The 55,255-nt window shown below is 69.5% G+C and carries 59 protein-coding genes (1 of these 59 only partly in view); 30 read left to right on the forward strand and 29 right to left on the reverse strand.

Features of this window, described 5'->3' with window-relative positions:
- Window positions 1-203 precede the first annotated feature (203 nt).
- Window positions 204-1,175 carry a CHAD domain-containing protein gene (locus ACZ5IK_RS20825; protein WP_465489143.1) on the forward strand — a complete coding sequence of 324 codons (972 nt, stop codon included), beginning with the start codon at window positions 204-206 and terminating at the stop codon, window positions 1,173-1,175.
- On the opposite strand, the gene ACZ5IK_RS20830 is transcribed toward ACZ5IK_RS20825, so the two are convergent.
- Window positions 1,151-2,554 (reverse strand): FAD-dependent monooxygenase, encoded by a 1,404-nt coding sequence (locus tag ACZ5IK_RS20830; RefSeq protein ID WP_465489144.1) that lies wholly within the window; start codon window positions 2,552-2,554, stop codon window positions 1,151-1,153. The two genes, ACZ5IK_RS20825 and ACZ5IK_RS20830, sit on opposite strands and share 25 nt — an antisense overlap.
- A gap of 80 nt (window positions 2,555-2,634) precedes the next feature.
- Here ACZ5IK_RS20830 and ACZ5IK_RS20835 point away from each other — a divergent pair, with 80 nt between their 5' ends.
- Entirely contained in the window at window positions 2,635-3,243 is a 609-nt protein-coding gene (locus tag ACZ5IK_RS20835; protein WP_465489145.1) for a TetR/AcrR family transcriptional regulator, read from the forward strand.
- A 78-nt stretch (window positions 3,244-3,321) separates the two neighbouring features.
- Here the strand turns inward: ACZ5IK_RS20835 and dapC are convergent, their stop codons facing one another.
- The 3 genes from dapC to ACZ5IK_RS20850 form a co-directional block, all read right to left on the reverse strand.
- Entirely contained in the window at window positions 3,322-4,416 is a 1,095-nt protein-coding gene (dapC, locus tag ACZ5IK_RS20840) for a succinyldiaminopimelate transaminase (RefSeq protein WP_465489146.1), read from the reverse strand.
- Complete coding sequence (gene fdxA / locus ACZ5IK_RS20845) at window positions 4,413-4,733, reverse strand: ferredoxin (protein ID WP_016331413.1); 321 nt, start codon at window positions 4,731-4,733, stop codon at window positions 4,413-4,415. The genes dapC and fdxA overlap by 4 nt, the downstream gene beginning before the upstream one ends.
- A gap of 110 nt (window positions 4,734-4,843) precedes the next feature.
- Entirely contained in the window at window positions 4,844-5,038 is a 195-nt protein-coding gene (locus tag ACZ5IK_RS20850) for a hypothetical protein (RefSeq protein WP_465489147.1), read from the reverse strand.
- Window positions 5,039-5,091: 53 nt separating this feature from the next.
- Between ACZ5IK_RS20850 and ACZ5IK_RS20855 the strand changes: the two genes are divergently transcribed.
- The 7 genes from ACZ5IK_RS20855 to ACZ5IK_RS20885 are packed head-to-tail and all read left to right on the forward strand — an operon-like array spanning window position 5,092 to window position 10,025.
- Window positions 5,092-5,826, forward strand: coding sequence for a GNAT family N-acetyltransferase (locus ACZ5IK_RS20855; protein WP_465489194.1), 735 nt, complete (start codon window positions 5,092-5,094; stop codon window positions 5,824-5,826).
- Window positions 5,823-6,821 carry a 2-phospho-L-lactate transferase gene (cofD, locus tag ACZ5IK_RS20860; protein ID WP_465489148.1) on the forward strand — a complete coding sequence of 333 codons (999 nt, stop codon included), beginning with the start codon at window positions 5,823-5,825 and terminating at the stop codon, window positions 6,819-6,821. Before ACZ5IK_RS20855 ends, cofD begins: the two co-directional genes overlap by 4 nt.
- Complete coding sequence (locus tag ACZ5IK_RS20865; RefSeq protein WP_465489149.1) at window positions 6,814-8,151, forward strand: coenzyme F420-0:L-glutamate ligase; 1,338 nt, start codon at window positions 6,814-6,816, stop codon at window positions 8,149-8,151. The genes cofD and ACZ5IK_RS20865 overlap by 8 nt, the downstream gene beginning before the upstream one ends.
- Window positions 8,148-8,693: an NUDIX hydrolase gene (locus ACZ5IK_RS20870; protein WP_465489150.1), complete on the forward strand. Its 546-nt coding sequence runs from the start codon at window positions 8,148-8,150 to the stop codon at window positions 8,691-8,693. The genes ACZ5IK_RS20865 and ACZ5IK_RS20870 overlap by 4 nt, the downstream gene beginning before the upstream one ends.
- Before the next feature lie 30 nt (window positions 8,694-8,723).
- Window positions 8,724-9,413 (forward strand): hypothetical protein, encoded by a 690-nt coding sequence (locus tag ACZ5IK_RS20875; protein ID WP_465489151.1) that lies wholly within the window; start codon window positions 8,724-8,726, stop codon window positions 9,411-9,413.
- 22 nt (window positions 9,414-9,435) lie between these two features.
- Window positions 9,436-9,786 carry a GntR family transcriptional regulator gene (locus ACZ5IK_RS20880; protein WP_101612436.1) on the forward strand — a complete coding sequence of 117 codons (351 nt, stop codon included), beginning with the start codon at window positions 9,436-9,438 and terminating at the stop codon, window positions 9,784-9,786.
- A 53-nt stretch (window positions 9,787-9,839) separates the two neighbouring features.
- Window positions 9,840-10,025, forward strand: coding sequence for a hypothetical protein (locus ACZ5IK_RS20885; RefSeq protein WP_465489152.1), 186 nt, complete (start codon window positions 9,840-9,842; stop codon window positions 10,023-10,025).
- 1 nt (window position 10,026) lies between these two features.
- Here the strand turns inward: ACZ5IK_RS20885 and ACZ5IK_RS20890 are convergent, their stop codons facing one another.
- The gene (locus ACZ5IK_RS20890; RefSeq protein ID WP_465489153.1) at window positions 10,027-10,923 is read right to left on the reverse strand and encodes a DNA-3-methyladenine glycosylase family protein; all 897 of its coding nucleotides are present in this window, start codon (window positions 10,921-10,923) and stop codon (window positions 10,027-10,029) included.
- Between the two features lie 74 nt (window positions 10,924-10,997).
- Between ACZ5IK_RS20890 and ACZ5IK_RS20895 the strand changes: the two genes are divergently transcribed.
- Together ACZ5IK_RS20895 and ACZ5IK_RS20900 are read left to right on the forward strand one after the other, a co-directional pair.
- Window positions 10,998-11,450 carry an adenylyltransferase/cytidyltransferase family protein gene (locus tag ACZ5IK_RS20895; protein WP_020633630.1) on the forward strand — a complete coding sequence of 151 codons (453 nt, stop codon included), beginning with the start codon at window positions 10,998-11,000 and terminating at the stop codon, window positions 11,448-11,450.
- Window positions 11,451-11,599: 149 nt separating this feature from the next.
- Window positions 11,600-12,097 (forward strand): hypothetical protein, encoded by a 498-nt coding sequence (locus ACZ5IK_RS20900; protein ID WP_168214497.1) that lies wholly within the window; start codon window positions 11,600-11,602, stop codon window positions 12,095-12,097.
- A gap of 83 nt (window positions 12,098-12,180) precedes the next feature.
- On the opposite strand, the gene ACZ5IK_RS20905 is transcribed toward ACZ5IK_RS20900, so the two are convergent.
- The 4 genes from ACZ5IK_RS20905 to ACZ5IK_RS20920 form a co-directional block, all read right to left on the reverse strand.
- Window positions 12,181-13,221 carry a serine hydrolase domain-containing protein gene (locus ACZ5IK_RS20905; RefSeq protein ID WP_465489154.1) on the reverse strand — a complete coding sequence of 347 codons (1,041 nt, stop codon included), beginning with the start codon at window positions 13,219-13,221 and terminating at the stop codon, window positions 12,181-12,183.
- Between the two features lie 58 nt (window positions 13,222-13,279).
- On the reverse strand, window positions 13,280-14,143 hold the full coding sequence (locus ACZ5IK_RS20910) for a glycosyltransferase family 2 protein (RefSeq protein ID WP_174720511.1): 864 nt from the start codon (window positions 14,141-14,143) through the stop codon (window positions 13,280-13,282).
- Window positions 14,144-14,390: 247 nt separating this feature from the next.
- Window positions 14,391-15,527, reverse strand: coding sequence for a glycosyltransferase family 4 protein (locus tag ACZ5IK_RS20915; RefSeq protein ID WP_101612432.1), 1,137 nt, complete (start codon window positions 15,525-15,527; stop codon window positions 14,391-14,393).
- Window positions 15,528-15,594: 67 nt separating this feature from the next.
- Complete coding sequence (locus ACZ5IK_RS20920; protein ID WP_465489195.1) at window positions 15,595-16,662, reverse strand: glycosyltransferase family 4 protein; 1,068 nt, start codon at window positions 16,660-16,662, stop codon at window positions 15,595-15,597.
- Window positions 16,663-16,681: 19 nt separating this feature from the next.
- Between ACZ5IK_RS20920 and ACZ5IK_RS20925 the strand changes: the two genes are divergently transcribed.
- The 3 genes from ACZ5IK_RS20925 to ACZ5IK_RS20935 are packed head-to-tail and all read left to right on the forward strand — an operon-like array spanning window position 16,682 to window position 21,221.
- Window positions 16,682-17,593: a glycosyltransferase family 2 protein gene (locus ACZ5IK_RS20925; protein ID WP_465489155.1), complete on the forward strand. Its 912-nt coding sequence runs from the start codon at window positions 16,682-16,684 to the stop codon at window positions 17,591-17,593.
- Window positions 17,594-17,626: 33 nt separating this feature from the next.
- The gene (locus ACZ5IK_RS20930) at window positions 17,627-20,140 is read left to right on the forward strand and encodes a glycosyltransferase (RefSeq protein WP_465489156.1); all 2,514 of its coding nucleotides are present in this window, start codon (window positions 17,627-17,629) and stop codon (window positions 20,138-20,140) included.
- Entirely contained in the window at window positions 20,133-21,221 is a 1,089-nt protein-coding gene (locus ACZ5IK_RS20935) for a glycosyltransferase family 4 protein (RefSeq protein WP_465489157.1), read from the forward strand. Before ACZ5IK_RS20930 ends, ACZ5IK_RS20935 begins: the two co-directional genes overlap by 8 nt.
- A gap of 78 nt (window positions 21,222-21,299) precedes the next feature.
- Here ACZ5IK_RS20935 and rfbD read toward each other — a convergent pair whose 3' ends face one another.
- Window positions 21,300-22,172 (reverse strand): dTDP-4-dehydrorhamnose reductase, encoded by an 873-nt coding sequence (rfbD, locus tag ACZ5IK_RS20940; protein WP_465489158.1) that lies wholly within the window; start codon window positions 22,170-22,172, stop codon window positions 21,300-21,302.
- A gap of 3 nt (window positions 22,173-22,175) precedes the next feature.
- Window positions 22,176-23,159 (reverse strand): dTDP-glucose 4,6-dehydratase, encoded by a 984-nt coding sequence (gene rfbB / locus ACZ5IK_RS20945; protein WP_465489159.1) that lies wholly within the window; start codon window positions 23,157-23,159, stop codon window positions 22,176-22,178.
- A gap of 150 nt (window positions 23,160-23,309) precedes the next feature.
- Between rfbB and ACZ5IK_RS20950 the strand changes: the two genes are divergently transcribed.
- The 3 genes from ACZ5IK_RS20950 to ACZ5IK_RS20960 all read left to right on the forward strand — a co-directional run bounded on the left by ACZ5IK_RS20950 (window position 23,310) and on the right by ACZ5IK_RS20960 (window position 26,974).
- A complete protein-coding gene (locus ACZ5IK_RS20950) occupies window positions 23,310-24,857 on the forward strand; it encodes an LCP family protein (RefSeq protein ID WP_465489160.1) in 1,548 nt (515 codons plus the stop codon).
- An 89-nt stretch (window positions 24,858-24,946) separates the two neighbouring features.
- A complete protein-coding gene (locus ACZ5IK_RS20955) occupies window positions 24,947-26,257 on the forward strand; it encodes an LCP family protein (RefSeq protein WP_465489161.1) in 1,311 nt (436 codons plus the stop codon).
- A 9-nt stretch (window positions 26,258-26,266) separates the two neighbouring features.
- Window positions 26,267-26,974: a TIGR03089 family protein gene (locus ACZ5IK_RS20960; RefSeq protein ID WP_465489162.1), complete on the forward strand. Its 708-nt coding sequence runs from the start codon at window positions 26,267-26,269 to the stop codon at window positions 26,972-26,974.
- Window positions 26,975-27,042: 68 nt separating this feature from the next.
- Here ACZ5IK_RS20960 and ACZ5IK_RS20965 read toward each other — a convergent pair whose 3' ends face one another.
- Window positions 27,043-27,468 carry a DoxX family protein gene (locus ACZ5IK_RS20965; protein WP_101612423.1) on the reverse strand — a complete coding sequence of 142 codons (426 nt, stop codon included), beginning with the start codon at window positions 27,466-27,468 and terminating at the stop codon, window positions 27,043-27,045.
- 223 nt (window positions 27,469-27,691) lie between these two features.
- On the opposite strand from ACZ5IK_RS20965, the gene ACZ5IK_RS20970 reads away from it, so the two are divergent.
- Window positions 27,692-28,147, forward strand: a complete 456-nt coding sequence (locus ACZ5IK_RS20970; RefSeq protein WP_465489196.1) for a hypothetical protein — start codon at window positions 27,692-27,694, stop codon at window positions 28,145-28,147.
- On the opposite strand, the gene ACZ5IK_RS20975 is transcribed toward ACZ5IK_RS20970, so the two are convergent.
- Window positions 28,095-28,523: a hypothetical protein gene (locus tag ACZ5IK_RS20975; RefSeq protein ID WP_465489163.1), complete on the reverse strand. Its 429-nt coding sequence runs from the start codon at window positions 28,521-28,523 to the stop codon at window positions 28,095-28,097. The genes ACZ5IK_RS20970 and ACZ5IK_RS20975 overlap by 53 nt on opposite strands.
- Before the next feature lie 210 nt (window positions 28,524-28,733).
- Window positions 28,734-29,906 (reverse strand): acyl-CoA dehydrogenase family protein, encoded by a 1,173-nt coding sequence (locus ACZ5IK_RS20980; RefSeq protein ID WP_020633598.1) that lies wholly within the window; start codon window positions 29,904-29,906, stop codon window positions 28,734-28,736.
- A 104-nt stretch (window positions 29,907-30,010) separates the two neighbouring features.
- Here ACZ5IK_RS20980 and ACZ5IK_RS20985 point away from each other — a divergent pair, with 104 nt between their 5' ends.
- Window positions 30,011-31,660 (forward strand): class I adenylate-forming enzyme family protein, encoded by a 1,650-nt coding sequence (locus ACZ5IK_RS20985; RefSeq protein ID WP_465489164.1) that lies wholly within the window; start codon window positions 30,011-30,013, stop codon window positions 31,658-31,660.
- Between the two features lie 70 nt (window positions 31,661-31,730).
- Here ACZ5IK_RS20985 and purE read toward each other — a convergent pair whose 3' ends face one another.
- The 5 genes from purE to ACZ5IK_RS21010 form a co-directional block, all read right to left on the reverse strand.
- Entirely contained in the window at window positions 31,731-32,228 is a 498-nt protein-coding gene (purE, locus tag ACZ5IK_RS20990; RefSeq protein ID WP_465489165.1) for a 5-(carboxyamino)imidazole ribonucleotide mutase, read from the reverse strand.
- A gap of 11 nt (window positions 32,229-32,239) precedes the next feature.
- Window positions 32,240-33,424: a 5-(carboxyamino)imidazole ribonucleotide synthase gene (locus ACZ5IK_RS20995; protein WP_101612419.1), complete on the reverse strand. Its 1,185-nt coding sequence runs from the start codon at window positions 33,422-33,424 to the stop codon at window positions 32,240-32,242.
- Window positions 33,425-33,437: 13 nt separating this feature from the next.
- Window positions 33,438-34,643, reverse strand: a complete 1,206-nt coding sequence (locus ACZ5IK_RS21000; RefSeq protein WP_465489197.1) for a glycosyltransferase 87 family protein — start codon at window positions 34,641-34,643, stop codon at window positions 33,438-33,440.
- On the reverse strand, window positions 34,618-36,015 hold the full coding sequence (locus tag ACZ5IK_RS21005) for a glycosyltransferase 87 family protein (RefSeq protein WP_465489166.1): 1,398 nt from the start codon (window positions 36,013-36,015) through the stop codon (window positions 34,618-34,620). Before ACZ5IK_RS21005 ends, ACZ5IK_RS21000 begins: the two co-directional genes overlap by 26 nt.
- Before the next feature lie 81 nt (window positions 36,016-36,096).
- The gene (locus tag ACZ5IK_RS21010; RefSeq protein WP_465489167.1) at window positions 36,097-36,969 is read right to left on the reverse strand and encodes a nucleotidyl cyclase domain-containing protein; all 873 of its coding nucleotides are present in this window, start codon (window positions 36,967-36,969) and stop codon (window positions 36,097-36,099) included.
- 256 nt (window positions 36,970-37,225) lie between these two features.
- Between ACZ5IK_RS21010 and ACZ5IK_RS21015 the strand changes: the two genes are divergently transcribed.
- The 8 genes from ACZ5IK_RS21015 (at window position 37,226) to ACZ5IK_RS21050 (ending at window position 45,317) form a co-directional block, all read left to right on the forward strand.
- Window positions 37,226-39,547, forward strand: coding sequence for a sigma-70 family RNA polymerase sigma factor (locus tag ACZ5IK_RS21015; RefSeq protein WP_465489168.1), 2,322 nt, complete (start codon window positions 37,226-37,228; stop codon window positions 39,545-39,547).
- Window positions 39,548-39,557: 10 nt separating this feature from the next.
- Window positions 39,558-40,058 (forward strand): GtrA family protein, encoded by a 501-nt coding sequence (locus ACZ5IK_RS21020; protein ID WP_465489169.1) that lies wholly within the window; start codon window positions 39,558-39,560, stop codon window positions 40,056-40,058.
- Between the two features lie 85 nt (window positions 40,059-40,143).
- Window positions 40,144-40,683, forward strand: coding sequence for a GtrA family protein (locus ACZ5IK_RS21025; RefSeq protein ID WP_101612414.1), 540 nt, complete (start codon window positions 40,144-40,146; stop codon window positions 40,681-40,683).
- Window positions 40,684-40,918: 235 nt separating this feature from the next.
- A complete protein-coding gene (locus ACZ5IK_RS21030; RefSeq protein WP_465489170.1) occupies window positions 40,919-42,277 on the forward strand; it encodes an MDR family MFS transporter in 1,359 nt (452 codons plus the stop codon).
- A gap of 11 nt (window positions 42,278-42,288) precedes the next feature.
- Window positions 42,289-43,125, forward strand: a complete 837-nt coding sequence (locus ACZ5IK_RS21035) for an NAD(P)H-binding protein (RefSeq protein ID WP_465489171.1) — start codon at window positions 42,289-42,291, stop codon at window positions 43,123-43,125.
- A gap of 363 nt (window positions 43,126-43,488) precedes the next feature.
- Window positions 43,489-44,136, forward strand: coding sequence for a response regulator (locus tag ACZ5IK_RS21040; protein WP_465489172.1), 648 nt, complete (start codon window positions 43,489-43,491; stop codon window positions 44,134-44,136).
- 130 nt (window positions 44,137-44,266) lie between these two features.
- Complete coding sequence (locus ACZ5IK_RS21045; protein WP_465489173.1) at window positions 44,267-44,899, forward strand: helix-turn-helix transcriptional regulator; 633 nt, start codon at window positions 44,267-44,269, stop codon at window positions 44,897-44,899.
- A gap of 4 nt (window positions 44,900-44,903) precedes the next feature.
- Window positions 44,904-45,317 (forward strand): Pvc16 family protein, encoded by a 414-nt coding sequence (locus ACZ5IK_RS21050; protein ID WP_465489174.1) that lies wholly within the window; start codon window positions 44,904-44,906, stop codon window positions 45,315-45,317.
- Here ACZ5IK_RS21050 and ACZ5IK_RS21055 read toward each other — a convergent pair.
- The 3 genes from ACZ5IK_RS21055 to ACZ5IK_RS21065 all read right to left on the reverse strand — a co-directional run bounded on the left by ACZ5IK_RS21055 (window position 45,295) and on the right by ACZ5IK_RS21065 (window position 47,860).
- Window positions 45,295-45,807, reverse strand: coding sequence for a hypothetical protein (locus ACZ5IK_RS21055; RefSeq protein ID WP_465489175.1), 513 nt, complete (start codon window positions 45,805-45,807; stop codon window positions 45,295-45,297). The two genes, ACZ5IK_RS21050 and ACZ5IK_RS21055, sit on opposite strands and share 23 nt — an antisense overlap.
- Before the next feature lie 63 nt (window positions 45,808-45,870).
- Window positions 45,871-47,154, reverse strand: a complete 1,284-nt coding sequence (locus ACZ5IK_RS21060; protein WP_101612407.1) for an ATP-binding protein — start codon at window positions 47,152-47,154, stop codon at window positions 45,871-45,873.
- A 1-nt stretch (window position 47,155) separates the two neighbouring features.
- On the reverse strand, window positions 47,156-47,860 hold the full coding sequence (locus ACZ5IK_RS21065) for a response regulator transcription factor (RefSeq protein WP_101612406.1): 705 nt from the start codon (window positions 47,858-47,860) through the stop codon (window positions 47,156-47,158).
- Window positions 47,861-47,902: 42 nt separating this feature from the next.
- Between ACZ5IK_RS21065 and hisN the strand changes: the two genes are divergently transcribed.
- Window positions 47,903-48,688 (forward strand): histidinol-phosphatase, encoded by a 786-nt coding sequence (gene hisN / locus ACZ5IK_RS21070; protein ID WP_465489176.1) that lies wholly within the window; start codon window positions 47,903-47,905, stop codon window positions 48,686-48,688.
- Window positions 48,689-48,751: 63 nt separating this feature from the next.
- On the opposite strand, the gene ACZ5IK_RS21075 is transcribed toward hisN, so the two are convergent.
- The 5 genes from ACZ5IK_RS21075 to ACZ5IK_RS21095 all read right to left on the reverse strand — a co-directional run bounded on the left by ACZ5IK_RS21075 (window position 48,752) and on the right by ACZ5IK_RS21095 (window position 52,370).
- The gene (locus tag ACZ5IK_RS21075; RefSeq protein WP_101612404.1) at window positions 48,752-49,027 is read right to left on the reverse strand and encodes a hypothetical protein; all 276 of its coding nucleotides are present in this window, start codon (window positions 49,025-49,027) and stop codon (window positions 48,752-48,754) included.
- Complete coding sequence (locus ACZ5IK_RS21080) at window positions 49,024-49,833, reverse strand: TNT domain-containing protein (protein WP_465489177.1); 810 nt, start codon at window positions 49,831-49,833, stop codon at window positions 49,024-49,026. Before ACZ5IK_RS21080 ends, ACZ5IK_RS21075 begins: the two co-directional genes overlap by 4 nt.
- Window positions 49,834-49,929: 96 nt before the next feature.
- Window positions 49,930-50,862: a hydroxymethylglutaryl-CoA lyase gene (locus ACZ5IK_RS21085; RefSeq protein WP_465489178.1), complete on the reverse strand. Its 933-nt coding sequence runs from the start codon at window positions 50,860-50,862 to the stop codon at window positions 49,930-49,932.
- Window positions 50,862-51,446 carry a PH domain-containing protein gene (locus ACZ5IK_RS21090; protein WP_101612401.1) on the reverse strand — a complete coding sequence of 195 codons (585 nt, stop codon included), beginning with the start codon at window positions 51,444-51,446 and terminating at the stop codon, window positions 50,862-50,864. The genes ACZ5IK_RS21085 and ACZ5IK_RS21090 overlap by 1 nt, the downstream gene beginning before the upstream one ends.
- Window positions 51,447-51,545: 99 nt before the next feature.
- Window positions 51,546-52,370, reverse strand: coding sequence for a biotin--[acetyl-CoA-carboxylase] ligase (locus ACZ5IK_RS21095; RefSeq protein ID WP_465489179.1), 825 nt, complete (start codon window positions 52,368-52,370; stop codon window positions 51,546-51,548).
- Window positions 52,371-52,450: 80 nt separating this feature from the next.
- Between ACZ5IK_RS21095 and ACZ5IK_RS21100 the strand changes: the two genes are divergently transcribed.
- Window positions 52,451-53,572 (forward strand): C40 family peptidase, encoded by a 1,122-nt coding sequence (locus ACZ5IK_RS21100; RefSeq protein WP_465489180.1) that lies wholly within the window; start codon window positions 52,451-52,453, stop codon window positions 53,570-53,572.
- Here ACZ5IK_RS21100 and ACZ5IK_RS21105 read toward each other — a convergent pair.
- A complete protein-coding gene (locus tag ACZ5IK_RS21105; protein ID WP_465489181.1) occupies window positions 53,569-54,126 on the reverse strand; it encodes a histidine phosphatase family protein in 558 nt (185 codons plus the stop codon). The two genes, ACZ5IK_RS21100 and ACZ5IK_RS21105, sit on opposite strands and share 4 nt — an antisense overlap.
- Window positions 54,105-54,935, reverse strand: a complete 831-nt coding sequence (locus tag ACZ5IK_RS21110; protein WP_465489182.1) for an alpha/beta fold hydrolase — start codon at window positions 54,933-54,935, stop codon at window positions 54,105-54,107. Before ACZ5IK_RS21110 ends, ACZ5IK_RS21105 begins: the two co-directional genes overlap by 22 nt.
- A gap of 51 nt (window positions 54,936-54,986) precedes the next feature.
- Here ACZ5IK_RS21110 and ACZ5IK_RS21115 point away from each other — a divergent pair, with 51 nt between their 5' ends.
- Window positions 54,987-55,255 carry the 5' portion of a class I SAM-dependent methyltransferase gene (locus ACZ5IK_RS21115; RefSeq protein WP_465489183.1) on the forward strand. Its footprint extends 382 nt past the window's final position, so 269 of the gene's 651 nt are visible here — the first part of the coding sequence; its start codon is at window positions 54,987-54,989; its stop codon lies beyond the right edge, outside the window.

Raw genomic sequence — 55,255 nt, forward strand, 5'->3', positions numbered from 1 at the left:
CTCCCCCCTTCTCCCCCCCCCCCCCCCCCAACCCCCCCCCCCCCCCCCTCCCCCCCCCCCCCCCCCCCCCCCCCCCCCACCCCCGGCAGCACGAAAGAGAGCAAGGGACCTTTGCTGTCACTCTCCCCCGGAGAGTGAAAGCAAAGGTCCCTTGCTTCTCTCACGGCCTGGACCACCTTGCCGGTTCACCTAGAATTCATCTTGTGACAGCCGAGACCCTGCCGCGCAAGAACGTCCCTTCGACCACTCCGGCCGCGCTCGGGCTCGGCGACCGTCCCGCGAAAGCCGGGCCGGACGATCCGGCGGCCACTCACGTCCGGGTCAAACTCGATGTCGAGATCCGCGCGCTCCTCGCGCACGAGCCCGGCACCAAATCCGGCGCCGACCCCGAAGACCTGCATCAGATGCGGGTCGCGCTGCGCCGGATGCGGAGCGTCCTCAAGCTCTCCGGCCGCCTCGTCGGCCCGGACGCCGAGCCCGTCCGCGCCGAACTCGGCTGGCTCGGCCAGTCGCTCGGCGACGTCCGCGACTTCGACGTCCTGATCGGGCACCTCCGCGAGGTCGTCGCCGAGTTCGAGGTGCGCGACCAGCCCGCCGCCCGCCGCCTGGTTTCGAAATTCGTCACTGACCGCGGTGTCGCGAAACGGCGGCTCACCCGCGCGCTCGCCAGCCCCCGGTACGCGTCGATGCTGCAGGACATCGGCCGTCTCGCCCGGCAACCCGCCGCCGAAGAACCCACGTCCGAAGCCGCTCCCACGTCGGCCGACCTGGTCGCCGGTCTCGCGAAGCCGCATCGAAAGCTCGCGAAGGCCGTGAAGGCGCTTCCCTCCGATCCCCCGGACGACGACCTTCACGCGCTTCGCATCTATGGCAAGAAGCTGCGCTACGCAGCCGAGATGGCCAAGCCCGCCGCGAAGAAGAAGCAGGCGGCGAGGATCCAGCAGCTGATCAAAGCGACGAAGGACCTTCAGACCGTTCTCGGAGACCACCAGGACGCCTGTATCGCGGCCGATCGCATGCGCGACGTGGTGAGCTCCGTCGATTCCGAGGTCGCCTTCATCGCGGGCCGGGTCGCGGAGAAGGAGTTGCTGCGCCGAGCCGAGGTCCGTGCCGTGTGGCGCGACGTCTGGGCGGAGGTCGACGCCGCCGCTCAGGCGGTGAGCCCGCGAACGTAACCGTCCGGGCGGATCAGTACCTGCCGCCCGTTCCCGGCTTCATACGCGGCGAAGGCGTGCCCACCGACGTCCTCGAAGTCCTCGTCGGACAGCGTGCTGCCCGCGGGAAGGATCCGGCGCGCGCCCTCGGGAGCGGGACCGTCGCCGAACACCAGCACCGTCGCCCGCGGACCGCGCAGCAGCTCGAACAGCCGGACGGGCTTGCCGTTCGCGTCCTTCAGCGGCGCGTCCGGCGCGCGGTCACCGGGACGGATCCGGCCGGACGCCTCGGGCGCGAGCGGTCCACCGCGGTACCCGATGTCGAGCTGGCGGGTGTTCTCGCCACGCTCGTGAGCGTCGTCCGCTCCTGCTTGGTACTTCTCGAGGATCTCCGTACTGATCTTCAACACCCGCGCGGCGACCCCTCGCCGCTCCGGCTCGTAGCTGTCGAGCAGCTCGCGTGACCCGTCGGCGAGCTTCCAGCCCAGGTTGTACGCGTCCTGCACGCCGGTGTTGAGCCCCTGCCCGCCGGTGGGCGGGTGGGCGTGCGCGGCGTCGCCGGCGAGGAACACGCGGCCGTCCCGGAACCGCTCGGCCAGCCGGATGTTCGGCCGCCACACCGTCGACCACGTCAGATCGTGCAGGCGGACCCCGCCGCCGGACAGCTCGTCGAGCCGGGCCTGCAGCGTGTCCAACGACGCCTCGATCTCCTCCTCGCCGAGCGGCGCGCCGAACTGGAAGTGCGGAACGCCGGGCAGCGGCGTGAGCACGATCCCCGACATCGGGTCCTCGGGCTTCGCGAACCAGTGCCCGTACGCGCGATCGAGGCCCTCGGCCTGGACATCGCCCAGCAGCATGCGGATCGACTCGTCGGTAGTGCCCTCGAACGCGATGCCGAGCGCCTTGCGCACGAAGCTCTTCCCGCCGTCCGCGCCGACGAGGTAGTCGACCCGGATCCGCTCGCCGGGCAGTTCCGCGGTCACGCCGTCGGCGTCCTGCTCGAAGCCGATCAGCGGGGTGCCGAGTTCGACCCGGACCCCGAACTCGGCGAGCCGGTCCCGCAGGATCCCCTCGGTCCGCGACTGGCCGAGGAAGTAGCTGTTCGGATAAGGCACGGCCGGGGTCGGCTCGGTGAGCTCGGCCATCATCCGCTCGCCGACGACTTCGCCGCCCAGGTGGATCTTCAGGGGCACCGGCGCCTGCCCGGCGGCCAGCACCGCGTCCAGGACGCCGAGGTCTTCGAAGACCTCCAGCGTGCGCGGCTGCAGACCGTCGCCGCGTGAACCCTCGAAAAAGGTCTCGGCCTTCTCCACTATCCGCACGTCGACACCGCGACGTGCGAGGTCGATGGCCAGCGTGAGCCCGGTCGGCCCCGCCCCCGCGATCAGCACCTTGGTCATCTCACCCTCCAGTGAATTATGATTCAGTGAATCTCTATTCACTATGGTCGTTGCTAGCCTTCCTCGTCAAGGAGGTGCCGATGACGGCGACGAGCCGCAAGGAGAAGGCGGCGGAGACCGAGGCCGCGCTCAAGGACGCGGCGAAGCGCGTTTTCGCGGCGAAGGGGTACCTGAACACCAAGATCACCGACATCACGGCGGAAGCCGGACGCGCGGCGGGGTCGTTCTACAACCACTTCGCGGGCAAGGAGGAGCTGCTCGAAGCGCTCCTCGCGGACCTCGCGGCGGCGAGCGACGTCAACGCGTCCCTGCCGGAGCACAAAGCCGACTTCACCGACCCGGACGCGGTGCGCTGGCACGTCCGCGAGTACTGGAACTTCCATCGGGACAACGCCGCGACGATGCTCGCGCTGCGCCAGGCCGCGATGGTCAGCGACGACTTCGCGCGCACCTTCGCGCGGTTCGGCGCCGAGCAGGCGGCCGACATCCTCGACCACCTCGAGTACATCACCGCGGCGGGGATGGAACTCCCGGCGTCGGAACGGCTTTCGCTCGCGATGATGGCCGAACTGGTCAATGGCTTCGCGCACACGTGGCTGCTCGACCCGTCATCGGCCTCCGAAGAGGAAGCCATCGAAGCGCTCACGCGGTTCATCTACCGGGGGTTCACGGGCCGCGACGCGGTCTGACCTCCGCCGCCTCCCCAATGTCATGAAAGGGGCTTTCAGGACATATTTCGTCCTGAAAGCCCCTTTCATGACATCCGGTCAAGAGGAGGTGAGCCGCTCCGCGGCAGCGTCGATCCGCTCGTCCGTCGCCGTCAAGGCGATCCGGACGTGCCGGCCGCCCGTCGGCCCGTAGAACGTGCCCGGCGCGGCGAGGATGCCGCGATCGGCGAGCCAGTCGACCGTGTCGAGCGCGGATTCCCCGCGCGTCGACCAGAGATAGAGCCCCGCCTCCGAGTGCGAGATCTCGAAACCGCTGTCCAGCAACGCCTTCCGCAGCACCAGCCGACGGCGCGCATAACGTTCCCGTTGGACGGCAAGGGCTTCGTCGTCCTTCAGCGCGGCGACCATGGCCTCCTGCACCGGACGCGGCACGATCAGCCCGGAGTGCTTGCGGATCTCCAGCAGGCCGGCGACGAGTTTCGGGTCGCCGGTGACGAATCCGGCGCGGTAGCTGGCGAGGTTCGCCGACTTCGACAGCGAGTGGACGGCCAGCAGGCCGTCGAGGGAGCCGCCGTGCACGGACGGGTGCAGGATCGACACGGGCTCGTTTTCCCAGCCCAGCGCCAGATAGCACTCGTCGGAGACCACGACGACGTCGCGTTCCCGCGCCCATTCGACCACTTTGCGCAGATGGTCGACGCCGAGCACGCGCCCGGTCGGGTTCGACGGCGAGTTCAGCCACAGCATCGACGGCCGCTGCGGGCCGAGCGCGAAGGTGCTGTCCGCGCGAAGCAGGGAAGCACCCGCCATCAGCACGCCGACCTCGTACGTCGGGTACGCCACCTCGGGGATGACAACGAGGTCACCCGGGCCGAAGCCCAGTTGCCGAGGCAGCGAAGCGACCAGTTCCTTCGAACCGATCGTCGGCAGCACGGCCGCTTCGGGAACGCCCTCGACGCCGTGTCGCCGCGAAAGCGCTTCGATCGCGGCGGCCCTCAGCTCGGGGATGCCGTGCGTGGTCGGGTACCCCGGGATCTCCGAAACGGACGCGAGCGCCGCGCGGATGCTCTCGGGGACCGGGTCCACCGGCGTGCCGATCGACAGGTCGACGATGCCGCCGGGATGCGCCTGGGCCTTCGTCTTGGCTTCGGCGAGGGAGTCCCAGGGAAAATCAGGAAGTGCGACCCGGCTCATTCGCCCTGCGGGGGAAGAGCCTTGATGAAGGCGGGATCGTGGCTGGTCTTGCCGACCTTCGAAGCACCACCGGGCGAGCCGAGTTCATCGAAGAAGTCGACGTTGGCCTTGGTGTAGTCGTTCCACTCGTCGGGGACGTCGTCCTCGTAGTAGATCGCCTCGACGGGGCAGACCGGCTCGCAGGCACCACAGTCGACGCATTCGTCCGGGTGGATGTACAGCATGCGGTCACCCTCGTAGATGCAGTCCACGGGGCACTCGTCGATACACGCCTTGTCGAGCACGTCGACGCAGGGCTCGGCGATCACGTAGGTCACTGCGCACTCCTGCTTTATCTCTGCTTCACCAGTCTGCAACGGACATTACGCGCCCACGGGCGCGACCGGCCCGCTTAGGCCACCCTTATCCGTACCCCGGGTATGGGCTTTCAGCGGTCTTTCCGGCGAGGCGGCGGAGTGGCCCTGCTGTCCCCGGTGATGACGAACTTCGGCGCGGCGGGTTTCGCCTTTTCGGCCTCCGCCTCCTCGACGGCCTTCTCCGAGCCCAAAGCCCGGTTGAAGCCGTCGGAGATCTCGCGGACCAGGTCTTCGTTGTGCCGGTCGTCCTTGCGCGCGATGCTCATCGGGTTCCTCCCACTGCCTTCCTTGGCACAATCTAACCGTGAACACTGCGGAAATGCTCGAGCTCGCCTGCAGCCAGGCCTGGACGCCCCTGCTGGAGAGCCGGATAGGCGACTGGAGACTGCGCTGGGCGGACGGGTTCACCGCCCGGGCGAACAGTGCCCTGGCGATCGGTGACCCGGGAAAACCGCTGCCAGAGGCCCTGCGGGCGGTCTGTGACTTCGCACACGATCATGCCATCCCGCCCGTCGTTCAGGTGATCCAGAACACGTCCGTCGAAGACGAAATCGCCGCGAACGGCTGGGTCCAGTATGTGGAACACCGCCCCGCGCACGAGGTTCGCCTGATGACGGGCCCGCTCCCACACGGGACCTCGGCGGGAGCGGTGATTTTGGACGAGCCGACGCCCGGATGGTGGGAACTGACGACCGGCGGCACTGAGCCGGAGGACGGGCCGCGGCACGTCCTCGGCACCGGCAAGATCGGCTTCGGGGTCGTGGAGCTCGACGGCGTCACGGCCGGGGCGGTGCGCGGCGCGATCGTCGGCGAGTGGCTGCACGTCGCCCGGTTGGAGGTCCGGGAGGAGTTCCGGCGGCGGGGGCTGGCAAGCGGGCTGATGAACGCCGTGGGCGCCTGGGCCGCCGGTCAGGGTGCGAACGGGATGCTGCTGCAGGTCGCGGTGGCGAACTCCGGCGCGCTGAAACTCTACGAAGACCTGGGCTGTACGGAGCACCACAGGTACCGCTACTGGGCCCCGGGTCCGGACGCGTGCGAGGATCGCCCGTCGTGAAGGTCGTCATTTTGGTCGGCGGAGTGGGCGGGGCCCGCTTCCTGCTGGGGGTCAAGCAAGCACTGGGTCTGCCCGCGATCGGTTCCGCCCCGGAATCGCCGCACGAGGTGACCGCGCTGGTGAACACCGGGGACGACGTGTGGATGCACGGTCTGCGCATCTGCCCGGACCTGGACACCTGCATGTACACCCTCGGCGGGGGGATCGACAAAGAGCGCGGCTGGGGCCACTCCGGCGAGACCTGGACCGTCAAGGAAGAGCTCGCGGAGTACGGCGCCGAGCCGACCTGGTTCGGCTTGGGCGACAAGGACATCGCGACGCATCTGATCCGCTCGCGGATGCTGCGCGCCGGCTATCCGCTCTCGCAGGTCACCGAGGCGCTGTGTGACCGCTGGCAGCCGGGCGTGCGCCTGCTGCCGATGTCGGACGACCGCGTCGAAACGCATGTCGTGATCGATGACCCCGAGAACGCCGACCAGCAGAAGGCCATCCACTTCCAGGAGTGGTGGGTGCGCTATCGCGCCGAGCCGAAGGCGCACTCGATCATCGCCGTCGGCGCCGACGAGGCCAAACCGGCGCCGGGCGTGCTCGACGCGATCGCGGGCGCCGACCTCGTGCTGTTCGCGCCGTCCAATCCGGTGGTGTCGGTGGGCACGACCCTCGGCGTCCCGGGAATCCGCGACGCGCTGCGGAAGACGCGTGCCAAGGTCGTCGGCATCTCGCCGATCATCGGCGGGAAGGCGTTGCGCGGTATGGCCGACGCGTGCCTGAGCGCGATCGGCGTGGAGACCTCGGCCGAGGCCGTCGGCCGGCATTACGGCTCTCGCAAGGAATCCGCGGAGGGTGTGCTCGACGGCTGGCTGGTCGCCGAAGGTGAGACCGTGGACGTGCCGGGAGTCGCCGTCCGCGACGTCCCGCTGCTGATGTCCGATGTGGACGCGACCGAGGCGATGGTGCGCGCCGCTTTCGAGCTGGCCGGAGTTTCTGTTGACTGACCACGCTGCCGCGAAGATCGAGATCCTGCCGGTCGAAGGTCTCCCGGAATTCCGCCCCGGCGACGACCTGACCGGGGCCTTCGTCGACGCGGCCTCGTGGCTGCGCTCCGGCGACGTCCTGGTCGTGACCAGCAAGATCGTCTCCAAGGCCGAGGGCATGCTCATCCGCGTCCCGGCCGACCCCGAAGAGCGTGACGCCGCCCGGCGCAAGCTCGTCGAGGACGAGTCCGTCCGCGTGATCGCGCGGATCAACCGGACGGTGATCACCGAAAACCGGCTCGGCATCGTGCAGGCCGCGTCCGGGGTGGACGCGTCGAACGTGGCCTCGGGCGAGGTCGCGCTGCTGCCGTCCGATCCGGACGCCTCCGCGCTCGCGCTGCGGAACGGCTTGCGCGAGCGGCTGGGCGTCGAGATCGCCGTCGTGGTCACCGACACGATGGGCCGCGCGTGGCGGGTCGGGCAGACCGACGCCGCGATCGGCTCGTCCGGCCTGCGGGTGCTGCATTCGTACGCGGGCGAGATCGACGGCCAGGGCAACGAACTCGCGGTCACCGAGGTGGCGATCGCCGACGAACTCGCCGCCGCGGCGGATCTGGTCAAGGGCAAACTCGGCGGGACACCGGCCGCCGTCGTCCGCGGGCTGCGCCTGACCGACGACGGGTCCACCGCCCGCAAGCTGATCCGCCCGGTCGAAGAGGACCTGTTCCGGCTCGGTACCAACGAAGCCCTCGCGCAGGGCCGCCGGGAGGCGGTGCTCGCGCGCCGCTCGATCCGGTCGTTCACCGACGAGCCGGTCGATCCCGAGGTGCTGCGCCGCGCGGTCGGGATCGCGCTGACAGCGCCCGCGCCGCACCACACGAAGCCGGTCCGATTCGTGTGGCTGCGCGAGGAAGGCTTGCGCCACAAGCTTCTCGACGCGATGAAGGCGTCTTGGCAGGCCGACCTCGAAGGCGACGACTTCACCCCCGAGCAGGTCGCGAAGCGCCTCAGCCGCGGCGACATCCTGTACAACGCGCCCGAGGTCGTGGTGCCGTTCCTCGTCGCCGAGGGTGCGCACACCTACCGCGACGACCGGCGGAACGCCTGCGAGCACACGATGTTCACCGTCGCCGGTGGCGCCGCGGTGCAGGGCCTGCTGGTCGCGCTCGCCGCCGAAGACCTCGGCTCGTGCTGGATCGGGTCGACCATCTTCGCCGCCGACCTCGTCCGCGAGGTCCTCGGCCTGGACGCGCGCTGGGAACCGCTCGGCGCGGTCGCGATCGGGCACCCCGCCGCCCTGCCGCCCGCGCGCGGCCCCGTCGAACCCGGTGAAGGACTTCTCGAACTGTGACCCTGCACGAAGACACCGTGTCCACTTTGTCCAGTTGGCGACCGGCGGGCGCCGCGCAGGAATCCTTGCGCCAGGCCTATTTGGGCTTCCTCGCCGCCCGCGACGACGTCTGCCGCCGCGAATGCGCGGCCGGGCACATCACCGCGTCGGCCGTCCTTCTCGACGCCGACGCGGAGAACGTCCTCCTCACGCTGCACCCGCGGGTCGGGCGCTGGCTTCAGCTCGGCGGGCATTGCGAGCCGGAGGACACCACGCTCGCCGCGGCCGCTTTACGTGAGGCACAGGAGGAATCCGGCATCGACGACCTGGTGATCGACCCGGTCCCGGTACACCTCGACGTCCACCCGATCACCTGCTCGCTCGGCGTGCCGACCCGGCATTTCGACGTCCGTTTCGCGGTGCGCGCGCCGCGGGACGCACAACCGGTCCAAAGCGACGAATCGGACGATCTTCGTTGGTGGCCGGTGAATTCCCTGCCGAAAGGGTCGGAAGATCTCGCCGAACTGGTGGAAGCGGCCCTCCCCGCGACGTCCGGCCGTTAGGGTGTCGGCTGACGTTCAAAAGGGGGAATGATGCTGACGACGCTGACGCCATACCTGGACCGGGTCCGGGTCCACAGCAGCGGGGACGGTGACGGCGCCGGCTGGGTCCTGCTGATCTTGGCGATCATCATTATCATCATCGTGGTCGTGGTGATCATCGTGAAGGTCAACCAGGCGAAGAAGCCGCCGATGACCTTCCCGCAGAACCCGAACTTCGGCGGTGGCGGCCCGGCTCCGGGCTTCCCGCCCCCTCCGCCGCCCGCCGGTGGCCCCGCCCCGCAGGGCAACTGGCAGCAGCAGCCCGGCTTCCCGCCGCCTCAGCCCGGTTATGGCCAGGCGCCCGGCTTCCCGCCGCCCCCGGCCCCCGCTCCGATGGGTTTCGCGCCGCCGCCCGGCGCCCCCGGTCCTTTCGGTGCGCCCGACATGTCGCAGCCGCCGATGCCCCAGCCGTCGATGCCGCAGCCTTCGATGCCGCAGCCTTCGATGTCCCAGCCCGGTTTCCCGCCGCCGCCTCCGCAGGCCGGGCCTCCGGTCGACGGCAGCGCCGACCGCACGCAGGTCGTGTCCCGGCAGCAGCAGGCGGACGCCGGCGCCGATCGCACCCAGGTCGTCGCCCCCGCGGGCGGTGACCGGACGCAGGTGGTGCCCGGCGGCGGGGGTGACGCCACCCAGGTCGTCCCCGGCGGCGACAGGACCCAGGTACTCCCGCCCCGCCAGTAACCCGAGCAGGGAGAAGAACCGCATGGTCAGGGTCGACCCGAACTCCTCGGTCCCGCCCTTCGAGCAGGTCCGCACCGCCTACGCGACGCGGATCAACGACGGCTCGCTGCCCGTCGGAGCGAAGCTCCCGACCGTGCGGAAACTGGCCGAGGACCTCGGCATCGCCCCGAACACGGTCGCCAAGGCCTATCGCGAGCTCGAAGAAGCGGGCCTGATCGAGACCCGTGGCCGAGCGGGGACGTTCGTCAGCGCCGTCGGCGACGAAACCCGCGAGCGGGCCAGGCAGGCGGCCGCCGACTACGCCGCGCTGACCAGGAAGCTGGGCCTCGACCGTGACGAGGCGAAGGCGATCGTCGACGCGGCCCTGGGCTGATCCGTTGCAGCCTCCGCCCGGTCGGTGATCGCCGGACCGGTTAACCTCGGGACATGGTCTTCCTTCTCGTACTCGTGGTCGGTTTCCTGGTCTTGGCCGGGATCGGGGTCGGCGTCTACTTCCTGGTGAAGTCGAACAGCAAGCAGCCGCCCGCGCTCCCCCACCACCAGTACCCGCAGCAGCAGCCGCAGTACCCGAGCCAGCAGCAGCCCTACCCGCCGCAGGGCTGGGGCAACTGAGTCACATCGCGCGGTAGTCGCGGAGTTCGATCTTCGGCCCGAACCTGGGGCGGCGGAATCCGGCCGTCGACAGGTAGCGCACCGCGCGCTGGCGCTGCGGCGAATACGGCGCCAGCACCTCGGACATCCCGGCGTCGTCGAGTTTCGTGCCGACGAGCGCGTGCCCGACCATCGACGGGATGTTGTAGTCGCCGAAGCTCACCGCGTCCGGGTCTCCCCAGGCGCGCTGCGCGATCTCCGACGCGGTCCAGACGCCGATGCCGGGCACCTTCCGCAGCCAGGCCCGGCCTTCGGCACCCTTGAGTTCGACGGCCTTCTCCAGGCGGGGCGCCACGCGGGCCGCGGTGATCAGCGTCGTCCGCCGTTTCAGGTCCACCCCGGCGCGATGCCATTTCCAGTCCACAATGGAGCGGATGGCGACGGGTGTCGGCGGCACGCGCAGCCGTGACGGCCCCGGCCCTGGCGCCTGTTCCCCGAACCAGCGGCACAGTTCGCTCCACGACCGCAGTGCCTCCGTGCTGGTCACCTTCTGTTCCAGCACGGCGAGCACCAGCGCGTCCCACACCCTGCCAGTCGAGCCGAGGCGCAATCCCGGATTGAGGCGCCGCGCCGACGCGATGACATCGTGGTGCGCGACGAATTCGGAGTCGTCGTCCTGCGCGCCCAGCATCGCCGGGACACCGTCGAGCAGCCTGTCCGCGCCGGGCCCCCAGGCCTCCGCCTCGATCTCGCCGTCCGCGCGCCGCAGCAGCGCGAGCGTGCCCGCGCCGTCCGCGGTGTTGGCGGCCAGCCAGGTGACCCCGCCCTCGGTGCGGACGACGTTGGGCGAGCGCGACCCACGGCTCAACGGACCCAGCACCGTGTCCAGGTCGAGTTCGAAGCCGGGGCGGAACAGCACACGGTGAAACTACCCGGCACTCGGCTAGGGTTGTCCGGGCCACCCGAACCGTAAGCCGATGGAGGACACCGACGATGACCGAGCGACCGGCGAAGGCCTCGATCGTCAGCGGGTACTTCAACCCGCTCCACCAGGGCCACCTCGACCTGTTCGAGGACGCGCAAGCGCGGTCCGGCTACCTGATCGTCATCGTGAACAACGATCACCAGCAAGTGCTCAAAAAGGGCAGGGTGATCCAGACCGAGGACATCCGGGCCAGGATCGTCCGCGCGCTGCGCATCGTCGACGACGTGTACGTCGCCGTCGAGCAGGGGCCGGGCATCAACGAATCGTTCGACCTGATCCGGGCGGCGTACCCGGACACGGAGCTCGAGTTCTGCAACGGCGGCGACAGGCGCAGCGTCGACGAGCTTCCCGCCGACGAGATCGAGGCGGGCGCCCGCAACAACATCGCGCTGCTCTACGGCATCGGCGGCACGGACAAGGCCGACTCCAGCACCCGGATCCTGTCGGACATGGAAGCCTGAGTTCTCCGCGGCCCGCCAGGTGCTCGCCGACATTTGTCGGAAGACGTTTGCGGGTCTGCTGACGGCGGCCGCTCCTAGGGCCTACCCTGAACACAACACAGTCGGCCCTGAACCCAGAGGGCCCCAGGTCAGTCGGGAGGCCTAGGGGAATGGACCCCCGTGCTCGGGCGGACGCCTTGCTCGCACGCGCCAGCGCGCGTGGAGCCTTCGTCGTGACACCGGACAACGCGACGTCGCCGATGGACTCCGCGAACACCCAGCAGATCCCCCGATCGGTGGTCGCCGAAATCGACCGTTCATCGGACCCGGACACGACCACCCAGCTACCGGCCTCGCTGATCGCGGAGAACGATCACCCGCTGGCGGGGCCCGAACCGACGACGCGGATGGACCTGCCGCCGGCGCGGGGCGAGGGCTCGACGCAGCCTCAGCCGTACCCGCGCCGTCCCGGCATGCAGCCGACCAGGCCGTTGCCGCAGGCGACGACCCCTCTCACCCGGCGGCCGCCCGCCGCGCCGGTGAGGAGCCCCCTGATCGAGCATCCGGAGCCGGAGACCGCCGAGAACGAGGTCGGCGGCCTGGTCCCGACGGTGAAGCAGAACCCTTCGGGGCGTTCGAACCTTTCGCGCCGGCTGGACGGCATCTAGCCCCTCGCGCGCGCTATGAAAGTCCCCTTCATTGCAAATTTTGCAATGAAGGGGACTTTCATAGCGTTCAGGGACCCACCACGTCAGCCAGCCCGGATCACCCGATCGATCTCTTGGATCGCCGCGCCCCCGCCGTAAGTGGCGTTCGACAGCATGGCGACATCCAGCCCCTCACCCGGATAGTGCCGCGCGAGCGAGCAGACGCCGGCGTTGCCGCCGTCCTTGTAGTAGTTCCACACCGAACCGTCCTGCTCCAAGGTGAATTCGAGGCCGAAGCCGTACCAGACGCCCTCGCTGTGGAGCACCTGCGGCGTGAGGAACTCCTTCGTGCGCTCCGGCGACAGGAGCCGTTCTTCGCGGATCGCCCGCAGAAACAGGACGAGGTCGCCGACGGTGCAGTAAGCACCCCCATCGGGTGAACCGATCGGCGGGTAACTGAAGATGTTCTGCTTCCACCCGGTGACCAGGTCGCCATCGAAGATCTCGTCCCAGCCCTCGGCGACCCTCGGCTGCGGATCGCGCCGGTCGAAGAAGCCCGACTCGGTCATTCCCGCGCGGTCGAGCACGGTTTCCCGGACATACTCGCGATAGGGCCCGCCGACGATCGCCTCGATCACCAGACCGGCGAGGACGTATCCCGAATTGCAGTACCGGCAGCCCTCGCCGGGCGCGAAATTCGCTGCCCGGTAAGCGAAATTGGGCAGGTGGTCACGCGTGTTCACGACCGAGTACACCGGCTTGTCGACCCACAGCGCCTCATAGCTCTCGCCCGCCTCTTCGTCGGCGTCGTCGGCGATACCGGAAGTGTGCGTGAGCAGCTGCCGCGTCGTCGCCCCGGTCGCGATCGCCGTTCCGGTGAGATCGATGATCTCGCCGATCGGGCGGTCGAGGTCCAGCCGTCCCTGCTCGACCAGCTGCAAGGCGGCGATCGCGGTGACGACCTTGGTGATCGACGCGGTGTCGTACCGGATGTCCGGCGCGTTCGGCACCGACCAGCGGCGGCTGGCCAGGCCGTATCCGCGCTCGAACAGCGTCTCGTCGCCGCGGCGGATCAGCACGACCCCGGAGAAGCGGTCCTCCCCGGCACGTTCGGTCAACCAGGCGTCCAACTCGGCGAAGTCCATGCACCGACGGTAACGACGGCGGGTTCGCGATTCGCGTGAGTTCCGTTGACCGGAACGGCTACTTCTTGCGCGTCTCCAGCTTGAGCCGCAGCGCGAGACCGGCCTTCACCGCGAGCATGACCGGCTTCCACAGGAGGCCGCGGTGACGGTCCGCGAGGTAGCGGTACGCACTGTCGTGGTGCGCGCGCAGCATCTTCTCCGAAGCCTGCGAAGTCGAGTGCCCGCCGATGTGCATGACGCTCGACGACGGCGCGTACACGTTCAGCCAGCCCGCGCGGGACAGCCGCTCGCCGAGGTCGACGTCCTCGAAGTACATGAAGTAGCGCGTGTCGAATCCGTCGACAGAGTCGAAGGCCTCGCGACGGAACAGCTGGCAGGACCCGGAAAGCCAGCCCGCCGTCCGCTCGACCGGGGTGCCGGTCTCCTGCCGGTACTGGCGCGTCCACGGATTGCCCGGCCAGATCTTGCCGAACGCCGCGTGCCCGATCCCCCGGCCGAACGACGGCAGCAGCCGGGCCGACGGGTAGACGGTGCCGTCGAGGTCGTGGATGAGCGGCCCGAACGCGCCACCGCGCGGCCAGCGCCCGGCGACCTCCAGCAGCGCGTCGAGCGAACCGGGTTCCCATTCGAGGTCCGGGTTCACCACGACGACCCAGCCGTAGCTGTCGTCGAGCTCCGCGACGCCGCGGTTGGCGGCCGTGCCGTAACCGACGTTCTCGCCGATGCTGAGCAGCTTGACGTTCTCCCGGCGGGCGGCCTTCTCCGGCGCGCCGTCCGTGGAGTCGTTGTCCGCGACGACGACCTGGACGTCCCGGTCCGTCGCCTTCTCAAGCGTGTCGAGGAACTTCTCGAGGGTCTCGCCGGGGAAGTACGTCACGGTCACGACGGCGATCCCGTCGCCGTAGCTGGGGTGCTCAGTCACGCGGCCATTGTCCACCCGTCACCGAACGCGACTCCGGCCCCCACCCCCGACGCCGACGCCGACGGGCGATACCAAAGGTCCCTTGCTTCCCGAGTGGCCGCTCCGGTCGCTAGAAAGGCGAAAAGCCCGCGAGACGACCGTCCGGACGCGTCGCGGGCTCCCATACTCGGCCCCACCGGGACCTCGCGCTCGAAGGATACTTCCCTTCTCAACCGAAGTACCACCCCACGCGATAGCAAAGGTCCCTTCAGCCCGCCCGCCGCTGCGCATGCCGATACCAAGCCTTCGCGTAGGCCTCCCGATGGCGCTCCGCGGTCGTCGCCCACGAGAACTCCTTCGCCCGCAGCTGCGCGGCTTCGGCCAGTTCGGCCCGCCGCGCGGGAGCGTCGAGCAGTTCCGAAATGGCCGCCGCGACATCTCCGGCACCGACACCGCAGTACGCGACCGCGTCCCCGCCGACCTCCGGCAGCGAAAGCCGCCGGGTCGTGAGCACACTCGCGCCGCACGCCATCGCCTCCAGCACCGGCAGCCCGAATCCCTCGCCCAGGCTCGGGTACGCGACCAGTTCAGAGCCGCCGAGAAAGCCGGCGAGGGTGTCGAACGGCAGATAACCGGCCCGGATCACCCGCAGCCGGTGCGGCACGGCGTCCAGCGCGCGCTCGACCTGCGAATCCCAGCCCGGCTGCCCGGCCAGCACCAGCGCCGGCGGGTTCGGCCTGCCGATCACGGCGTGCGCGAAGCCGCGGATCAGCGCCGGGACGTTCTTGCGCGGTTCCAGCGCGCCGAGGAAAGCGACGTAAGGCGTCTTCCCGAGTCCGACGGCCTGGCGCGCGGCCTCGATTTCGGCGGGGGACGGCGGATGGAACCGATCCGGTTCGACGCCGTGGTGGATGATCTCCAGTTCGGCCGTCCGCACCTGGCCGACGCGCTCCAGTTCGGCCGCCGTCGCGAGGCTCGGGACGACGCACAGGGTCGCGCGGCGAAGCGCCGTCGCGGTCCAGGCGCGGAAGAAGCGCGCCTTCACCGAAGAGTGCAACACCGCGTCGGTGAAGAAGGTCGCGTCGTGCAGGGTCACCACCGAGGCGGCCGGGCTGGCCAGCGGCATCGTGTAGTGCGGCGAGTGGACGACGTCGGCGGCGAGCCGCCGCACCAGCCGGGGCAGGGTCGCCTGCTCCCAGGTCAGCCGGGCCGTCCTGGTCGACGTCGAGGGTGAAGTGGGCACGATCCGCGCACCGGGCGCCAGCCGGTCGTAAAGCACCGCGTCCCGCGGCTGGCAGACGACGGTGATCCGCGCGCCGTCCTCGTCCAGCGCCGCGACCAGCGAATCCACGTAGCGACCGACGCCACCCCGGTCGGCCGGGACGGCTGTCGCGTCGATCAGCACGCGAGGGTCATCGCTCACCCTCGCAGGGTACGACGGCGCCCCTCCCCTGCGGAGGGGAACCGACAAACTAACCGCGCAGGTGAAGGCCCCAAACGGCGGAAGCGGCACGCTGCCAGGTGAACTCACTCGAACGGCTGAGACCGCGGTCACGCAGCGACGCGGCTTGCTCCGAATGGTCCAGTACGCCTCTCAGCGCGTCGGCAAGCGCTTGTGCCTCGCCGACCGGGACGACGACGCCCGCTCCCCCGGCCACCTCGACCAACGCCGGGACGTCCGAGTGCACGACCGGCACCCCTGCCGCCATCGCTTCGATCAGCGGCAGCCCGAAGCCCTCCGCACGGCTCGGCATCGCCAGCACCGACGCGCCCCGCAGCACGAACGCCAGTTCCGCGTCGCTCACCTTCCCCAGCACCCGGACGTCGGCGCCGTGCTCACGCGCCAGGGCCGCCGGATCGATCCCGCCCCAGCCGGGCTGCCCGGCCAGCACCAGCGGCACCCCGATCCGGCCCGCGGCGTCGATCAGCACGTCGATGCCCTTGCGCGGCTCGATCGTCCCGATCGCCAGCACGTACCGCTCCGGCACCGTGACCTCGGCGAACTCCCCGAGCGGCCGAACGCCGTGCGGAATCACGCGCAGCGGCACCGAGACCGGCACCAGCCCGGCGAGCTCGTCCGCGATCGCTCGCGTCGGCACGGTCACCGCGGTCGCCCGCGCCGCGGCCCGCGCGATCACCGCCTTGTGCCACGCGACGCCGCGCGGGGTCAGCGTCTCGGGATGCGTCCACGGCACGGTGTCGTGCACCGCGACCGACAGCGTCCGCCCCTTCGGCACCCGGGCGGGCGCGAGCGGGGTCGGCGCGTGCACCGCGTCGCCGCCCGGCCACCACGGCAGGCCCAGCTGCCAGGCCGCGATCAGCGCCCGGGGCGGGATCGGCAGCACGCGCGGCCCCTCGACCCCTTCGACGACCGCGGCTTCGACAGCGTCGATGCCGGTATGCCGTGCGACCACGCTCGACACCGTCCAACCGGGCGGCGCGGTCTCGGCGAGCGCCCGCAGCAGCTCGCCGGTGTAGCGGCCGGTCCCGCCGGGGACGGGCGCCAACAGCTGCTCGGCGAGCACGACCAGTTCGGGCATGGTCTCTATTCTCTCTGGCATGACCAGCACCACCGTCGTCGTGGTCACCTGGCGCGGCGCCGCGCACATCACCGACTGTCTCGACGCCCTCGCGGCGCAGTCCCGTCCGCACCGCACCCTGGTCGTCGACAACGCCTCCGACGACGGGACGGCCGCGCTGCTCGCCGCCCACCCGTCGAAGCCCGAGGTGCTCCGGCTGCGGCGCAACACCGGTTACGCGGGTGCCATCGCCGCCGCACTGGACAAAGTGGACACCCCACTGATGGCCTGGCTGAACGACGACGCCGCGCCCACCCCGGACTGGCTCGCGACCTGCGAAGACACCCTCGGGAACGCCCCGCTCGCCGCTGCCGTGAGCGCGCGGCTGACGCTGGCCGACGGCACCGTCCAGTCCACCGGCGTCCGCCTGACCGCCGACGGGCACGGCGCCGACCTGCCCGAACCCGCCGCCGAGGTCTTCGGCTTCTGCGGGGGCGCGGCGGTACTGAACGTGGAGGCGCTCCGCTCCATCGGCGGCGTCCCGGCCTCCTACTTCTGCTACTACGAGGACACCGACACCGCCTGGCGCCTCCGCCTCGCGGGCTGGGACGTCGTCGGCGCCGAAGCCGATGTCACCCACCTGCATGGCGCGAGCACTCAGCCGGGTTCGGTCCAGTTCCACCTGTGGAATGAACGCAACCGCCTGCTGACCCTCCTCCGGTGCGCTCCGCGCCCGGTGGCGATCCGCCAGCTGGTGAAGTTCGCCGCGCTGACCGCGATCCTCCCTCTCCGCGGGAAACCGCACGCGCCGAACTTCCGTCTGAGCCTCCGATGCCGGGTACTGGGCGCCGTCGCCGCCCGCCTGCCGCGCACGCTGTTCGAGCGGCGGGCCATCGGGCGCCGCGCGGCGCTCGACCGAGGCGCGGTCTGGGAGGCGTGGGCCGGGCTTTAAGCTTGGGCCATTCGAGTAGCAGGGAGCACGACTTTGGCGCAGGGGGAAACGCAACCGGTCGTCTCGGTGGTCGTGGTGAACTATCGAGGAGCCGCCGACACCGTCACCTGCCTGCGCGCGCTCGCTGAACACGATTACCCGAACCTCGAGGTCATCTGCGTCGACAACGCCTCGGGCGGCAACGACGTGGCCGAGATCAAGGCCGCCGCTCCGGGCGTCAAGCTCGTCGAGTCCCCGGTGAACTCCGGTTTCGCGGGCGGCTGCAACCTCGGTGCGGAGCACGCCACCGGCACCGTCCTCGCCTTCCTCAACAACGACGCCCGCCCGGCGCCCGGCTGGGTCGGCGCGGCCGTCGCCGAACTGCGCACGCAGCCGACGGTCGCCGCGGTGGCCAGCAAGGTCCTCGACTGGGACGGCACCGGCACCGACTTCGTCGACGCGGGCCTGACCTGGTTCGGCATGGGCTACAAACGCCACGCGGGCAGCCCGCTGGCCGACGTCCCCGCCGCCGAGCACGAGATCGCCAAGGACGTCCTGTTCGCGACCGGTTCGGCGATGTTCGTCCGCGCCGGGGTGTTCGCCGAGCTCGGCGGGTTCGACGAGCGGTTCTTCATGTTCTACGAGGACGTCGACCTCGGCTGGCGGCTGAACCTGCGCGGCTGGCGCGTGCGGTACGTGCCGGAGTCGCTGACCTATCACAAGCACCACGCCACGATGTCCACAGTGGACGCACCCGATTCGGGCCGCGAGACGTTCCTGCTGGAGCGCAACGCTTTGGCCGCGCTGTACAAGAACCTCTCCGACGAGACGCTCTCGCGCGCGCTGCCCGCCGCACTGGCGCTGGCCGTCCGCCGGGCGACGGCGCGCGGCGACCTGGACGCCACGCAGTTCGACCTCGCCCAGGGCGTCGGCCCGGCCGAAACCGGCCCGATCGAGGTACCGCGGACGACGTTGGCCGGCGTACTGGCGATCGACCAGTTCGTCGAGTTGCTGCCGTCGCTCGCCGAGTCCCGCGCGGCCGAGCAGGCCGCCCGCGTCCGCACCGACGCCGATCTGCTTCCCTTGCTGCGCAAGGCCTTGGAGCCCGCGTACCCGCTGCCGCGCTACCTCGCGGCGCACGAAATCCTGGTCGAGACGTTCGGCATCGACGCGATCTTCGGCCAGCGCCGCAAGGTACTGGTGATCACCGGCGACGCGATCACCGAACGGATGGCCGGCCCGGCGATCCGCGCGTGGAACATCTCCGCGACCCTGGCCGCCGAGCACGACGTCCACCTGGTGACGGTGAACCCCCTCGCCGACCCGCCGCCCGCGCCGTTCCGGGTCAGCGCGGCGACCCGGCGCGAGCTGGAAGCACCGATCGCCTGGGCCGACATCGTCGTCCTGCAGGGCCACGTGCTGGAACTCGCGCCCTCGCTCAAGAAGCAGTACGCGCACAAGATCGTGGTCGCGGACCTGTACGACCCGATGCACCTGGAACTGCTCGAACAGGGCAAGGGCGTCCCCGACGACAAACGCGCGCTCGACCTCATCGGCGTCACCAAGGTCCTCGACGCGCAGCTGGAACGCGGCGACTTCTTCCTGTGCGCGTCGGAACGGCAGCGCCACTTCTGGCTCGGGCACCTCGCCGCGATGGGCAGGCTCTCGCCGCGGCTGTACGACGCCGATCCGACCACCCAGTCGCTGCTCTCGATCGTCCCGTTCGGCCTCTCGCCGCAAGCGCCGGTTCGCACCGGCCCCGGCCTCCGGTCCACTTTGGACGGCATCGGGGAAACCGATCACGTCGTGCTGTGGGCGGGCGGGGTCTACAGCTGGTTCGACCCGCTCACCCTGGTCCGGGCGATCGACCGGCTGCGGCAGCGCCGCGGTGACGTCCGCCTGGTGTTCCTCGGGATGAAGCATCCCAACCCCGAGGTCACCGAGATGGACATCGGCGCGCGCACGATGCTGCTGTCCGAGACGCTCGGGCTCACCGGCAAGCACGTGTTCTTCAACCAGCAGTGGGTGCCGTACGAGGAGCGCCAGAACTGGCTGCTGGACGCGAACTGCGGCGTCACCACGCATTACGAACACGTCGAGACGACGTTCGCGTTCCGCACGCGGGTGCTGGACTACCTGTGGGCGGGCCTGCCGATCGTCACCACCGACGGCGACTCGTTCGCCGATCTGGTCCGCGAGGAACGGCTCGGCGTCGTCGTCCCGGCCGAAAACGTGGACGCGCTGGCGGACGCGCTGGAAAAGGCGTTGTACGACGAGGAGTTCGCGGCGGGTTGCGTCGAGCGGATGGCCGCCGTCGCCCAGCGCTACGCCTGGCCGGAAGCGCTGAAGCCGCTGGTGGAGTTCTGCCGGAACCCGCGGCCCGCCGCCGACCGGTTGCCCGGCTCGGCGGACCTCGTGGTCACCGCGCCGGTGCGGGGCAAGGAAATGCTGCGCCGCGACGCCGACCTGATCCGCGAGTACCTCGCCGACGGCGGCCCGAAGGAACTCGTGCGGCGCGTCGGCGGCCGGGTGCTCAAGGTCGCCAAGCAGAGGCTCGGCCGTGGCTGATCGCCCCTTGCGCGTCCTGCTCGACGGGACCCCGCTCCTCGGTGCCAGGACCGGTATCGGCCGGTACACGGTCGCACTGTCCGAAGAGCTCGCTTCGATGTCCGAAGTGGACACTCGCGCGGTGGCGTTCACCTTGCGCGGCTGGCGACGGCTGCGGCACGTGCTCCCGCACGGCGTCCGGGCCCGCGGGATGCCGGTGTCCGCACGGTTGCTGCGCAAGACGTGGCTGCGGTCGCAGCTACCGCCGGTGGAACTGTTCGCCGGGCCGACGGACGTCGTGCACGGCACCAACTTCGTGCTGCCAGGCCGGTTCCGCGCGGCGGGTGTGGTGACGATCCACGATCTGGCCTTTTTGGACGCTCCCGAGGAACTCGCGCCGAGCGATCACGAACTCCCGCAACTGGTCCGCCGGGGCGCCCGGCTCTCCGACGTGATCTGCACGCCCACGAACGCCGTCGCCGACCAGGTCGCCGAACGGCTCGACGTGGACCGCCGCAAGATCGTGGTCACCCCGCTCGGGGTGAACCCGGCCTGGTTCACCGCGCGCCCGCCGGACAAGGAACGCCGGAAGGAACTCGGCCTGCCGGACAAGTACCTGCTCTTCGCCGGCGCCCCCGGCCCCCGCAAGGGCCTGCACTGGCTGCAGCAGGCCCACGAGGCCGCGCCGGATCTGCCGGAACTGGTGTTCGTCGGCCCCGGTTCGTTCTCGGTGGGCTCACGTTCGCGGCACGTGGGCTACCTGTCGGACGTGAACCTGCGGCGGGTCGTCGCCGGGGCGAGTGCGCTGGTGCTGCCGTCGCGCGACGAGGGTTTCGGGCTCCCGGTGCTGGAAGCGATGGCGTCGGACGTGCCCGTGGTGTGCACGGACATCCCGGCGCTGCGCGAAGTCGCCGGGAACTGCGCGAGCCTGGTCCCCTACGAGGACGTCGACGGTCTCGTGAAGGCACTGCGGGTCGCCGTCAGCGACCCGCACGCCGTCGCCACCTCGGCCACGCGCCGCGCCCACGTCGCGAACTTCACCTGGCGCGCGTGCGCCGAACTCACCGTCGCCGCCTACCGCAAGGCGAGCACCACGCACTGACCCCCTCCGCGTTTCGTCCTCTAGTTGCGGTAGTTGCATGCGCAAGTACCGCAACTAGAGGACGAAACGCGTGAGGGGTCAGGAAGCGAAGTAGGACTTCAGCGCGTCATGCCAGTCCCGAAGCGGCGTGAGACCGGCTTCGCGCCATGAAGCGTTCGACAGCACCCCGTACGCCGGACGCGCCGCTGGACGCGGGAACTCCGCCGTCGTACAGGGCTTCACCCGCGCCGGATCCGCGCCGAGTTCCGCGAAGATCGCCCGCGCGAACCCGCACCACGTCGTCGACCCGCCACCCGTGCAATGCAGCACCCGCTGCGACGGCCCCTCACCGGCGGCAACGCGACCGGCCAGTTCCAGCAGCCCGGCGGCGAGATCGCGGGACCAGGTCGGCGCGCCGGTCTGATCGTCCACAACGGACAGTTCTTCGCGTTCTTTCTCCAGGCGCGCCATGGTCTTCACGAAGTTCGACCCGGTCTTGCCGTATACCCAAGACGTCCGCACGATCCAGGACCGGGCCCCCGATCCGAGAACCGCGTCCTCACCGGCCGCCTTCGTCCGGCCGTACGCGTTGAGCGGCCCCAGCGGATCGCCGGTCTCGTACGGCGAAGTCGCGTCCCCTGCGAAGACATAGTCCGTCGACACGTGGATGAGCGGCACCCCGCGCGACGAGCACGCCGCGGCGAGCACCCGGGGGCCGTCGGCGTTCACCGCGAACGCCCGCTCCTCATCGGTTTCCGCCGCGTCCACCGCGGTGTAGGCCGCCGCGTTGATCACCACCGGCGACGTCCCGGCCTCCCGCGCCCGGTCCGCCAGTTCGGTCACCGCGGCGATGACCTGGCCGGTGTCGCGCACGTTCAGCTCGGACGAAGACGGTGTCGCGGCATCGGATACCAGCGCCGCGATGTCCTGTCCCAGCTGGCCGGATCCGCCCGGTACGAGAACGCTCAGCACTCGTCACGCCCCCGCACGGTTCTTCAGCGACTCCCACCACTGCCGGTTTCCGCTGTACCAGGCGACCGTGTCGGCCAAACCGTCCTCAAAGGACTTCTGCGGCGCGTAGCCGAGTTCCTGCGAGATCTTGGTGATGTCGACCGAGTACCGGCGATCGTGCCCCTTGCGGTCCTCGACCGGCTCGACGCTCTCCCACCCGGCTCCGACGGCGGAGAGCAGCAGCTCGGTCAGCTCGCGGTTGGTCAGTTCCGTGCCGCCGCCGATGTTGTAGACCTCGCCCGGCCTGCCGCCGTCGGCGACGAGCTGGATGCCGCGGCAGTGATCGTCCACGTGCAGCCAGTCACGCACGTTCAGGCCGTCACCGTAGAGCGGGACCTTCTTGCCGTCGAGCAGGTTGGTCACGAAGAGGGGGATGACCTTCTCGGGGAATTGGTACGGACCGTAGTTGTTCGAGCACCTCGTGACACAGACGGGCAGACCGTGGGTGCGGAAGAAGGACCGTGCCAACAGATCCGAGGACGCCTTCGACGCCGAATACGGCGAATTCGGCTCCAGCGCGTGGTCTTCGGCCCAGGATCCCTCGTCGATCGAGCCGTAGACCTCGTCGGTGGAGACGTGGACGAACTTCCCGACCTCGGCCTCGAGCGCGGCCTGCAACAGGGTCTGCGTGCCGAGCACGTTGGTCAGCACGAAGTCGGCGGCCCCGGCGATCGAACGGTCCACATGGGACTCCGCGGCGAAATGCACGACCAGATCGATGCCCCGCATCAGCTCACTGACCAGGGCGGCGTCACAGATGTCGCCCTTTTCGAAGCGGTAGCGCGGGCTCTTGCTCACCGGCTCCAGGTTCGCTTCGTTGCCCGCGTAAGTCAGCTTGTCGAGCACGACCACTTCGGCGTCGGCAAGGCTGGGATACGCACCCGTCAGCACCTGTCGGACGTAATGCGAACCGATGAAACCGGCACCTCCGGTGACCAGCACCCGCATCCCGTGATCCTCCTTTTACGACTTCCGGACCAGCCGAGTGTGTCACGACCGGGGCAACCTTTCACCAGCCTACGGACGTCTAACACGAGGGTCAGTAGAGTTACCGGCGAGGCACGAGTGTGCCCTGGGGAGATTCGTGGAGGACCGCACGTGACCGAGTGGCCCGGGCCACCCATCGCGGCGCGCCGTGGCGGCGGCGTCGTGGTGTTCGCCCGCCGTGGGGTGAAGGTCGTGTTCAGCCTGGTCTCGATCACGATCCTGGCGCTGACCTGGTGGGGCTGGCAGTTCATCGGCGACCCGTCGCAGGGCTTCGCCACCACGAACATCTTCGAAGACAACGGCCACCCGCCCGCGAAACCGCTGGACGGCGCGATCGACATCCTGCTCGTCGGCCAGGACAGCCGCACCGACGCGCAGGGCAACCCGCTGCCGCGCGAGGTCCTCGACATGCTGCACGCCGGCATCTCCGACGGCGAGCGCCAGACCGACACGATGATCCTGGTGCACATCCCCCAGAACGGTAAGAAGGCGGTCGCGATCTCCTTCCCCCGCGACTCGTGGGTCGAGATCACCGGCGGCTTCGGCAAGCACAAGCTCAACAGCGCGTACGTGTACGCCTACAACGACACGTCGAAGACGCTGCAGCAGCAGGGCAATTCGAACCTCAAGGACGTCGACGCCAAGGCCAAGGACGCCGGCCGCAAGAACCTGATCGCGACGCTCGAGCAGTTCATCGGCAAGCCGAAGATGATCGACCGGTACGCCGAGGTGAACCTGTCGAGCTTCTACGAGATCACCAAGGCGATCGGCGGCGTCGAGGTCTGCCTCAACGGCCCGGTCAAGGAGAAGAAGTCCGGCGTCGACCTGCCCGCCGGGCGGCAGTCCGTCGAGGGCGTCCAGGCGCTCGCGTTCGTCCGTCAGCGGTACGACCTGCAGAATGGTGACCTGGACCGGATCGCGCGGCAGCAGGCCTTCCTGTCCGGGCTGGCGAACAAAGTCCTCTCCTCCGACGTCCTGATCAATCCGGCGAAGATCTCGGACCTGATCGCCGCGGTGAAGAAGTCGGTCGTGCTGTCGGCGGGCTGGGACCTGCCGGAGTTCGCCGCCCAGATGCGCGGGCTGACCAGCGGCAACGTCGAGTTCCACACGATCCCGACCCAGGGCGACGCGACCATCGGCGGCGCCGCCGTGCTCCGGGTGGACCCGGCGCAGGTGCAGGCCGAGGTCACCCGCCTGACCTCCGACGGGCAGACGGCGCCCACCGAGACCCCGGCGAAGCTGCCGGGCGCGGAAGCGGTGACCGTCGAACTGTTCGACGGTTCCGGCTCCCCCGCCCTGGCCACCGAGACACGGAACCTCTTACAGGGCAAGGGTTTCAAACTGGCGCCCGACAGCAAGCTCAGCACCCGCAACTCCACGGTGATCCGCTACGCGCCGGGCGACGAAGACGCGCTGGCCCTGATCAAGCAGGTCTTCGGCACCACGATCCAGGCCGAGGCGGATCGCGACGTCGCCCCCGGCAAGGTGCGGGTCCTGCTCGGCAAGGACTTCAAGGGCGCCTCCGCCGGCCCTGGCGGCGCGACCACGGCCCCGTCGAAGACGTCGCCCCCCTCGCAGCCGGCTCAGCCGCCCTCCAGCGCTCCGGCGGCGCCCACCACGACGCCGATCGTCGCGGGCAATGTGCCCTGCGTCAATTAATGTCCGGGTACTCAGCGTGGCCGCCCTACCGGTGGCCTAGCCTTCTCCTACGATCGGACCAGAGGCAGCGTCAGGGGAGGTGAACAGGGATGGGCAGCGAGGACAAGGACCTCGATGAACATTTTGAGCATTTGGACACCGAGGAACCGAAGCCGGAAGAAGACACCGATTCGGACACCGAGAGTGACGAAAAGTCCCGGTTCGTCCCGACGCCGTACCCGCGGAACCCCCTCCCCCAGCCGTCCGTCCCGCCCGAGGACGAAGCGGTCTCGGGTGTACTCGCCCTGCCCGAACGCCCGCTGCGCCGCGCCGGCCGGATCACCCGCCGGATCGCGGTCGGCCTCGTTTCGCTGCTCGCACTCGGCACGACGGGCTACGCCTACGTCACCAAGGACCAGCTGCAGAACAACGTCCCCACGACGAACGCGCTGAGCAAGCCGGACGACCCCGCCGCGCCACCCGCCGACGACGGCGCGAACGACATCCTCCTGGTCGGCAGCGACGCCCGCACCGACGCGCAGGGCAATCCGCTGCCGCTCAAGGTCCTCAAGGAACTGCGCACCGAAGAGAAGCCGGGCGTCAACACCGACACCATCATCATCCTGCGCATCCCGAAGAACGGCGCGAAGCCGTCCGGCGTCTCGATCCCGCGCGACACGTGGACCGACATCCCCGGCCGCGGGCCGAACAAGGTCAATTCGGCGTACGGGGTCGCGAAGGCCAACTACGCGAACGCGCACCGCGGCGAGCGCGACCAGGCGAAACTCGAACGCGATTCCGACCAGGAAGGCCGCAAGGCACTGGTCCAGACCGTTCAGGACCTGACGCAGATCCGCATCGACCACTACGCCGAGGTCAACCTGCTCGGGTTCTACCTACTGACCGAGGCACTGGGCGGCGTCAAGGTCTGCCTGAACCACTCCACCGAGGACAAGGACTCCGGCGCGAACTTCCGGCGCGGCGAACAGACCGTCTCGGGCGGCGAGGCGCTTTCCTTCGTGCGGCAACGGAAGAACCTGCCGCGCGGCGACCTCGACCGCATCGTGCGGCAGCAGACCTTCCTGTCCTCGGCGCTGAACCAGGTGCTCTCGGCGGGCACGCTGACCAGCCCGTCGACGATGAGCGGCCTGATGGACGTCGTGCGCCGGTCGATCGTCCTGGACGAAGGACTGGACCTGCTGGAGTTCGCGCAGCAGGCGAAGGGGATCGCGTCGGGCGACCTGACGTTCACGACCATCCCGGTGATCAACATCAACGGCCGCAGCGCGGACGGGCAGAGCATCGTCGAGATCGACCCCGCCGCCGTGCGGACCTTCGTGTCCGGGCTGGTGGGCCGCGGCGGCGGTGGCAGCGCCCCCGGTGCGGCTCTCGCCGCGTCGAGCGTTCCCTGCGTGAACTAGCGTGGAGGCGTGAGCCTCACCGAACTGCTGCTGCGGCCCGTGCTCGGGTCGCCCGCGAAACCGCTGATCACGCACTATGACGACAAGCAGGGCAGCCGCGTCGAACTGTCCGTGGCGACCACGGTGAACTGGGCCGCCAAAACGGCGAACTGGCTGGTCGACGAGTTCGACGTCGAACCGGGCGACGAGGTCGCCGTGGTGCTGCCGTCGCATTGGCAGACCGCCGGTGTACTGCTGGGCGCGTGGTGGTGCGGCGCCAGGGTGGTGACGGAGACCGCGGGCGCGCGGGTGGCGTTCGTCGTCCCGGGCGGCGAGTCCGGCGCGGCCGCGACGGCCGTCGTCTCGCTGCACCCGATGGGTCTCGGACTGCCCGCCGGTTCCGTGCCCGACGGCGCCCTGGACTACCTGACCGAGGCCAGGCTTTCGGGTGACCAGTTCAGCCCGCTGTCCCCCATTCCCGGCGACACTCCGGCGCTGGGTTCGTCCACAGTGGATGAAGTGCTCACCGAAGCCCGTTCCCGCGCCTCCGGCCTGGGACTGTCGGCCGACGACCGCGTTCTGTCCACTGTGGAGTGGGCGGGCGAGGAAGGGATTCTCTCGGGTTTCCTGACGCCGCTCGCGGCCGGTGCGCATCTGGTCCAGGTCACCGACGCGGATCCGGCCAAACTCGCTTCCCGGCGCGAAGCCGAGCGGACGACGGCGGATCTTCCCTCCTGAAGTGTCATGAAAGGGGCTTTCCTGACGAATTTCGTCAGGAAAGCCCCTTTCATGACATCCGCGCGAGGTCAGGCGTCCTGAAGCTGCTTCGCCTCACGCTTGCGTCCGAAGAGCACGTGGTCGAGCGACAGTTTTCCGGCATTGAAGCCGAGCGCGAGCCCCGCCACCGCCAGGATGAGGACGAGTTCGTAACCGCCCTGACCGGTCAGGCCGTTGTCGAGGTGCACCGAGAGCAGAGCACCGACGGAGACCACGACGAAGCCGAGACCCACCAGCGGCGTCAGGAAACCGACGATGAACAAGATGGCTCCGACGATCTCCACCGCGATCGCGAAGATCGCAGCGAGCGTCGGCAGCGGGATGCCTGTCTGCTCGAAGAACTTCGCGGTGCCGTCGATCCCGTTTTCCCACTTCTGCAGGCCGTGTGCGAGGAAGACCACACCGACACCGATCCGGCCCAGCAGGAGGGCGACATCCTTGAAACGAGCGAACATCGGGTATCAGCTTTCTGGTCGGTGAATATTCAACTTACCCGGATCACGGTAGGGCACCGAACGCCTCCGGCGGCACCTCCGGAGCGTGATCGACAGGTACCCGACAGGTACCCGACAGGAACCGGACACGGTCGGCGGCATGTCCTCTGTGGAAGGTCGCGGAGGTCATTCCCCCGTACGGCGCCGTCGCCCGGTACGCCCGGCGGGCACAATCTCCTGGGTGATGGATGAACGTCTGATCGGCCTCTGGTCGGACCGCATGCTGTATCCGAGCGATGTCGAGTCCGCCGAACTGGCGTTCCGCGGCGACGGCTCCGGATGGCTCTACTGGTCGAGCTGGAGCACCGAGTTCACCGTGTCGCGCTACACGTGGGCGGCGTTCACGCCCGGCGAACTGGCTTTGAAGTTCCACCGCACCCTCGGCGGCACGTGGTCGATCGACAACGGCGTCACCCGGCACGACGTCGAGTCCGACGAGAAAGAAGAGTCCGTGGTCGAGGTCGGCTACGGGATCGCGCAGGGCGAAGACCCGTTCGGCAGCCCGGTGACCCTGCTCTCGCTGGACCGTCCGCTGGACGACCACCTCGCGGGCTCACGGTTCGCATGGGTCGAGAAACCGGAATCGCTCAGCGATCCGGCCGCCGATGCTCCGCGGCCAGACCCGTCCAGCCCCCGCTGACGGCCAGCACCGCGAGCACCCGCTCGGCCTGCTCGGCGAAACCGGCCAGATCCGCGTGCAGCAACGCGATCCGCTCGGCGTCGAGCGGGACCTCGTCGTCGGCCCACAGCTCGATCACCGTGCTGACGGTCCACACGAGGAACTGGATGATCCGGATGAACTCGTCGGAGGGCTCCTCGACGGCCTTGCGGTAGCCCGTCTCGATCTCGTCGCAGGCCGCGACCAGCTCGCGCAGCGGTTTGACGACGTCGGCCGCCGTCCCGTCCCACGAGGCCGACGGCCACATACGATCCCCGAGCTCGAGCCACAACCGCCAGCCGGCGATCAGCTCGGCCTCGTCGTGCGGTGTCCACGACACCGGTGCGGACCAGAACATCCTTCGAGAGTGACACCGTCGGCCCATGATCGCCGTACTTCCGTGAAGCATCTCACCGGCCCACACCTCCCGCGTCTAGTCCTCTAGTTGCGGTCCTTGCACACGCAACTACCGCAACTAGAGGACTAAACGCGGAGGGGCGCCAAGCGCGTGAAGGCCCCCTTCACGCGGCTGAGCCGAGGGAAGGGGGCCTTCACGCGATGAAAGGGATCAGCCCTTGAGCAGGGCGCGGGCCATGACCATGCGCTGGATCTGGTTGGTGCCTTCGTAGATCTGCGTGATCTTCGCGTCGCGCATCATGCGCTCCACCGGAAAGTCGCGCGTGTAGCCCGCGCCACCGAAGAGCTGCACGGCGTCCGTCGTCACCGACATCGCGATGTCCGACGCGTAGGCCTTCGCCGCCGCGGCCATGTAACCGCCGCGCTTGTCGCCACGCTCGGTCGCCGCGGCGGAGGCGTAAACGAGGTTCCGGGCGGCCTCGATCTTGATGCCCATGTCGGCCAGCATGAACTGGACGCCCTGGAACTCCGAGATCGACTTGCCGAACTGCTTGCGCTCCTTGACGTACGCGATCGACGCGTCGAGAGCGCCCTGCGCGATGCCCAGCGCCTGCGCGCCGATGGTCGGGCGCGTGTGGTCGAGGGTGCGCAGCGCGGTCTTCAGGCCGGTGCCGGGCTCGCCGATGATGCGGTCGGCCGGGATGGTGCAGTTCTCGAAGTGGATCTCGCGGGTCGGCGAACCCTTGATGCCGAGCTTCCGCTCCTTCGAGCCGACGGTGAAGCCGGGGTCGTCCTTGTGCACGACGAACGCGGAGATGCCGTTGGCCTTCTTCTCGGCGTTGGGGTCGGTCACGGCCATCACGGTGTACCAGGAGGATTCACCCGCGTTGGTGATCCAGCACTTGGTGCCGTTCAGCACCCAGTGGTCGCCGTCGAGCTTCGCGCGGGTGCGCATCGACGCGGTGTCCGAGCCGGCTTCGCGCTCCGAGAGCGCGTACGACGCCGAGGTCTCGCCCGAGGCGATCGACGGCAGCACCAGCTTCTTGAGGTCTTCCGACGCCGAAAGGATGATCGGCACGGTGCCCAGCTTGTTCACCGCCGGGATCAGCGACGCCGACGCGTCGACACGCGCGACCTCTTCGATCACGATGCAGGCGGCGATGGCGTCCGCACCCTGGCCGTCGTAGGCCTCTTCGATGTGGACGGCGTTGAAACCCGACTTGACCAGGGCGTTGTACGCCTCGATCGGGTAGCGCTCGTCCTCGTCGACCTCGGCCGCGTACGGCTCGATTTCCTTTTCCGCCAAGGCACGGACCGCGGCCCGCAGCTCTTCGTGCTCCTCGGCAAGCTGGTACAGACCCGGGCCGTCAGACACCTTTGTCACCTCTTCTAACGCGAATGAGAGTTCGACCGATGTTAGCGCTCGTTCACATTGTGCGACATCGCGAGCGCTTGTGTCTTTGACCGCAAAGTCCGTACGTTCGAGTGATGCAGCTCACCCCGTTCCCCCGGTCGCTCGACTATCCCGAGGTCCCGGTCGGCTCGGTGCTGGCAGGCGCCGCTGCCCGCTGGGGCGCCCGCACGGCCTTCGCCCACGGAGAGCAGAGCCTCACCTTCGCCGAGACGTATAGCGCGGCCTGCCGGTTCGCGAACGCCCTGCGTGCCGAAGGCATCGGACGGGGCGACGTCGTCGCGCTCCACCTGCCGAACTGCCTGGCGTACCCAGTCGCGTACTACGGGACGCTGCTCGCGGGGGCCACCTTCAGCCCGGCGAACCCCCTGCTCCCGCCCGAGGATCTCGCCTTCCAGCTGGCCGACGCCGGGGCGGTCGCCGCCGTCACCGTCGGCCCGGTCGCGCGGGTGCTCGCTTCGGTCCGTGACCGGACCTCGGTCCGGCTGAGCATCGTCGTTCACCCACCCGAAGCCCTGGGCCAGGGAGAGGTCGAGTTCACGGAGTTCCACTCCGGTCACTCCGACGAGCGACCGGACGTGGAGATCGACATCTACCGCGATCTCGCCCATCTGGCGTACACGGGCGGCACCACCGGACGCTCGAAAGGTGTCCGCCTGCCGCACCGGAACGTCGTGGTCAACAGCCTGCAGAGTTCCTGCTGGCGACTGGGCGCGATCCCCGCTGTCGACGACTCGGGCGAGGTGATCGTCGAGCAGCTCGGCGGTCCGGAGGAGTGGCCGTCCCGAATCGGCACCGGCATCGCGCTCAACCTGACACCGTGGTTCCACGCCATGGGCACCATCGCCGCGCTCAACGTCCCGCTGCTCGACGGCGGCACCATCGTCCTGCACGACCGCTTCGACCCGGCCGCGTACGTGGCCGACGCCGAGATGCTGCGGGTCACCACCATCGGCGGCGCGCCCGCGCTGTTCGCCGCGCTGCTCGCCTGCCCCGAGTTTCACACAGCGGACCTGTCTTCGGTACTGACCATCGGTTCCGGGGCGGCGCCGATGAACCACGAGATGATCCGCGCGCTGCAGAACCGCTTCCCCTGCGTGCTCGTCATCGAGGGCTACGGCCTCACCGAGGTCACCATGGGCGCCGTCATCGCGCCGTCTTATCGCTCCGCCGTCCGCAAGGTCGGCTCGGTCGGTCTGCCGATCCCCGACACCGAGATCAAGATCGTCCCGGCCGAAGGCAGCGAGGATCCCTTGCCCGCCGGGGAACGCGGCGAGGTGTGCCTGCGTGGCCCGCAGGTGATGGCCGGTTATCTCAACCGGCCCGAGGAGTCCGCGGCCGCGCTCGTCGACGGCTGGCTGCACACCGGCGACATCGGCATCCTCGACGAGGACGGCTACCTGTCCATTGTGGACCGCAAGAAGGACATGCTGCTCTACAAGGGATACAACGTTTTCCCGCGCGAGCTGGAGGAGCTGCTGATCACCCTGCCCGGCGTCTCCGCGGCGGCCGTCGTCGGGAAGCCGGACACCGAGGTCGGCGAGCTGCCGGTCGCGTTCGTGGTCCGCGACGACGAGAACGTCACCGCGGAGCAACTCTTGGAGGCCGTCGGCGCCCGAGTCCTGCCCTACAAACGACTGCGGGCGATCCACTTCGTCGACCAGATCCCGGTCTCGGCCGCCGGGAAGGTACTCAAACGGGAACTGCGGAAGCAACTCGCCGACTGACCCCACGCGTTTCGTCCTCTAGTTGCGGTGGTTCGTCGTCGAACTACCGCAACTAGAGGACGAAACGCGGTCAGCCTTCGACGCGTTTCCGCAGGGCTGCGTCCTTGTCGAGCACCAGCTGCTCGAGGTCCGCCTGGAACCGCGCCATCTTCGCCTGCAGGGCCTCGTCGGACGCGGCGAGGATGCGGACCGCGAGCAGGCCCGCGTTCCGCGCTCCGCCGACGGAAACCGTCGCGACCGGGACTCCTGCGGGCATCTGCACGATCGAGAGCAGCGAGTCCATGCCGTCGAGGTACTTCAGCGGCACCGGCACCCCGATCACCGGCAGCACCGTCGCCGACGCGACCATGCCCGGCAGGTGCGCGGCGCCCCCGGCACCCGCGATGATCACGCGCACGCCGCGCGAAGCGGCCGACGTCGCGTAGTCGAGCATCCGCTGCGGAGTGCGGTGCGCCGAGTAGACGCCGACCTCGTACTCGATGCCGAACTCGGCCAGCGCCTGCCCGGCCGCTTCCATCGTCGGCCAGTCCGAGTCGCTGCCCATGATCAGGCCAACCTGCGGCGACATACTCATTACTCCTAGTGGATCTCGTAGCCGTCGAGCCAGACGGCGTGGGAAAGCCAATGCGCGGACAGCAGCGCGCGGTCGCGCAGCTCCTCCATGCGTTCGCCGACGAAGTTGACGTGGCCGAGTTTGCGGCCGGGACGTTCTCCCTTGCCGTACAGGTGAACGCGGATGTCCGGGTACCGCGCGAACAGGTGGTGCAGGCGTTCGTCCGGGCCCATCTCGGGCGTCTCGGGGGCACCGAGGACATTCGCCATCACGCAGGCCGGAGCGACCAGGTCGGTCATCCCGAGCGGGTAGTCGAGCACGGCGCGGAGATGCTGCTCGAACTGCGAAGTCCGCGAGCCGTCCTGCGTCCAGTGTCCCGAGTTGTGCGGGCGCATGGCGAGTTCGTTGACCAGCAGACCTTCGTCGGTCTCGAACAACTCGACGGCGAGCAGCCCGGTCACGTTCAGCGTCGCGGCGATCCGCAGCGCGAGGTCCTGCGCCTCCTGCGTGCGCGCGACGCTGAGCCCCGGCGCCGGAGCGAGCACCTCGGTGTTGATCCCGCCGGACTGCACGGTCTCCACCACCGGCCACGCCGCGCCCTGTCCGAACGGGGACCGGGCCACCAGCGCGGACAGTTCGCGCCGCATGACGACCTTTTCCTCGACCAGCAAAGGGGTCCCGGCGTCGAGGAGTTCGGGGACGGTCTCGCGCGCCTGCTGCGCGGTGTCGAGCATCCAGACGCCGCGGCCGTCGTAACCGCCCTGCGCCGCCTTGAGCACCACCGGCCAGGAGTGCTTGTCCCCGAAGGTGATCACGTCGTCCACGGCGGACACTTCGGCGAACTCGGGGCCGGGGATCTCGAGTCCGGCCATCATCTCGCGCATGATGAGCTTGTTCTGCGCCATCGACAACGCGGCCGGATCGGGCCGGATGGTGACACCTTCCATCGCGAGCGTCAGCAGATGCTCGCCGGGAACGTGCTCGTGGTCGAAGGTCAGCACGTCGACCCCGGCGGCGAACGAGCGCAGCGCTTCGAGGTCGGTGTGATGCCCGTGCACGACTTCACCCGCGACGAGGCCGGCGGATTCGTTCTCCCCGGCGGCCAGCACACGCAGGGACTGGCCGAGGGAGATCGCCGCCTGGTGGGTCATCCTGGCCAGCTGTCCGCCGCCCACCATGCCCACGATCGGAAGACCGGTTCGTTTGTCCATAACGACGGAGAGATTACTTGGCCGCCACAGCCGCGACCTGGGCGGACCCGCGCCGCAGCTCACGCACGGCCAGGCCTGTGATGGCGATCGCAGCCGTGAGGACGTAGACATTGCCGAGCAGCGACCAGCCCAGCCCCCAGCCGAACTCGGTCTCCCCGCCGTTGGGCACGAACATGATCAAGCCACTCGCGAACAGCACCGCGACGCCCGCGGCCGGAACCCACGATCTGCGGACGACGAGCAGGACGAGCAACGGCACCGTCCACACCCAGTGGTGTGACCAGGACACCGGCGAGAGCAGCAGCCCGTAGAACGCGGTCACCAGCAGCGCGCCGACCGGGTCGCCGCGGCGGTGCAGGCGCACGACCAGCCAGACTGCGGGGACGGCCAGCACCGCGGCGATCGCGACGGCCACCGTCAGCGACCACGGCGCGAGTTCCGAAGCGCGGTTCACCAGCCCGTTGAGTGACTGGTTGAAGATCCAGTGCACGGAGCCGACCCGGCTGGGATCGGTCGCCGATTCGGTCCAGAACTGGACGGCGTCGCCGGGGATCACCGCGAACATCACGGCTTCGAGCGCGACGAACGTGCCCAGCGCCCGCAGCGCGTCCTTCCAGCGGCCGGTGAACAGCAGATGCGGCACGAAGATCAGCGGTGTCAGCTTGATCGCGGCCGAAACGCCGATCAGCACCCCGGCCCAGCGCGAACCGCGCGCCGAAAGCACGAGGACGTCGAGGACGATCAGCGCCATCAAGATGAGGTTGATCTGCCCGAGGAAGATCGTCTTCCAGACCGGCTCCAGCGCCAGCGCGCCGGCCGTGGCCAGCGGCAGGACCCACCACCGGGTGAGGGGCGCGCCGCACGCGCGGGCGACCACGGAGATCACGACGCTGAGGCAAATCAGCGAGAGCACGCCGACCACCCCCCAGGTCAGCCCGGCCGGGACGATCGCGAGCGGCAGGAACAGCGGCGCGGCGGCCGGGGTGTAGGTGAACGGCAGCAGCACCCACGGCGGCAGCGTCGTCAGCGCCTCGCGGGTGTAGAGCGGTTCACCCTTCAGCAGGGTGAGGGCACCGGCGCGGTAGACGGCGCTGTCCGCGCCGAGATGCCATTCGCCGAGCCAGGCCACGATGCCCAGCCCCAGCATCGCCAGTGCGAGCGCGCCCGCCAGCGCGGCCCCGACGACCCGAGGCTCAGCCGCCGGACGCGACTTCAGCATGCTTGTCGCCATCCCCCACAGCGTCGTCCCCCACAGCGTCATTCCCCACGGCGTCGTCCCCCGCGCCCCGCTTCCGGCGCAGGTACCACCAGCGCCCGGCCAGCGCGAGCGCCAGCACCAGCGGCATGAAGATGTACGCGCTGCCGAGGATGTTCTGCCACACCTTCCAGTGCAGCTCGACGTTGCGGCCGTTGGGCAAGATCAGCAGTACGCAACTGATGAAGACGAAGAACACCCCGAAGGTGCCGAGCCAGCGTTTCCACGCCGTGGCGGGCGTGGTCTTCGGCAGGCGCGAGACCAGCAGGACGACCAGCGGCGCCACCCACACCCAGTGGTGGGTCCAGGAGATCGGCGAGATCAGCAGGATCCAGAACGCCGTCACCAGCATCGCCGCGAGCGCCTGGCCCTTGCGGTGGAAACGCAGCACCAGCCAGATCGCCGGGATCGCGAGCAGCGCGCCGATCCCCATCGCCGCCTTCGACGCCCAGGGCGCGAGTTCGGTGAAGCGGTTCATCAGCGCGTTCAGCGATTGGTTGCCCGCCCAGTGCACCGGGCCGATACGACCGGTGTCGGGCAGGGTGTAGGTCCAGTACCGGGCCGCGTCGTGCGGGATGATCAGGAACATCAAGCCCTGCATCACGATGAACGTGATGAGCCCGCGGACGGCGTCCATCCGGCGGCCGGTGATGAACAGGTGCCCCAGGAACACGATCGGGGTGAGCTTGACCGCGGCCGCGACGCCGACGAGCACCCCGCCCCACCGACTGCCCCTGGCGCCGATGACCAGGATGTCGAGCATCACCAGCGCCATCAGGATGATGTTGATCTGGCCGAGGAAGATCGTGCGCCACACCGGCTCGAGGCCGAGGAATACCAGGAAGAAGGCGATGGTCGACCGGGCGGGCGAGGCCCACCAGCGGGGGCCGTCGGTCGAGGGCTTCGGCAGCGCGCCGATGGCGATCCGGACGCACAGTGCCAGCGCGAGCAGCGAGACCGCGGTCAGGAGCCCCCAGGCGACCTGTGTCGGGACCACGGCGAGCGGGATGAACAGCAAAGCGGCCGTCGGCGGATAGGTGAACGGCAACAGCGCCCACCACGGCTCCACCGGAAGTGTGTTGGCGTCGTACAGCGGATCACCGTTGAGCAGTGTCTCGGCACCGGCGCGATACACCGCGCTGTCCACGCCCAGCACCCATTCGTGCTGCCATCCCCAGATGCCGAAACCGATCGCGACCAGCGGGATCACCGACAGGATCAAGATCGATCTCGGCCGGACGGACAAGCGGGCGAGCGACCTGCGCAACGAGAGACGATGCTGTGGTCGTTTCGCCGAAACGTCGCCGTTCGCGTCGGCGGGAACAGTCCGGGTCACGCAAACAGGAAATCATGAACCGGGTCGTCGCACGTCGAGTGGGTCGCCCGTGACCTGGAGAACGTCCTGCGCTAACCCTGTTCAGGACCGCGCGAGACCGGTGAGGAGATCGCACGCCTGGTCGTAGGTCGCCGGAAGCCGGACCGCCGAAATCTGCGGACGGCCGGTGTCCCGCAGCTGGGCGTCCACCGAAAGCCGCTCGTTAAGCGCCCTTCGCAGCGCGACTCCGGACGAAGCGAGCCTCACGTCCTTCGGCACCAGCACGCCCGCGACGGACGGCCCGAGCGAAGCGACACTCTCGCCGCCGTCGAACACCTGCTTCAGCGCGTCCGCGACCAGGATCATCCCGGTCAGCCGGGGCCAGCCCGCGACCGAGCTGAAGTCCATCGAGACCACGAGCAGGGTGTGCGCCTCCGCGACCGGCCGTTCGTCGCGGCGGGCCTGGCGGTACAACTCACTCAACCGGGTCCGCAGGTACGCGGCGGTGGGCAAGCCGGTGAGCGGTTCGGTGACTTCGGTGTTCACGAGCTGATCGGTCGCGACGTCCGCCCACGCCAGCGCCGTCACCCGGAGTAGCCGGGACGGCGTCGAGTCCACGTCCGGTGCGATGAAACCGTCCACCGCGTCCGGGTCGGCGAGCACGGCGTGCAGCGCCGCGAGGTCCGCGAGCGTTTCGGCCAGCCCGGCACCCGCCGCGGCGCGTGCCCTGCCCAGTCCCGCGAGAGCGGTTTCCGCCACTTCGGCGGCGACGGCCCGGCCGTTCTTGATCACCGCCGCGCAGACGGCGTCGACCTCGGGAAGGCCCCAGTCACTCGGGAAACGCCAGCCCGCGGCCAGGCTGGCGGTCCGCCAACGAGCCCGCAGTGCGCGGAGAGAACGATCCCGTTCGAACCGGTTCCAGGCGGCTTGCCCGTCGGGTCCCCCGGACGGCGCACCGGTCGCCGGTACGTCCACTGCCCACCGCCTCTTCCGTCCCGATCTTTTCGATCTTGCGATCGCTTCACGGTGGGGACGCCGGTCCACGTCGTGCGTGACGGCGTTTTCCAAGGATCTTTCCGAACTCTTCGGTAACCCAGGGCGGGTGAAGGTGTTGCGCTCTCCGGGTCATCGGCGGGGCCGCGAGGTGACGTGCGTCGCCCAGTCCGTCACACTGAGCGTGTTCGGGCGTTTAAGACAGTAGACCCGCCGAACCAGCAGATGAAGGAGTCCCGTGTCCACCGTTCCCGCCGATCTCACCGGTAAGAGTGACGCCGAGCTGATCGCCGAGGTGCGTGACGGGAAGATCGCGTCTTACGGAACGCTTTACGAGCGTCACGCCGGCGCGGCGCACAATCTCGCCCGCCAGCTAGCCCGCTCGAGTTCCGAAGCGGACGACCTCGTTTCGGAAGCCTTCGCGAAAGTGTTGGACACGCTGCGCGGTGGTAAAGGCCCCGACGCGGCGTTCCGCGCCTATCTGCTGACAGCGCTGCGGCACACCGCCTACGACAAGACGCGCAAAGAAAAGCGTGTCGACCTGAACGAGGACATGTCCGACGTCGGCGGTGCCGTCGGCGAAGCGCTGACAGTCCCCTTTTCCGACACCGCCGTCGCCGGGCTCGAGCGCACGCTCGCCGCGAAGGCGTTCACCAGGCTGCCCGAGCGGTGGCAGGCGGTGCTGTGGCACACCGAGATCGAAGGACAGAGCCCCGCGGAGGTCGCGCCGCTGCTGGGGTTGACCGCGAACGGTGTCTCCGCGCTCGCGTACCGGGCCCGTGAGGGCCTGCGGCAGGCGTATCTGCAGGTCCACCTGGCCGAGAACTCCGGCGAACGCTGCCGCGCGAGCGCGGACAAACTCGGCGCGTGGACCCGCGACGGATTGTCCAAACGCGAGCGGGCCCAGGTGGAGAACCACCTGGACGAATGCGAAAAGTGCCGCGCGCTGGCCGCGGAACTGGCCGACATCAACGGCGGTCTGCGCGGGATCATCGCGCCGATCGTGCTCGGTGGCGCGGCGCTCGGTTACCTGGCCACGGCCGGGGCGGGCAAGGCGGGCGCGGTCACCGCGGCCGCGACGGCCGCCACCACGGCTTCGGCTTCGGCGGGCGCGGCCGGTGCCGCTGGTTCGACTTCGGGCTCGAGTTCGGGCGGAGCGGCCGGCGCCGCCGCGGCCGGACCGCGCCAGTTCGCCACGGTGGCCGGATCGAGCGCGGCCATCGTCGCCGCCGTCGCGGTGGCGCTCGCCGCCGGTGGCGGCACCCAGGAGATCCCGGCCGCCGCGGCGGTCCCGCCGCCCGCCGTGGCACCCGCTCCCACTCAGGCCGTCCCGCCACAGCCGGTCCCGCAACCCCAGCCACAACCGCAGCCCCAGCCTCAGCCACAACCGGAGCCTCAACCCCAGCCCGTTCCTCCCGCTCAGGAGCAGCCTCCGCCCCAGCCGACGCCGTCCGCTCCGGCGCCTTCCGCTCCGGCGCCTTCACCCTCCGAGCCGCCCGCGCCCACGCCGGTGATCCCGTCACCTCCGGTGATGACGGCGTCGACCCCGACCGGTGGTGTCCAACTCGAGCCCGGTGAAGACACCAACCTGCCGATCACCGTGCGCAACGACGGTGGATCGAAGTCCGAACCCGTCGCGATCTCGCTGAACCTGCCGAAGGGCGTGACGGCCGTCCCCGCCGGTGGCGGTGGCGCGCCGGGCTTCCGGCAGCAGGCCGGACCCGCCCCGATCGCGGTGAACTGCCCCGGCGGCACGGGAACGGTGACCTGCAAGACCGGCACCGGTCTCGAACCGGGACAGGCCGCGACGCTGACCTTCCGGCTGCGTGCCGACGAAACGGCCGAACCCGGCAGCATGGTGACCGGTTCGGTGACGGCGGGCGCCCAGATCAAGGTGTCGGTCGTGGTGAAGGTGACCGTGAAGCCGCCGCCGGACGACCTCGTCCTGCGGGCCGAGAGCGACGGGCTGTCGGCGTTCCCGTGGAACCGCAACCCGCTCGTGCTGGTCCGCGTGAAGAACACGGGCAAGACCACGAAGCCGGTGACGATCACGCTCGACCACCGCGTGCTCAGCTCATGGAGCGTGCACGGCATCCCGTGCAGCCCGACCGGCGAAGGCGCGTCGTGCACTTCGCGCGGCTCGCTGACTCCGGGCCGTCAGGTCAGCCTGTGGGTCCGGCTGAAGGGCCGTCCGGCGGACAACCTGCCGGTGACGGTGAACGCCACCCTCGGTGTCGCGAAGGCGAAGCCGGTGGAGGTCTATTTCGGCTGCTGGCACCACTGGTGTGACGACTCCGCGCTGCTTCCGCCGACTGCTCCGCCGACGTTGCCCTCGCTGCCTTCGGTCACCTCGAAGCCTCCGGCCACTTCGGAGACGACGAAGCCGGGCCGGCCTGGGTGGCCTTCTCCGTCGAAGAAGCCTTCTCCGTCCGCGACGCCTTCGGAGCCGGCGAAGAAGGACCCCGCTCCGCCCGCCGCGACCACGAGCGCGCCGCCGCGACCAGGCAAGACGAAGCCGACCACCGAGCCCAACGGGATCATCGATCGCATCTTCGAGTAGCGTTGGCCGCATGCTGGGGAGGCACCGGGAGCTGCTGCGGTTCGCCGTGGTCGGGGGCGCCAGTTTCGTCATCACGATGACGATCACCTACGGGCTGAAATTCACCGTGCTGACCGACAAACCGGTGACCGCGCTGATGATCGGCGTGCTGGTCGCGACCGTTTTCTCGTATGTCGCGAACCGTGAATGGTCCTTTCGTACCCGCGGCGGTCGTGAGCGCGCCCACGAAGCGGCGCTCTTCTTCTTGCTCAGCGCGGTCGCGCTCGGCCTCAACGCGATTCCACAGCTGGTTTCGCGGTACGTGCTCCAGCTGGAACAGCCGCACGTCGGACTGCTGACGCAGGAAATCGCCGACTTCGTCAGCGGCGCGATCATCGGGACACTGCTCGGCACGGTGTTCCGCTGGTGGTCGTTCAAGAAGTGGGTCTTTCCACAGGCCGACGCGCGGCCGCGGCTGCTGCGAGGCGGCGGGCGAGACGCTTCGGACATCCCCGACGAACCTGCCGCCTGACCCGGAATCGCCCAAAGGGTCCCATAACGCGCTGTCCAAGCCCCTGCCAGCCCGTTCGGTGGCCCGCGCGAATTAGACTGACCTGGTGACCGTGGTCGAATCCGTCCTTTCCCGGACGCCCGAGCCGCTCCGATCCGTGCTGATCAAGCACCGGGAGCTGTTGAAATTCGGAATTGTCGGTGGCACGACGTTCCTGGTCGACAACGGCGTCTGGTACCTGCTGAAGCTCAGCGTGCTGGAGTCGAAGCCGACCACGGCGAAGGCGATCGCGATCATCGTGGCGACGATCGTGTCCTACATCCTCAACCGCGAATGGTCCTTCCGGACCCGCGGCGGGCGCGAGCGGCATCACGAGGCGGCGCTGTTCTTCGTGATCAGCGGTATCGCCGTGGTGGTCAACCTGATCCCGCTCTACACGTCGCGGTACATCTTCGATCTCGAAGTTCCCCACGTCACACGGTTCGTCCAGGAGTTCGCGGACTTCACGAGCGGGTCGATCATCGGCATGCTCCTGGCGATGTTCTTCCGCTTCTGGGGTTTCAAGAAGTGGGTCTTCCCGGACGAGCTGGGCAAACGCCGCCGGGACAGCGACGAGCCGGACGACGACGTCGTCCCCCTCCGCTAAGCACTTGTCAAAAGACATGTGATTGTTTAGAGTCATCCATGTCAACGTTCCTTCACTGATGACGCCGGCCGGGTTCGTACGGTCGAGCGGGACGAATCCGAGGTGATCGCCAAGCGCGAAGAGGACCGCATCCGGTTCGGATGACGGTTGAGCCTTTTCCCGTCTTGGCGGGGACCGGAGTGACCCTCCGCGTCCTTCGCGATCCCTCGTTTCTTCCAGTGAACGGATCCTTTTCTTGAGTACCGCTCTCGGCGCGCCTCCGCGTGCCCGAAACACCCTTGCCCTCGTCGGGCTCTTCGCCGCCGTTTTCCTGGCGATGCTCGACGCCCAGGTCGTCGCGACCGCCCTGCCTCGCATGGTCGGCGAGCTCGGCGGCGCCACGTCGTTCGCCTGGGTCACCACCGCGTACCTGCTGGCGGGCAGCGTCAGCGCGCCCGTCTACGGAAAACTCGGCGACCTCTTCGGCCGCAAGCGCGTCGTTCTCGTCGCGATCGCGCTGTTCGTGCTCGGCTCCCTCGCCTGCGCGCTCGCGCCGTCGATGCCGCTGCTGATCGCCGCCCGTGTCCTTCAGGGCATCGGCTCCGGCGGACTGTTCGTCGCGGTCGCCGCGATCATCGGCGAACTGTTCCCGGGCCGCGAAGGCGCGCGCTACTTCGCCTGGTTCTCGATCTGCTTCGCCGGGTCTTCACTGGCGGGCCCTGTCGTCGGCGGCGTGCTGACCGACCTCGCGGGCTGGCGATCGATCTTCGTGGTCAACGTGCCGATCGGACTGGTCGCGCTCGTCGTCGTCGCCCGCTTCCTGTGGCTCGAACGCCGCCGGACGGCCGCGCCGTTCGACTTCGCGGGCATCGTCGTCCTGTCCGGCGCGATCGTCGGCCTGACCCTGGCGACGCCGCTTTCCGCGTCGATCGGCGCGGTGCTGCTCGTCGCCTTCCTGGTCATCGAATGCCGGGCGGCCGAACCGGTCATCCCGCTCCGGCTGTTCCGCGCCAGGATGTTCAGCCTGAGCGTGCTGGCCAGTGCCGCGGCCGGGTTCGTCTTCCTGGGTTCGGTCAACTACCTGGCGCTCTTCCTGCAGACCGCGGGCGGCGCCGGGCCTTCGGAAGCCGGTCTCCTCCTGCTGCCGATGACGCTCGCCGTCGCCGCGTCGTCGATGGTCGCGGGCCGGATCATCGCCAAGACCGGCGCCTATCGCTGGGCACCGATTCTCAGCATGACACTCGGTCTCGCCGCCGCCCTCGCTATGTCCACAATGGACGAAACGACGCCCTTGCCACTCGTCGTCGCCTATCTCGTCGTGTTCGGCGCGGCGGCCGGGCTCAACATGCAGGTGCTTTCCATGGCGGCTCAGCAGAATGTCGCCCGGACCGATCTCGGCGCCGTTTCGGCGACCGTCGGCTTCCTGCGTTCCCTCGGCACCACGGCCGGGCTGACCGTTTTCGGCGCGGTGTTCACGAGTTCGTTCGGTGCCGACAGTCCCGGTGGTTACGCCTCCGCGCTCAACGGGGTGTTCTGGACGATGGTCCCCGCCCTCGTGATCGGCCTCGCCGCTTCCCTCTTCCTGCCGCGCGTTCCCTTGCGCCGCAACCACTAAGGAGTTCTTCGATGATCCTCGTTCTCGGTTCCACCGGTAAAATCGGCCGCGAACTCGTTCCCTCGCTGCTGGACAAGGGCGCCCACGTGCGCGCTCTGACACGCGACCCCGCCCGCGCCCGGATCGATCCGCGTGCCGAAGTCGTCACCGGCGATCTCGACGCTTTCGATCCCGCGCTGCTCGACGGTGTCGATCGCGTCTTCGTCCTGACCTCCGGGCACGGCTCGGACCCGCTCGCGCAGGAACGAGCGGTGCTCGCGGCGGCCACCGGCGTCGCGCACGTCGTCAAGCTTTCCACCACCGGAGTCCACTTCGGACAGACCGATCCGATCTCCCTCGTGCACACCGCGGCCGAACAGGCCGTGCGCGAGGCGGGGCCGGAGTGGACGATCCTGCGCCCTGGCACGTTCATGGACAACCGGTTCGCCTGGCTGCACGCCGTGCGCGGGGACGGCGTCATCCAGGTCACCGAAGGCGATCCGGCGTCCGCGCTGGTGCACGTCCGCGACATCGCCGAGGTCGCCGCGACCGTGCTGACCACCGACGGGCACGCGGGCAAGACGTATCCGATCACCGGCGGCGAAGCCCTCACGACCCGGCAGCAGGTCGAGATCCTGGGCGACGCTCTCGGCCGACAGCTGACTTACGCCGAAGAGCCCGAAGCCGACTCTCGCGCCCGGATGCTCGGTTACGGCTGGCCCGCTTCGGCCGTTGACGGACTCTTCGAGCTCAAGCGGCAGTCCGCCGGGAACGAGGAGATCGTGTTCGGCACCGTCCGCGAACTCCTCGGCCGGGCGCCGCTGACGTTCGCCGACTGGGCTCGCGAGCACGCCGCCGCGTTCGCCTGACCTGTGGAAAGAGAGCAAGGGACCTTTGCTCTCGCCTGAATCGGGGGCGATCCGCGGTCCGTGAAGGACTCCTTGAGGGACTCTGGGTCCCTCAAGGAGTCCTTCACGGACTTGCGCCTCTCTCAATGTTAAGAGAAGTGATAGCAAGGGACCTTTGCTCACGTTGGTTAGTGTGCTAACGAACGTGAGCAAAGGTCCCTTGCTCCCCCGCTTGGGCCGAAAGGGTTAATGACTTGGGCGGATCCCCGCGATACGCGACACTCATCGGGCGTTTAATTCTCGCCGGTCCGCTGTCCGGACCACGCGTTGTCCGCGACCGGCCCTCTCGCTAACGTGCCGCGCGGGGAGACAGGGGGAGCCCGTATGAACGAACGCCTTCGCGTGCTCGTGGTCGACGACCATCCGCTGTTCCGGTTCGGGGTGTGCACACTTCTCTCCAACGAACCGGAGATCGACGTCGTCGGCGAGGCCGCCAGCGGCGCGCACGCGATCAGCGCGGCGAGTGCCCTCGGGCCCGACGTCGTGGTCATGGACCTGCATTTGCCCGACGTCAGCGGCGCCGAAGCGACCCGGCACATCGTCGCCGAACGGCCCGACGTCGGCGTGCTCATGCTGACGATGGCGGACGAAAGCGAATCGGTTTTCTCCGCGATGCGTGCCGGAGCCCGCGGATATCTGCTTAAAGACGCGGAACCCGACGAAATCATCCGTGCCGTTCACGCCGTCGCGAGACGCGAAGCGATCTTCGGACCCGATATCGCGACGCGCGTTCTCGGCTTCTTCAATCACTCTCAGCCGAGTCCCGACACGGTGTTCCCGGAACTGACCGTCCGCGAACGAGAGGTCCTTTCGCTCATCGCCGGCGGCCACAGCAACACCGCCATCGCCAGCACTCTCTGTCTCAGCCCGAAAACCGTGCGGAATCATATTTCCAATGTCTTCAGCAAACTTCACGTCGCGGACCGCGCCGAAGCGATCGTCCTGGCCCGTGAGGCGGGCCTCGGCCGTTGAAAACCTCATTTAGGGCGGCTTTTCGGGCAATGTCGGGACCGGAGTCCCATGCGCCCGGGACACCTCACCCGGCAGGGTGAGCAGTGCGGGGGGTGGGGCCCTCGCACCGTTCGAGGGGAATGGGAATCACATGTTCGAACCGAACAGGACACCGGTGGTCGTCCGTGCCACCGATCCGATCCTGCACAACGGCGTCTGCATGACGCTCCGCTCCCGTGACGACGTCTGGCTGGTGGACGGGGAGGCGGCCGACCCGACGATGGTGGCCCTCCTGGTCACCGACCGCCTCGACGAGGCGATGACGCAACTGCTGTCCGCGCTGCACCACCAGGGGTTCACCCGCATCGTGCTCGTCGCGGGTGAAGTCGACGACAACGAGATCCTGAGCGCCATCGAGCACGGCGTCTGCGCGGTCGCCCGCCGCTCGGAGGCGGGCGCCGACGTCCTGGTCCGGCTGATCAAGGCGGCCGCGGCCGGAGAAGGCGCGCTTCCGCCCGATCTGCTCGGCAGGCTCCTGCACCGGGTCTCCCGGTTGCAGCGTCAGGTCCTGCAGCCGCGTGGCCTGCAGTTCGGTGGCATGAGCAGCCGGGAAACCGAGGTGCTCAAGCTGGTCGCGTCGGGGTTCTCGACGCAGGAGATCGCCGATCAGCTCTGCTACTCGCAGCGCACGGTGAAGAGCATCCTGCACGACGTGACGAACCGGTTCCAGCTTCGGAACCGGTCGCACGCGGTGGCTTACGCGCTGCGTGAGGGATTGATCTGACACCGTGATCACCCAGGTCGACGAAGCCTTGTGCCTGCTCATCGCACCTCATCTGCCGGAGGGGACGGTGGTCCGGCTCGATCCGCCGAAACCCGCCTGGCAGACCGAGACGCAGGTGTCGAGCGTCGACCTGTTCCTTTTCGCCCTGCACGGCACCGGCCCGGGAACCGGTGCCGTGCGGGCGAAGCGGTGCGAGCTGTCGTATCTGGTCACCGCGCGGGCGGACAAGGTCCGCGACGAGCACACCCTGCTCGACAGATCGCTACGCGCCTTGATCCGGACCGAGTTCCTGATGGTCGACGAGCAGCCCTTCCCGCTGGCGCTCGGGAAGACCGATCCGACCGGGCTGTGGGTCAGCCTCGGCCTGCCCGCGCGGGCGGCGTTCGTCGTCACGGTCACGGCGGAGTACCGAGACTGAGCACCGAGGCCCGCCGCAGGACCACTCCTCCGATCGAGGCCAGCTGCCCGCCGAAGAACTCGCACCATTCGGACGCCGTCGCGGGTGGCCCGCAGTCACCGGCCCGCCGAGCCCACCCGGCACAGACTTCGAGGCGGTAGCCGAGCACGCCGGTCAAGGTCAGCCCGTTCTTGCCCGCGCCGACCACGCACTTGCCCCGGTAGATCCAGCGGTCCGGGGGCTGGAACACGACGGAGTCCTGGACGAACCGGTGCCCCGCCGCGCCGGAGACGGCCGCGACCGGGGTGTCGATCCCGCTGACGAACAAGCCCTTCGAAAGCAGGTCCAGGGCCTCGGCCTCCATCCGTTCCACCACCCCTGGCGGACGGCGGCACGCGAACAGGTCGCCGTCGAAGGACAACCGCAGGGAAATCGCCACCTTGCCGATCTCCACGGTCGCCGCGGCGACCGGATTCACCGGTGGGCGGTACCGGAACGCCGTCGCATGCACCCTCCGACGGTAAGTCGGCGCGCTTCCGCGGCGTTGCCCGAACGGGTGGTCCTTGGGGAGGTCTTAGCGAGGGACCCGTTCGGCGGGCCAGCGCACTTCGGCCACATCGCCCGGACGAGGGACCTTCAAGAAGAGGCTGAACACCGCGGGCTGCTTGCTCGACAACTCCAGCCGTCCGCCGTCGGCCTCGATGAGGGCACGGGCGAGGGCCAGCCCGACACCGGTCGACCCGCCGCCGGAGAACCCGCGTTCGAAGATGTGCGGCGCCAGCTCGTCGGGCACCCCCGACCCGGTGTCGGCGACCTCGATGACCACGGTGCCGTCCGTGTCACCGCGCCGCGCGGCCAGCGTGACGGTTCCCGCGCCATGGCGCAGGGCGTTGTCGAGCAGGACGTTGACGACCTCGCGCAACCGGCCCGGCGTCGCCCGCACCCTCAGCCCGTCGGTGACGCGAAGCCGCAGATGCCTTCCTTCGGCGCGAAGCAGCTGTCGCCATTCCTCGGAGACCGCGGGAAGCACTTCCGGCAGGTTGACCGGTTCCGCGCCGACCTCGCGCGCCGCCCGCGCGGCGGCCAGCAACTCGTCGAGCGCCTCCGCCAGCCGGTCCGCCTGTTCCTGCGCGGCCTTCGCCTCGTCGACGACGTCCTGATCGGGGTGGACGGTGAGCGGTTCGAGCCGCAGCTGCAACGCGGTCAACCGGCTCCGCAGCTGGTGGGAGACGTCTCCCACCAGCTGACGTTCTCGCTGGACGAGTTGCGCGAGCGCCGAACCGGACGCGTCGAGCGCCTCGGCGACCATGTCGAGCTCGCCGACGCCGTAGCGCTTCGGATCCGGCCGGAAATCGCCGCCGCCGAGTTTGACCGCGCGGTCGGCGACGTGTCTCAGCGGTTTCGCGAGCCGTCGTGCGGTCACGGTCGCGACCACCGTGCCGGTGCCCACCGACAGCACGACCAGCAGCACCACGAGCAGCGTCACCTGGGTCTGGCGGGTGCGCATCGGCCCGGCGGGAATGGACAGCTCGACCTCGCCGTGCAACGCGATCGGCGCCCGCTCGGACACCACGTCGGGACCGGGGTCGGAGCCGTACCGCTTCTCGATCTGCCCCTGCGCGCGGACCGTCAGCAGCCCGCCCTGTGGCACGCCCACCCGGAGCAGGTCGAGGTTTATCGGCTGGCCGACGGCGATCTCGTTGTCCAGCGTCGCCGCGATCCCGCGGGCCGAAGAAGCCAGGTTCTCGCGGTTGAGGTTCTCGACCAGCTGCCAGGCGGTGATCCCGAGCGGGATGCCCAGCACCGCCGCGGTGACCGCGACGGCGAGCAGGATCGCCAGGAGGATGCGACGGCGCATGCTATTCCGAGTTGAAGCGGAAGCCGACGCCGCGGACCGTCGCGATGCGCCGTTCCCCGTCGCCGTTCCCGCCGGGTTTGCCCGCCCGGCCCGCCGCCTCGTCGGCGGCGATGGCGAGCTTCCGGCGCAACCACGACATGTGCATGTCGAGGGTCTTCGAAGTCTTCGATTCCAGGTCGTTCCACACCTCGGCGAGGATTTCGTCGCGGCTGACCACCTGGCCCGCGCGGTTCATCAGCACCCGCAGGAGCTCGAACTCCTTGTTCGCCAACTGCACCTCGTGCAGGTCGACAGTGACCATCCGGGCGCCGAGGTCCATCCGCACTCCCCCGGCTTCGAGCACCTCGGGCGCCCGCCGTCGCAGCAGCGCCCGGATCCGGGCCAGCAGTTCGGCGAGCCGGAACGGTTTGGCGACGTAGTCGTCGGCGCCGGCGTCGAGCCCGACCACGAAGTCGACCTCGTCCGTGCGCGCGGTGAGCATCAGCACCGGCACCTCGGTACCGCTGGCGCGCAGGCGGCGGCACACCTCGAGGCCATCCATCCCGGGCAGCCCGAGATCGAGGACCAGGAGATCGACGCGATCGCTTTCGGTCGCGTCGAGCGCGGCCGGGCCGTCACCGACGACACGCACCTCGTACCCCTCCCGCTGAAGCGCGCGCGAAAGGGGATCGGCGATGGCCGGGTCGTCCTCGGCGAGTAGCACCATGCTCACCTGGCCAACTCTACGACTGCCGGGCGTGAAAGCATCGTGACCGTGCCTGGCTACGAGAATGATCTGGAACTCGCCACCCGGCTGGCCGACGCCGCCGACGCCATCACCACCTCCCGGTTCCGCGCGCTGGACCTGGCCGTGGAACGCAAACCGGACCGGACTCCGGTCACCGACGCGGACACCGCCGTCGAAGACGCGATCCGTGCGATCCTCGCCACAGAACGCCCGGACGACGAGGTACTCGGCGAGGAACGCGGCGGTTCGGCCGCGACCGGCCGGGCCTGGGTGCTCGACCCGATCGACGGGACCAAGAACTTCCTGCGCGGCGTCCCGGTCTGGGCGACGCTGATCGCGCTGGTCGAAGACGGCACGCCCGTGGTGGGTCTGATGAGCGCGCCGCTGCTCGGCCGCCGCTGGTGGGCGGCCACCGGGGACGGCGCCTGGATGAGCGACTCGGCGGGCGAACGCCGCCTTTCGGTGTCGAAGGTCGCTTCGCTCGAAGACGCGTATCTGTCCACAACGGACCTGAACTCGTGGGTGAAGTACCACTCGCGGGAGAAGTACATCGACCTCGTCGACGCCTGCTGGGAAAGCCGCGCTTTCGGCGATTTCTGGCAGCACTGCCTGGTGGCCGAGGGTGCGCTCGACATCGTCGCGGAATGCGTCGTGAACCCGTGGGACGTCGCCGCCGCCCAGGTGCTGATCACCGAAGCCGGTGGCCGCTTCAGCGACCTGAACGGGGAAGCGCGCTACGACAACGGCTCGGCCCTGTCGACGAACGGCCTGCTCCACGACGAAGTCTTGGCCATCCTGAAGCGTTGATCCCGCGTGAAGGCCCCCTTCACGCGGCTGAGCCGAGGGAAGGGGGCCTTCACGCGCTGAAACTCACTGCGCGCCGGGGAGGAGACCGACGGCGCCTCGCGCGACCTGCGACCACGCGAGCCGTCCGAAGAGGTAGTGGCAGGCGACCTGTTCGCTGGTGAACCGTGCCCAGTCGTACCGGTTGCCCTGCTCACGCCAGAACACTTCCCAGGCGGGCTCGGCGTCTTCTTCCTCGGTGCGCATGAGGCACCAGGCGTTGTCCGCCTCCGCGCCGACCGAGACCACCTCGGGCGGCACGCCCAGCGCGGCCAGCCACCGCAGGATCGTCCCCGTGTTCACCGAACCTCCCCCGTGACGTCCGCCAGGAAGCCCAGCGTGACGAGTTCATCGGCGCCCAGCACCGTGCGGAAACGCACCCCTCCGCCGGGCTGGCCGAACCATTCGGCGGTCACCGAACGCCAGACCGGCAACGACCGGACGACCCGGTAACGCCGGTACGCGGCGGCCTGGTCCGGCGGCAACGAGCGCATCGAATACAGGGTCGCGTCCTCGGCGAACACCCGGCCGTGCGGATCGCCGAAGCGGTCGAGATGGGTGCCCACCTCGAGCATCACCGGTGTCGCGGGGTCGATCCCGCCCTCGCCGGGCGGCCACACATAGCTCGTTTCGCCCACGAAGCGCTCTCGCCAGTCCTCTGGGGACTCTCCGCCCCAAGGGTCGTGTCCCCGGGTCAGTTCCGGCGGGGGAACCACGGACGGGGTCGTCGGCGATCGCCGGAAACCACTGCTGACGTGCGACAACGCGTCCATGTCGTCCAGCACGCCCGCCTCGGGGTGATCGTGCGGCCCGGAACCGCCGCCGGGAAGCGGCAACTGGCGCGCGGGTTTCCCCATCGCGACCGGGAGATGCCCGATGGGGAACATGTGCACGAGGAACAGCGCGATCACGCTCTCCCGCTCGGTCCGCAGGGCGCCCATGGGCGGCGGAGCGACGGGCTGCGGCGGGAAGGGAGCTCGCAACGGTGCCACCGCGGGCGGCCACGGCGAAGGCGCGTACGGAGCGCGTACGCCGTGAGGTGTCGTCGGGGCGTCGTACTGGACGGGCACCCGGATCGGGCCTGTTCCGGCCTCGCTCGAATCGGTCACCGCACCTCCCCCAAGGAATCGATCCCACCGGTGAAGGGGGGAGGCAGCGGACAGGACGCGCTAAGACCTTAGCGCCGACAGGCGTTCTCGTCGGCGCTAACCCGCGAGTGCGTTGACCACCCGGGACGGACTCGGCCTGCCGAGCTTCCCGGCCATCCACTTGCTCGTCGACACCAGCGCGTCGAGGTCGACGCCGGTTTCGACGCCGAGACCGTCGAGCATCCAGACCAGGTCTTCGGTCGCGAGGTTCCCGGTGGCCGATTCGGCGTACGGGCAGCCGCCGAGCCCGCCGGCGGAAGAGTCCACAGTGGACACACCGCAGCGGAGCGCGGCCAGCGTGTTCGCGAGCGCCTGGCCGTACGTGTCATGGAAATGGACGGCCAGGGTGCCGACGTCGGGGAACTGCCCGATCAGTGCCTCGACCTGCCCCGCGGTGGCGACGCCGATGGTGTCGCCGAGCGAGAGCTGCGAACAGCCCAGGTCCAGGAGCCGCTTGCCGACCCCGGCGACCTGCGAGGCCGGAACGGCGCCCTCCCACGGGTCGCCGAAGCACATCGACACGTACCCGCGGACGTCGAGACCTTCGGCCCGTGCCCGGGTGACGACCGGCTCGAACATCGCGAACTGGTCGTCCACCGTCGAATTGAGGTTCTTCTTGGCGAAGGTCTCGGTGGCGCTGGCGAAGATCGCGATCTGCGAAACCCCGGCCTCCAGCGCCCTGTCCAGCCCGCGCTCGTTCGGGACGAGCACCGGGTACCGGACGCCTTCGCGCTTGTCGAGCCCGGCGAGGAGCTGCTCGGCGTCGGCCAGCTGCGGAACCCATTTCGGGCTCACGAAACTGGTCGCTTCGAGGGTGGTCAGCCCGGCATCGGCGAGCTTGTCCAGGAACTCGAGCTTCACCCCGACCGGAACGATCGACTTCTCGTTCTGCAGGCCGTCCCGGGGGCCGACCTCCCAGATCGTGACGCGCTCCGGCAACGCGGCGGCCGACGGGACGCGATCGGGCAGCCCCAGCTCACGCGTGCCCATCAACGGCGCCGGTTTCCGCGCGGCGGGGGTCCCTGCGGCGGCAGGGGTTCGGTCTGCTGCGGTCCGCCCGCGGCGGGCGGCGCGAAGTCGTCGTACGGGTTGTCGTTGACTTCGCGGTAGATGACCGTGTGCACTCGCTCGACCTTGGGGATGTCGTCGAACTTCAGCGGTTCGTCCGAAGCGGACTCGATCACCAGGGTTCCGCAGCCGAACACGCGGTCCAGCAGCCCGTGCTCGAACTGCACGCTGTTGATCCGCGACAGCGGGATGTCGATCCCGGTCCGCTTGAGCACGCCCTCACGGGCGATCAGCCTGTCCGTGGTCACGATGAAGTGCGTCGTGCGCCAGCGGACGAACGGCGCCAAGAAGAGCCAGACGACGAGCCCGAGACCGATCGCGGCGACCGCGATCAGCGAGATCAGGTCCCACGGGGCCGTGGCGTCCTTCGCCAGGATGCCCAGCCAGATGCCCACGCCGAGGGTGACGATCAGCGCGAGGAAGGGGAAGATCAGCATCTTGAAATGCGGGTGACTGTGCACCACGACGTGCTCGTTTTCGCTGAGCAAATCGTCCGGATAGGCCACGACGGACGCTCCCAAAGTGTGTTCGGCGCTGGTGAGCTCACCGTACCGGCGAACGGTCCCGGCGGAAGAGGAGACGCCGCAATTCACGGCGCGCTCCGATCAGGACGCGGCGGGCCGCACGTGGACGACGTCTCCGGCGAACACCGTGTACCGCTCACCACCGGGAACGTCGACCTGGAGCTGGCCGGCGGGATCGATGTCGGCGGCGCGGCCGGTCAGCGCCGAACCGTCGGGCAGCTGGACCTCGACGTCCTGTCCCAGCGTGGCGCAATGCCGCCGGTAGTCCCCGAGCAGTCCCGCCTCGGCCAGCGACCCACCGGCGAGCCGCCAGCGGCGTTCGAGGTCGTCGAAACCGGTGAGCAGCCGCGTGGCGATCTCGGCGCGATCGGTCTCGTCCGCCCCCTGCTCGGCCAGAGAAGTCGCAGGCAGGCCGCCTGGCCCTGCCGGGACGTTCTCGCCGAGCGGCAGCACGTTCAGGCCGATGCCGAGGACCACGCTGGTCTCTTCACCGGCGGCGGCCTCCGCCAGGATGCCCGCGCATTTGGCGCGCTCCGGCCCGGCCAGGACGTCGTTCGGCCACTTGAGGACGGCGTCGACGCCCAGGCTCGCGGCGACCTCCCGGACCGCGAGGCCCGCGACCACGGAAAGTGAACCCAAATTGGCGAACGGAACGTCGCGCGGACGCAGCAGCACGCTGACGTAAAGGCCTGATCCCTTCGGCGAAGACCACTGCCGAGCACGGCGGCCGACTCCGGCCGTCTGCTCTTCGGCGATCAGCACGGTGCGGTCTTCAGCCCCCTTCACGGCGGCTTCCCGCAGGTCGGCGTTGGTGGACCCGGTGCTCGCCACGACCTGGATCGCGGCGTACCGGCCGGACAGCGCGGCACTCAGACGCTCGGCGTCGAGCGCTCCCGTCTCACTCATTTGTCCAGAATATGAGAGTCCCCCTAACGTGCAAGGCGTTCGCTCGTTACGCAGAGGTGGTCTCCAATAACCTGGACGGCGTGACCGAGCCCGAGTCCGCCCCGAGCGCGTCCCCCGCCAGCCCGAAGAAGTCCTGGGCGCGCGGTGTGGCGATGCGAAGCCTGGTCGCCCTCCCGCTGGTCGCGGGGCTCGCGACGGCGGGCTGGCTGCTCGCGGGCGGCAACGATCCGGCGCCCGCCGACGGGATCGGGCAGGCTCCCGTCCCCGCCGCCAACCGGGACCCGGCCACCGTCGGCGGCGGCGCGGGTCCGTCGGTCCTCGAAGTCAGCGCACCGGTCAAGGCCCAGGAGACGCCGAAGGGCGCCCGGCCGCTCGAAGAGTGGGCCGCCAAACTCGCGGGCCCCCTCGACATCCCGGCGAAATCGCTGATCGGCTACGCGAACGGCGAACTGGCGCTACGCGGGGAGCAACCGAACTGTCACCTCTCCTGGGTCACCCTGGCCGGGGTCGGCGCGGCGAGCTCGAACCACGGACGCGGCGGCGAGAACCCCCTCGGCCTGTCAGCGCAGCAGTGGAAGAAGCACGGCTCGTCGATCCCCGGCATCGCGAAACCCGCGCTCGCCGACCCCGACTCCGCCTCGGTCGCCGCCGGTCGCGCGCTGTGCGCCTCCGGAGCCGACCTCGGCGGCGGCAACGGCTGGTGGAAGGCGATTGCCGGCTACCAGGGCGGCAAGGGCAACGAGGCCGAACTGTTCCGCCAGCGCGTTCTCGGCAACGCCCAGCTTTACGCGACCCTGTCCCTCGACCCGGCGCGAGGCTCCAGCCCCGCGGTGAAGGCGACCCGGTTCGCCCTCGGCCAGCTGGGCCTCCCGTACGTGTGGGGCGGCAACGGGCCGGAAGCGGGCGCGGCGGGCTTCGACTGTTCCGGGCTGACGAAGGCGTCCTACGACGAAGCCGGTGTCGGGCTGCCGCGGACCGCGGACAGCCAGTTCCGGGCACTGCCGCAGGTCCCCGGCGGCCAGGAGCCGAAGCTCGGCGATCTCGTGTTCTACGGGAACCCGGCGACGCGGATCCATCACGTCGGGCTCTATCTCGGAAACGGCCTGATGATCAACGCGCCCACCGAAGGCCAGGCGATCCAGATCCACACGTACCACTCGAAGGGCGACGACTACACCGGCGCCGGACGGCCCGCGGCTTAGCGCCGGTAGGGCCACCGCAGCCGGTGGACGGCTGGCATCGGCATGTCCCGTGAGAACGGCCAGCCGATTCCCGGGACAAGTCCGGCCAGCAGACGGGACACGAAAGTCCCGTGACTCCCCACCAGTACGACGCCTCCGGCATGCTGCTCCGCGAGCTTTTCGACGGCGGCGATCGCCCGCGCCGTCAGCTGCTGCAAGCTCTCGGCGCCAGAACGGGCGAAATCCGGGTCGGCCCAGCTGCGCGCGTAGTGCACGGCGTACTCCGTCGTCGGTTCCAGGCCCGAGTCCCACTCGCGTAGTTCCCAGCGTGTGCTGACTTCGAGTCCGGCTTTCCTGGCCGCCGGCTCGACCGTCGCGACCGCTCTGCGGTACGGACTCGACACGACCGCCGTCGGCTTCATCGCGGCGAGTTCGATGGCTAGAAGTTCCGAAGCCGCCACACCCGCCGCAGTCAGTGGCCGATCGGGGTCGTCGGGAGCGCCCGGCGGAGGCGGAACGGACTCGGCGTGTCGGACGAGAACGATTTCGCAGGTCACCAGCGGTCGGCCAGCCACTCGAGCGCGGCTTCCCCGTGGCGGAGGACCGAGATGTGCCCGTCCTCGGGAAACGTCCGTGCCTCGGCGGTGGCGATCTGCCGGGCGAGCCACTCCCCGTGCCCGAGAGGCGCGATCCGATCCTCGCCGCCGTGCAGGAGCAGCACCGGTGCCCCGACGTCGGACGGCCGGAACCCCCACGGCGCGACGTACGCGAGATCGTCGTCGATCAGCCCGCCCGGCCCGCCCTCGACCGCGGGGCCGACGACGTCGAGGAGCCACTTCCAGTCGCCTGACAAGGCCGCGTGATCCGACGCGGTGAACATCTCGGCGTCGTACTCGGCCGTTGCCTCGTAGTTCTCCTTCTCCGCTCGCCCGGCCAAGGCCGCCGTCAGAGAGCCGACTCCCGCCGAGCTCATTCCCGCGAACCAGTCCAGATCGCCACCGTCGTACGGAGCCATGCTCGCGACACCGACCACCGCCGAAACACGCTCCGGCAGCAGGGCCGCGCAGGCGAGCGCGTGCGGCCCGCCCCCGGAATGACCGAAGACCGCGAACCTCTCGATGTTCAGGGCGTCGGCGATCGTCGCGACATCGGCCGCCGCCGAGGCGACGTTCCTTCCCCGCCTCGGCGTCGAGCCGCCATAGCCGGGCCGGTCGTACGACACCCACCTCAGGCCGAGTCGTTCGGCGGCGGGGAACAGCGGTGACGGCGGAGCACCGATGTTCGGGGTCCCGTGATGCCAGAAGACCACCGGGCCGGTTCCGCCCGTGTCGTACGTGTGCAGCGTGGTCCCGTCCCCCAGGTCCACGTCGGACTCGTTCACCATGTGCCGAGCGTACTGACGGCGAACGACAAATCCGCTGTACCGTCGGCGACCATGACCGACCGGACGCGCCGGAGCTACGACCTCGTGGCCGACAGGTACGCCGAGGAACTGAGCGACGAACTCCGGCACAAACCCCTGGATCGCGCCTTGCTCGACGCCTTCGCCGAACTCGTTCACGAAGGAACGGTCGCGGACATCGGCTGCGGCCCGGGACAGGTCGCCGCCCATCTGGCCTCTCGAGGCTCGCGCGTCATAGGCCTGGATCTCTCGACCGCGATGTGCGCGGCCGTCCGACGCCGCACCTCTCTACCGGCGTGTGC

Source organism: Amycolatopsis sp. NPDC031561, assembly GCF_055580625.1.

Coding starts and splice junctions, on each gene's coding strand:
- ACZ5IK_RS20830 (WP_465489144.1), bottom strand. CDS start 2,554: ATGACCAAGGTGCTGATCGCGGGGGCGGGGCCGACCGGGCTCACGCTG.
- ACZ5IK_RS20835 (WP_465489145.1), top strand. CDS start 2,635: ATGACGGCGACGAGCCGCAAGGAGAAGGCGGCGGAGACCGAGGCCGCG.
- dapC (WP_465489146.1), bottom strand. CDS start 4,416: ATGAGCCGGGTCGCACTTCCTGATTTTCCCTGGGACTCCCTCGCCGAA.
- ACZ5IK_RS20850 (WP_465489147.1), bottom strand. CDS start 5,038: ATGAGCATCGCGCGCAAGGACGACCGGCACAACGAAGACCTGGTCCGC.
- ACZ5IK_RS20855 (WP_465489194.1), top strand. CDS start 5,092: ATGCTCGAGCTCGCCTGCAGCCAGGCCTGGACGCCCCTGCTGGAGAGC.
- ACZ5IK_RS20875 (WP_465489151.1), top strand. CDS start 8,724: ATGCTGACGACGCTGACGCCATACCTGGACCGGGTCCGGGTCCACAGC.
- ACZ5IK_RS20880 (WP_101612436.1), top strand. CDS start 9,436: ATGGTCAGGGTCGACCCGAACTCCTCGGTCCCGCCCTTCGAGCAGGTC.
- ACZ5IK_RS20885 (WP_465489152.1), top strand. CDS start 9,840: ATGGTCTTCCTTCTCGTACTCGTGGTCGGTTTCCTGGTCTTGGCCGGG.
- ACZ5IK_RS20895 (WP_020633630.1), top strand. CDS start 10,998: ATGACCGAGCGACCGGCGAAGGCCTCGATCGTCAGCGGGTACTTCAAC.
- ACZ5IK_RS20900 (WP_168214497.1), top strand. CDS start 11,600: ATGGACCCCCGTGCTCGGGCGGACGCCTTGCTCGCACGCGCCAGCGCG.
- ACZ5IK_RS20905 (WP_465489154.1), bottom strand. CDS start 13,221: ATGGACTTCGCCGAGTTGGACGCCTGGTTGACCGAACGTGCCGGGGAG.
- ACZ5IK_RS20920 (WP_465489195.1), bottom strand. CDS start 16,662: ATGCCCGAACTGGTCGTGCTCGCCGAGCAGCTGTTGGCGCCCGTCCCC.
- ACZ5IK_RS20925 (WP_465489155.1), top strand. CDS start 16,682: ATGACCAGCACCACCGTCGTCGTGGTCACCTGGCGCGGCGCCGCGCAC.
- rfbB (WP_465489159.1), bottom strand. CDS start 23,159: ATGCGGGTGCTGGTCACCGGAGGTGCCGGTTTCATCGGTTCGCATTAC.
- ACZ5IK_RS20955 (WP_465489161.1), top strand. CDS start 24,947: ATGGGCAGCGAGGACAAGGACCTCGATGAACATTTTGAGCATTTGGAC.
- ACZ5IK_RS20965 (WP_101612423.1), bottom strand. CDS start 27,468: ATGTTCGCTCGTTTCAAGGATGTCGCCCTCCTGCTGGGCCGGATCGGT.
- ACZ5IK_RS20970 (WP_465489196.1), top strand. CDS start 27,692: ATGGATGAACGTCTGATCGGCCTCTGGTCGGACCGCATGCTGTATCCG.
- ACZ5IK_RS20975 (WP_465489163.1), bottom strand. CDS start 28,523: ATGTTCTGGTCCGCACCGGTGTCGTGGACACCGCACGACGAGGCCGAG.
- ACZ5IK_RS20985 (WP_465489164.1), top strand. CDS start 30,011: ATGCAGCTCACCCCGTTCCCCCGGTCGCTCGACTATCCCGAGGTCCCG.
- purE (WP_465489165.1), bottom strand. CDS start 32,228: ATGTCGCCGCAGGTTGGCCTGATCATGGGCAGCGACTCGGACTGGCCG.
- ACZ5IK_RS20995 (WP_101612419.1), bottom strand. CDS start 33,424: ATGGACAAACGAACCGGTCTTCCGATCGTGGGCATGGTGGGCGGCGGA.
- ACZ5IK_RS21000 (WP_465489197.1), bottom strand. CDS start 34,643: ATGCTGAAGTCGCGTCCGGCGGCTGAGCCTCGGGTCGTCGGGGCCGCG.
- ACZ5IK_RS21020 (WP_465489169.1), top strand. CDS start 39,558: ATGCTGGGGAGGCACCGGGAGCTGCTGCGGTTCGCCGTGGTCGGGGGC.
- ACZ5IK_RS21035 (WP_465489171.1), top strand. CDS start 42,289: ATGATCCTCGTTCTCGGTTCCACCGGTAAAATCGGCCGCGAACTCGTT.
- ACZ5IK_RS21040 (WP_465489172.1), top strand. CDS start 43,489: ATGAACGAACGCCTTCGCGTGCTCGTGGTCGACGACCATCCGCTGTTC.
- ACZ5IK_RS21045 (WP_465489173.1), top strand. CDS start 44,267: ATGTTCGAACCGAACAGGACACCGGTGGTCGTCCGTGCCACCGATCCG.
- ACZ5IK_RS21060 (WP_101612407.1), bottom strand. CDS start 47,154: ATGCGCCGTCGCATCCTCCTGGCGATCCTGCTCGCCGTCGCGGTCACC.
- ACZ5IK_RS21065 (WP_101612406.1), bottom strand. CDS start 47,860: ATGGTGCTACTCGCCGAGGACGACCCGGCCATCGCCGATCCCCTTTCG.
- ACZ5IK_RS21085 (WP_465489178.1), bottom strand. CDS start 50,862: ATGGGCACGCGTGAGCTGGGGCTGCCCGATCGCGTCCCGTCGGCCGCC.
- ACZ5IK_RS21095 (WP_465489179.1), bottom strand. CDS start 52,370: ATGAGTGAGACGGGAGCGCTCGACGCCGAGCGTCTGAGTGCCGCGCTG.
- ACZ5IK_RS21110 (WP_465489182.1), bottom strand. CDS start 54,935: ATGGTGAACGAGTCCGACGTGGACCTGGGGGACGGGACCACGCTGCAC.